Source organism: Ectothiorhodospira sp. BSL-9, from assembly GCF_001632845.1.
Classification (GTDB): Bacteria; Pseudomonadota; Gammaproteobacteria; order Ectothiorhodospirales; family Ectothiorhodospiraceae; genus Ectothiorhodospira.
Window position 1 is genome coordinate 3,470,049 of record NZ_CP011994.1, and the last position, 56,762, is coordinate 3,526,810.

54 protein-coding genes and 1 tRNA gene (2 of these 55 cut by a window edge) are annotated in these 56,762 nt (G+C 63.9%); 13 read left to right on the plus strand and 42 right to left on the minus strand.

The features are described 5' to 3' along the window. The 3 genes in view from sdhA to ECTOBSL9_RS15880 are tightly spaced (at most 27 nt apart) and all read left to right on the plus strand, a layout consistent with a single transcriptional unit that may run on beyond the window. Window positions 1–1,691, plus strand: partial view of a succinate dehydrogenase flavoprotein subunit gene (gene sdhA / locus ECTOBSL9_RS15870; RefSeq protein ID WP_063465871.1) — the 3' portion only. 100 nt of this gene lie to the left of the window's left edge; only the last 1,691 of its 1,791 coding nucleotides appear in the window; its start codon lies beyond the left edge, outside the window; it ends in the stop codon at window positions 1,689–1,691. 27 nt (window positions 1,692–1,718) lie between these two features. Continuing rightward, window positions 1,719–2,501, plus strand: a complete 783-nt coding sequence (locus ECTOBSL9_RS15875) for a succinate dehydrogenase iron-sulfur subunit (protein ID WP_063465872.1) — start codon at window positions 1,719–1,721, stop codon at window positions 2,499–2,501. A gap of 7 nt (window positions 2,502–2,508) precedes the next feature. Beyond that, window positions 2,509–2,754 (plus strand): succinate dehydrogenase assembly factor 2, encoded by a 246-nt coding sequence (locus ECTOBSL9_RS15880; RefSeq protein ID WP_063465873.1) that lies wholly within the window; start codon window positions 2,509–2,511, stop codon window positions 2,752–2,754. Between the two features lie 24 nt (window positions 2,755–2,778). Here the strand turns inward: ECTOBSL9_RS15880 and ECTOBSL9_RS17905 are convergent, their stop codons facing one another. Together ECTOBSL9_RS17905 and ECTOBSL9_RS17910 are read right to left on the minus strand one after the other, a co-directional pair. Next, entirely contained in the window at window positions 2,779–3,177 is a 399-nt protein-coding gene (locus tag ECTOBSL9_RS17905; protein WP_371258987.1) for a NifU family protein, read from the minus strand. After that, a complete protein-coding gene (locus tag ECTOBSL9_RS17910; RefSeq protein WP_371258988.1) occupies window positions 3,167–3,697 on the minus strand; it encodes a protein YgfX in 531 nt (176 codons plus the stop codon). The genes ECTOBSL9_RS17905 and ECTOBSL9_RS17910 overlap by 11 nt, the downstream gene beginning before the upstream one ends. Window positions 3,698–4,054: 357 nt before the next feature. Between ECTOBSL9_RS17910 and ECTOBSL9_RS15890 the strand changes: the two genes are divergently transcribed. Further along, on the plus strand, window positions 4,055–5,113 hold the full coding sequence (locus tag ECTOBSL9_RS15890) for a YhcB family protein (protein WP_082830007.1): 1,059 nt from the start codon (window positions 4,055–4,057) through the stop codon (window positions 5,111–5,113). A gap of 86 nt (window positions 5,114–5,199) precedes the next feature. On the opposite strand, the gene ECTOBSL9_RS15895 is transcribed toward ECTOBSL9_RS15890, so the two are convergent. Then, on the minus strand, window positions 5,200–5,640 hold the full coding sequence (locus ECTOBSL9_RS15895; RefSeq protein ID WP_063465875.1) for a GNAT family N-acetyltransferase: 441 nt from the start codon (window positions 5,638–5,640) through the stop codon (window positions 5,200–5,202). A gap of 215 nt (window positions 5,641–5,855) precedes the next feature. On the opposite strand from ECTOBSL9_RS15895, the gene ECTOBSL9_RS15900 reads away from it, so the two are divergent. Beyond that, complete coding sequence (locus tag ECTOBSL9_RS15900) at window positions 5,856–6,914, plus strand: folate-binding protein YgfZ (protein ID WP_063465876.1); 1,059 nt, start codon at window positions 5,856–5,858, stop codon at window positions 6,912–6,914. 19 nt (window positions 6,915–6,933) lie between these two features. After that, entirely contained in the window at window positions 6,934–7,089 is a 156-nt protein-coding gene (locus ECTOBSL9_RS17180) for a hypothetical protein (RefSeq protein WP_168161583.1), read from the plus strand. A gap of 6 nt (window positions 7,090–7,095) precedes the next feature. Here ECTOBSL9_RS17180 and der read toward each other — a convergent pair whose 3' ends face one another. The 18 genes from der to trmJ all read right to left on the minus strand — a co-directional run bounded on the left by der (window position 7,096) and on the right by trmJ (window position 22,605). Further along, the gene (der, locus tag ECTOBSL9_RS15905) at window positions 7,096–8,496 is read right to left on the minus strand and encodes a ribosome biogenesis GTPase Der (RefSeq protein ID WP_063465877.1); all 1,401 of its coding nucleotides are present in this window, start codon (window positions 8,494–8,496) and stop codon (window positions 7,096–7,098) included. Window position 8,497: 1 nt separating this feature from the next. Further along, complete coding sequence (bamB, locus tag ECTOBSL9_RS15910; RefSeq protein WP_371258989.1) at window positions 8,498–9,655, minus strand: outer membrane protein assembly factor BamB; 1,158 nt, start codon at window positions 9,653–9,655, stop codon at window positions 8,498–8,500. Between the two features lie 17 nt (window positions 9,656–9,672). Continuing rightward, entirely contained in the window at window positions 9,673–10,308 is a 636-nt protein-coding gene (locus tag ECTOBSL9_RS15915) for a tetratricopeptide repeat protein (protein ID WP_063465878.1), read from the minus strand. After that, a complete protein-coding gene (gene hisS, locus ECTOBSL9_RS15920) occupies window positions 10,308–11,618 on the minus strand; it encodes a histidine--tRNA ligase (protein WP_063465879.1) in 1,311 nt (436 codons plus the stop codon). The genes ECTOBSL9_RS15915 and hisS overlap by 1 nt, the downstream gene beginning before the upstream one ends. A 66-nt stretch (window positions 11,619–11,684) precedes the next feature. After that, entirely contained in the window at window positions 11,685–12,650 is a 966-nt protein-coding gene (locus ECTOBSL9_RS15925; RefSeq protein WP_168161584.1) for a helix-turn-helix domain-containing protein, read from the minus strand. Between the two features lie 19 nt (window positions 12,651–12,669). Beyond that, entirely contained in the window at window positions 12,670–13,437 is a 768-nt protein-coding gene (pilW, locus tag ECTOBSL9_RS15930; protein WP_063465881.1) for a type IV pilus biogenesis/stability protein PilW, read from the minus strand. After that, window positions 13,434–14,552 carry a 23S rRNA (adenine(2503)-C(2))-methyltransferase RlmN gene (rlmN, locus tag ECTOBSL9_RS15935; protein ID WP_063465882.1) on the minus strand — a complete coding sequence of 373 codons (1,119 nt, stop codon included), beginning with the start codon at window positions 14,550–14,552 and terminating at the stop codon, window positions 13,434–13,436. The genes pilW and rlmN overlap by 4 nt, the downstream gene beginning before the upstream one ends. Window positions 14,553–14,665: 113 nt before the next feature. Then, complete coding sequence (gene ndk, locus ECTOBSL9_RS15940) at window positions 14,666–15,097, minus strand: nucleoside-diphosphate kinase (RefSeq protein WP_063465883.1); 432 nt, start codon at window positions 15,095–15,097, stop codon at window positions 14,666–14,668. A 127-nt stretch (window positions 15,098–15,224) separates the two neighbouring features. Further along, entirely contained in the window at window positions 15,225–15,419 is a 195-nt protein-coding gene (gene iscX / locus ECTOBSL9_RS15945) for a Fe-S cluster assembly protein IscX (protein ID WP_063466254.1), read from the minus strand. A gap of 21 nt (window positions 15,420–15,440) precedes the next feature. Then, a complete protein-coding gene (gene fdx, locus ECTOBSL9_RS15950; RefSeq protein ID WP_063465884.1) occupies window positions 15,441–15,779 on the minus strand; it encodes an ISC system 2Fe-2S type ferredoxin in 339 nt (112 codons plus the stop codon). 22 nt (window positions 15,780–15,801) lie between these two features. After that, window positions 15,802–17,673, minus strand: coding sequence for a Fe-S protein assembly chaperone HscA (gene hscA / locus ECTOBSL9_RS15955; protein ID WP_063465885.1), 1,872 nt, complete (start codon window positions 17,671–17,673; stop codon window positions 15,802–15,804). Window positions 17,674–17,724: 51 nt separating this feature from the next. Next, entirely contained in the window at window positions 17,725–18,270 is a 546-nt protein-coding gene (hscB, locus tag ECTOBSL9_RS15960) for a Fe-S protein assembly co-chaperone HscB (RefSeq protein ID WP_063465886.1), read from the minus strand. Between the two features lie 22 nt (window positions 18,271–18,292). Then, entirely contained in the window at window positions 18,293–18,616 is a 324-nt protein-coding gene (iscA, locus tag ECTOBSL9_RS15965) for an iron-sulfur cluster assembly protein IscA (RefSeq protein ID WP_063465887.1), read from the minus strand. Between the two features lie 36 nt (window positions 18,617–18,652). Next, window positions 18,653–19,063, minus strand: a complete 411-nt coding sequence (gene iscU / locus ECTOBSL9_RS15970; RefSeq protein ID WP_063465888.1) for a Fe-S cluster assembly scaffold IscU — start codon at window positions 19,061–19,063, stop codon at window positions 18,653–18,655. Between the two features lie 35 nt (window positions 19,064–19,098). Beyond that, the gene (locus ECTOBSL9_RS15975) at window positions 19,099–20,322 is read right to left on the minus strand and encodes an IscS subfamily cysteine desulfurase (protein WP_063465889.1); all 1,224 of its coding nucleotides are present in this window, start codon (window positions 20,320–20,322) and stop codon (window positions 19,099–19,101) included. 45 nt (window positions 20,323–20,367) lie between these two features. After that, window positions 20,368–20,877 carry a Fe-S cluster assembly transcription factor gene (locus ECTOBSL9_RS15980; protein WP_025282035.1) on the minus strand — a complete coding sequence of 170 codons (510 nt, stop codon included), beginning with the start codon at window positions 20,875–20,877 and terminating at the stop codon, window positions 20,368–20,370. Window positions 20,878–20,933: 56 nt separating this feature from the next. Continuing rightward, window positions 20,934–21,740 carry a serine O-acetyltransferase gene (gene cysE / locus ECTOBSL9_RS15985; protein WP_063465890.1) on the minus strand — a complete coding sequence of 269 codons (807 nt, stop codon included), beginning with the start codon at window positions 21,738–21,740 and terminating at the stop codon, window positions 20,934–20,936. 97 nt (window positions 21,741–21,837) lie between these two features. Continuing rightward, window positions 21,838–22,605 (minus strand): tRNA (cytosine(32)/uridine(32)-2'-O)-methyltransferase TrmJ, encoded by a 768-nt coding sequence (trmJ, locus tag ECTOBSL9_RS15990; protein WP_082830010.1) that lies wholly within the window; start codon window positions 22,603–22,605, stop codon window positions 21,838–21,840. A gap of 85 nt (window positions 22,606–22,690) precedes the next feature. Between trmJ and ECTOBSL9_RS15995 the strand changes: the two genes are divergently transcribed. Continuing rightward, on the plus strand, window positions 22,691–23,485 hold the full coding sequence (locus tag ECTOBSL9_RS15995; protein ID WP_063465891.1) for an inositol monophosphatase family protein: 795 nt from the start codon (window positions 22,691–22,693) through the stop codon (window positions 23,483–23,485). 72 nt (window positions 23,486–23,557) lie between these two features. Here the strand turns inward: ECTOBSL9_RS15995 and secF are convergent, their stop codons facing one another. The 5 genes from secF to queA are packed head-to-tail and all read right to left on the minus strand — an operon-like array spanning window position 23,558 to window position 28,947. Further along, window positions 23,558–24,496, minus strand: coding sequence for a protein translocase subunit SecF (secF, locus tag ECTOBSL9_RS16000; protein WP_063465892.1), 939 nt, complete (start codon window positions 24,494–24,496; stop codon window positions 23,558–23,560). 13 nt (window positions 24,497–24,509) lie between these two features. Beyond that, complete coding sequence (secD, locus tag ECTOBSL9_RS16005; protein ID WP_063465893.1) at window positions 24,510–26,372, minus strand: protein translocase subunit SecD; 1,863 nt, start codon at window positions 26,370–26,372, stop codon at window positions 24,510–24,512. Between the two features lie 34 nt (window positions 26,373–26,406). Continuing rightward, window positions 26,407–26,736, minus strand: a complete 330-nt coding sequence (gene yajC / locus ECTOBSL9_RS16010; RefSeq protein WP_025282041.1) for a preprotein translocase subunit YajC — start codon at window positions 26,734–26,736, stop codon at window positions 26,407–26,409. A gap of 59 nt (window positions 26,737–26,795) precedes the next feature. Next, window positions 26,796–27,911 carry a tRNA guanosine(34) transglycosylase Tgt gene (gene tgt, locus ECTOBSL9_RS16015; RefSeq protein ID WP_063465894.1) on the minus strand — a complete coding sequence of 372 codons (1,116 nt, stop codon included), beginning with the start codon at window positions 27,909–27,911 and terminating at the stop codon, window positions 26,796–26,798. Continuing rightward, window positions 27,901–28,947, minus strand: a complete 1,047-nt coding sequence (gene queA, locus ECTOBSL9_RS16020; RefSeq protein WP_063465895.1) for a tRNA preQ1(34) S-adenosylmethionine ribosyltransferase-isomerase QueA — start codon at window positions 28,945–28,947, stop codon at window positions 27,901–27,903. Before queA ends, tgt begins: the two co-directional genes overlap by 11 nt. Before the next feature lie 106 nt (window positions 28,948–29,053). Between queA and ECTOBSL9_RS16025 the strand changes: the two genes are divergently transcribed. From ECTOBSL9_RS16025 to ECTOBSL9_RS16035, 3 genes are all read left to right on the plus strand, one after another. Continuing rightward, window positions 29,054–29,140 (plus strand) — tRNA-Leu (locus tag ECTOBSL9_RS16025). A gap of 161 nt (window positions 29,141–29,301) precedes the next feature. Beyond that, window positions 29,302–31,077 carry a DEAD/DEAH box helicase gene (locus ECTOBSL9_RS16030; protein ID WP_063465896.1) on the plus strand — a complete coding sequence of 592 codons (1,776 nt, stop codon included), beginning with the start codon at window positions 29,302–29,304 and terminating at the stop codon, window positions 31,075–31,077. A 243-nt stretch (window positions 31,078–31,320) separates the two neighbouring features. Next, window positions 31,321–31,515, plus strand: coding sequence for a PA3496 family putative envelope integrity protein (locus tag ECTOBSL9_RS16035; protein WP_063465897.1), 195 nt, complete (start codon window positions 31,321–31,323; stop codon window positions 31,513–31,515). Here ECTOBSL9_RS16035 and ligA read toward each other — a convergent pair. The 3 genes from ligA to smc are packed head-to-tail and all read right to left on the minus strand — an operon-like array spanning window position 31,512 to window position 38,188. Further along, window positions 31,512–33,566 carry an NAD-dependent DNA ligase LigA gene (ligA, locus tag ECTOBSL9_RS16040; RefSeq protein ID WP_063466256.1) on the minus strand — a complete coding sequence of 685 codons (2,055 nt, stop codon included), beginning with the start codon at window positions 33,564–33,566 and terminating at the stop codon, window positions 31,512–31,514. The two genes, ECTOBSL9_RS16035 and ligA, sit on opposite strands and share 4 nt — an antisense overlap. Window positions 33,567–33,587: 21 nt before the next feature. Then, window positions 33,588–34,634 carry a cell division protein ZipA gene (gene zipA / locus ECTOBSL9_RS16045; RefSeq protein ID WP_063465898.1) on the minus strand — a complete coding sequence of 349 codons (1,047 nt, stop codon included), beginning with the start codon at window positions 34,632–34,634 and terminating at the stop codon, window positions 33,588–33,590. A 47-nt stretch (window positions 34,635–34,681) separates the two neighbouring features. After that, window positions 34,682–38,188, minus strand: coding sequence for a chromosome segregation protein SMC (gene smc / locus ECTOBSL9_RS16050; RefSeq protein WP_063465899.1), 3,507 nt, complete (start codon window positions 38,186–38,188; stop codon window positions 34,682–34,684). Window positions 38,189–38,299: 111 nt separating this feature from the next. Here smc and queF point away from each other — a divergent pair, with 111 nt between their 5' ends. Further along, complete coding sequence (gene queF, locus ECTOBSL9_RS16055; RefSeq protein ID WP_063465900.1) at window positions 38,300–38,689, plus strand: preQ(1) synthase; 390 nt, start codon at window positions 38,300–38,302, stop codon at window positions 38,687–38,689. 224 nt (window positions 38,690–38,913) lie between these two features. Further along, a complete protein-coding gene (locus ECTOBSL9_RS16060) occupies window positions 38,914–40,197 on the plus strand; it encodes an FGGY-family carbohydrate kinase (RefSeq protein WP_063465901.1) in 1,284 nt (427 codons plus the stop codon). A 41-nt stretch (window positions 40,198–40,238) separates the two neighbouring features. Here the strand turns inward: ECTOBSL9_RS16060 and ECTOBSL9_RS16065 are convergent, their stop codons facing one another. Continuing rightward, on the minus strand, window positions 40,239–42,023 hold the full coding sequence (locus ECTOBSL9_RS16065) for an ABC transporter ATP-binding protein/permease (RefSeq protein ID WP_063465902.1): 1,785 nt from the start codon (window positions 42,021–42,023) through the stop codon (window positions 40,239–40,241). A 272-nt stretch (window positions 42,024–42,295) separates the two neighbouring features. Here ECTOBSL9_RS16065 and pckA point away from each other — a divergent pair, with 272 nt between their 5' ends. After that, window positions 42,296–43,888, plus strand: coding sequence for a phosphoenolpyruvate carboxykinase (ATP) (gene pckA / locus ECTOBSL9_RS16070; protein ID WP_063465903.1), 1,593 nt, complete (start codon window positions 42,296–42,298; stop codon window positions 43,886–43,888). A gap of 82 nt (window positions 43,889–43,970) precedes the next feature. Here pckA and ECTOBSL9_RS16075 read toward each other — a convergent pair whose 3' ends face one another. The 12 genes from ECTOBSL9_RS16075 to flgE all read right to left on the minus strand — a co-directional run. After that, on the minus strand, window positions 43,971–44,837 hold the full coding sequence (locus ECTOBSL9_RS16075) for an alpha/beta hydrolase (RefSeq protein WP_063465904.1): 867 nt from the start codon (window positions 44,835–44,837) through the stop codon (window positions 43,971–43,973). 28 nt (window positions 44,838–44,865) lie between these two features. Beyond that, a complete protein-coding gene (locus tag ECTOBSL9_RS16080) occupies window positions 44,866–46,032 on the minus strand; it encodes a pyridoxal phosphate-dependent aminotransferase (protein ID WP_063465905.1) in 1,167 nt (388 codons plus the stop codon). Window positions 46,033–46,041: 9 nt separating this feature from the next. Beyond that, a complete protein-coding gene (lysS, locus tag ECTOBSL9_RS16085; RefSeq protein ID WP_063465906.1) occupies window positions 46,042–47,541 on the minus strand; it encodes a lysine--tRNA ligase in 1,500 nt (499 codons plus the stop codon). 73 nt (window positions 47,542–47,614) lie between these two features. After that, a protein-coding gene (gene prfB, locus ECTOBSL9_RS16090; RefSeq protein WP_156500159.1) for a peptide chain release factor 2 occupies window positions 47,615–48,713 on the minus strand; the annotation gives its coding sequence in 2 pieces (ribosomal slippage) (window positions 47,615–48,637 and window positions 48,639–48,713; 1,098 coding nt in all). Between the two features lie 93 nt (window positions 48,714–48,806). Next, window positions 48,807–50,072, minus strand: coding sequence for a flagellar hook-associated protein FlgL (flgL, locus tag ECTOBSL9_RS16100; protein ID WP_063465908.1), 1,266 nt, complete (start codon window positions 50,070–50,072; stop codon window positions 48,807–48,809). Between the two features lie 3 nt (window positions 50,073–50,075). After that, entirely contained in the window at window positions 50,076–51,923 is a 1,848-nt protein-coding gene (flgK, locus tag ECTOBSL9_RS16105; RefSeq protein ID WP_063465909.1) for a flagellar hook-associated protein FlgK, read from the minus strand. A 67-nt stretch (window positions 51,924–51,990) separates the two neighbouring features. Continuing rightward, window positions 51,991–52,992 (minus strand): flagellar assembly peptidoglycan hydrolase FlgJ, encoded by a 1,002-nt coding sequence (gene flgJ, locus ECTOBSL9_RS16110; RefSeq protein ID WP_063465910.1) that lies wholly within the window; start codon window positions 52,990–52,992, stop codon window positions 51,991–51,993. A 21-nt stretch (window positions 52,993–53,013) separates the two neighbouring features. After that, window positions 53,014–54,096: a flagellar basal body P-ring protein FlgI gene (locus ECTOBSL9_RS16115; RefSeq protein ID WP_240481136.1), complete on the minus strand. Its 1,083-nt coding sequence runs from the start codon at window positions 54,094–54,096 to the stop codon at window positions 53,014–53,016. Window positions 54,097–54,154: 58 nt separating this feature from the next. Continuing rightward, window positions 54,155–54,817 (minus strand): flagellar basal body L-ring protein FlgH, encoded by a 663-nt coding sequence (gene flgH, locus ECTOBSL9_RS16120; protein WP_063466258.1) that lies wholly within the window; start codon window positions 54,815–54,817, stop codon window positions 54,155–54,157. A gap of 109 nt (window positions 54,818–54,926) precedes the next feature. Further along, window positions 54,927–55,715, minus strand: a complete 789-nt coding sequence (gene flgG, locus ECTOBSL9_RS16125) for a flagellar basal-body rod protein FlgG (protein WP_025282061.1) — start codon at window positions 55,713–55,715, stop codon at window positions 54,927–54,929. 23 nt (window positions 55,716–55,738) lie between these two features. Then, window positions 55,739–56,479 carry a flagellar basal body rod protein FlgF gene (locus tag ECTOBSL9_RS16130; protein WP_063465912.1) on the minus strand — a complete coding sequence of 247 codons (741 nt, stop codon included), beginning with the start codon at window positions 56,477–56,479 and terminating at the stop codon, window positions 55,739–55,741. A gap of 21 nt (window positions 56,480–56,500) precedes the next feature. Next, window positions 56,501–56,762: the end of a flagellar hook protein FlgE gene (gene flgE, locus ECTOBSL9_RS16135; RefSeq protein WP_063465913.1), read on the minus strand. The gene runs 1,001 nt beyond the window's last position; 262 of the gene's 1,263 nt are visible here — the last part of the coding sequence; the start codon falls outside the window, past its right edge; its stop codon occupies window positions 56,501–56,503.

The window sequence follows — 56,762 nt, forward strand, 5'->3', positions numbered from 1 at the left end:
GCCTCAAGACCGCCTGCGTGACCAAGGTCTTCCCCACCCGCAGCCACACGGTGGCGGCACAGGGTGGCATCTCTGCTGCGCTGGGCAACATGGGCGAGGACGACTGGCGCTGGCATATGTACGACACGGTCAAGGGCTCCGACTGGCTCGGTGACCAGGACGCGATCGAGTACATGTGCCGCGAGGCCGCCCCGGCGATCATCGAACTGGAACACTACGGCGTGCCCTTCTCCCGCACGGAGGACGGCAAGATCTATCAGCGCCCCTTCGGCGGCATGACCACCCGTTTCGGTGAAGGTCGCGCCCAGCGCACCTGTGCTGCCGCCGACCGCACGGGCCATGCCATCCTGCACACCCTGTATCAGCAGGCCCTGGCCCATCAGGCCGAGTTCTACATCGAACATTTTGCCACCGACCTGATCATGGACGGTGACACCTGTCGCGGCGTGCTCTCGCTGGACCTGGTGAACGGCACCCTGCACCGTTTCAACGCCCACCTGGTGGTGCTGGCCACGGGTGGCTACGGGCGCAGCTATTTCTCCTGCACCTCGGCCCACACCTGCACCGGCGACGGCATGGGCATGGCGCTGCGCGCCGGGCTGCCCATGCAGGACATGGAATTCGTGCAGTTTCACCCCACCGGCGTCTATGGCGCCGGCTGCCTGATCACCGAGGGCGTGCGCGGCGAGGGCGGCTATCTCACCAATTCCAAGGGCGAGCGCTTCATGGAGCGCTACGCCCCCAACGCCAAGGACCTGGCCTCCCGCGACGTGGTCTCCCGCTCCATGACCGTGGAGATCAACGAAGGCCGCGGTGTGGGTGCCAAGCAGGACCACATCCACCTGCATCTGGAGCACCTGGGACCCGAGGTGATCAACGAGCGCCTGCCAGGCATTGCCGAGACCGCGCGCATCTTTGCCGGCGTGGACGTGACCAAGGAGCCCATCCCGGTGCTGCCCACGGTGCACTACAACATGGGCGGCATCCCCACCAACTACCGTGGCGAGGTGGTCACCCTCAAGGATGGCAACCCGGATCATATCGTGCCCGGCCTCATGGCCATCGGCGAAGCGGCCTGTGTCTCGGTGCATGGTGCCAACCGCCTGGGTTCCAACTCCCTGCTGGACCTGGTGGTGTTCGGCCGTGCCGCTGCCATCCGTGCCGCCGAGATCGTCAGTGACATCGGCGCCGCTGTGAAGCCGCTGCCCGATGGTGCTGCCGACAAGGCCCTGGAACGCCTGGATCGCCTGCGCTTCGCCGACGGTGCGCGCTCCACTGCTTCCATCCGCGACGACATGCAGCAGTGCATGCAGCGCTACGCCGCCGTGTTCCGCACAGGCGAGACCCTGCAGCAAGGCTGCGAACGCATGGACGAAGTCTTCACCGCCTTTGGCGATGTGCGCGTCACCGACCGTTCCCTGATCTGGAACTCGGACCTGGTGGAAACCCTGGAGCTGGAAAACCTGCTGGGCTGCGCCGTGAGCACCATCCGCTCGGCGGTCAATCGCCCGGAGAGCCGTGGTGCCCATGCCCGCGAGGACTGCCCCGACCGGGACGACGAGAACTGGATGAAGCACACCCTGTCCTGGGTGGACGAACAGGGCAAGGTCCGCCTCGACTACCGCCCGGTGCATTTGTACACCCTCAGCGACGATGTGGACGTCGTGCCCCCCAAGGCACGGGTCTACTGATCCCCGGATTCAGGAGAACGCAAGACCATGGCTCAGTTCATACTGCCCATCAAATCCCGGGTGCAAAAGGGCAAGACCTTCAAGGCCGAGGGTGCCTCCAGCACCAATATCAAGCGTTTCGTGATCTATCGCTGGAACCCGGACAACGACGAGAACCCGCGTCTGGACACCTACGAGGTGGATCTGGATGCCTGTGGCCCGATGGTTCTGGACGCCATCATCAAGATCAAGGACGAGATCGACCCCACCCTGTCCTTCCGCCGTTCCTGCCGCGAGGGTATCTGCGGCTCCTGTGCCATGAACATCGATGGCACCAACACCCTGGCCTGTACCAAGGCCATTGAGGACATCAAGGGCGATGTGCGCATCTACCCGCTGCCGCACATGAACGTGGTCAAGGACCTGATCCCGGACATGACCCACTTTTATGCCCAGTACGCCTCCATCAAGCCCTGGATCCGCACTCAGACTCCGCCGCCCCCGGACAAGGAGCGCCTGCAGTCGGTGGAGGACCGGGCCAAGCTGGACGGTCTGTACGAGTGCATCCTGTGCGCCTGCTGCTCCACCTCCTGCCCCAGTTACTGGTGGAACGGCGACCGCTATCTGGGTCCGGCCATCCTGCTGCAGGCCCAGCGCTGGATCGTGGATAGCCGCGATGAGGCCACCGGCGAGCGTCTGGATGAGCTGGAAGATCCCTTCAAGCTCTATCGTTGCCATACCATCATGAACTGTACCCGCACCTGCCCCAAGGGCCTCAACCCGGCCCTGGCGATTGCGGAAATCAAGAAAAAGATGGTCTTGCGCAAGTGATGCGGGCATGAGTGAACTGTCTCGACTGCGCTGGCGTTGCCGGCGCGGCACCAAGGAGCTGGACCTGATGCTGGAGGGCTTCGTGCTCGCCCAGGGGGAGACGCTGTGCGCCGAGGACCTGGCCCGTTTTGAGCAGGTACTGGATCAGCAGGATGATGATCTGCAGCGCTGGTTGCTCTATGGCGAGCCAGTGGAAGTGGAGGAGGTCAGGGACATGGTCAGCCGGGTGCGGGAGGCTTTCCTCAAGCGCTGAGGCCGCCCCCACAGGGGGCTCGGGTCAGAAGGTGTTGACCACCTGGGCCACGCCAGGGACGCGGGCGCGCACCAGGCGCTCCACCACCTGCTTGAGGTCCAGGGCAGATCGGGGGCAACCCACGCAGGCGCCCTTGAGGCGAACCCGTACGGTGCGCTCATCAATGCCCACCAACTCGATATCGCCACCATCCTGCATCAGGATGCGCCGTGCCTCCTCCACTGCCTGGGCCACCTGCTCGGGGTCCACAGGCCCCTCGGCGGGCAGGACTTCCCGCTCCCGGGCTGCCATGGTCTGAGCGCGATCCAGGCGCAGGGCCAGTTCAGCATCCACCTCTTCGATGGCGTCCAGTTCCGCCTCCGTGTACACATGACCGGGGTCGGGATGCAGTAACGCCTCCAGGGGCTTGGGATCATCCGCCATCAACACCCTCCCGCCGGGCCCACCGGCTTGTCAGTCGATTCAATATCGCCACCACGCGCCCCCTTGACGTCACCACGGACGGACTCGCAACCCCGGCCCTGAGTCGCACCCTGAGACGTCGAAGATCGTCCGCATCCATAGCGTCTGCCATCAGCGGCAGACGATGATAACGGCCCCGCTCACAGCGCATGGACAACAACACCAGCCAGGGGAGCACCACCGTGTCTGGCAGCATGCACACCGACATTTGCTCATCGCCAGCCTGTCTTATCCACCATTGCCCATCCCCATCACACCCCAGCGCCTCGATCGTTCCAGCACGTACCTGACGATGCCCGACCCAAGCCATCAGGATACTGCCCACCAGCAAGAGCAGCAGCCCTGCCTTCACAAAACCTGGGGTGCCACTGATGAGCACCGCTCCCGCAGCCGCCACATACATGGCGCCCATCACCATCCGCAGCCTCAGCGAGCGACCGACCGTCACGCAAAGGGCTTTATTCTCCTGCTTCCTGTCCATGATCAATCATCCCTGTTGACACTCGAAGCCCCCCCGCGCAATGTCCCCATGCGGAGTCCGGGAACCCAGCCATCATGGGGCGGCCGGTTTCGCCTGGCATGAACACCCACGGGAACGCCCTGAGGGGGGATGCATCATACCTTATCTTTTTACTGGGCCAACAACCAGTTAAAGTGAATCAGGGTGCAGCATAAGTGGCGATTCTTGTGCATAATGTGCATGCCGGATAGCATCATAAAAACTGCGACTCAGTGGAGCAATCAACGTGCGGTCGTCCAAGGACGCCGCGGGCTAACCGCCGCTGCGGATCCCCGTCTGGGCGCGGGGCCATCGGCGGCCTATTTGCAGGAGATATCTATGTCATCATCAGAGATAGCCGCGAATTTACGCGACTTCATTACACTCGGTGGAAACGTCCTCACCGTGGCCGGGTTTGTCGGCGCTGGTCTACTGGGCTTCTGGTTCGGGCGTCAGCAGGGGGATGCCGGCCGTGTGCTGGAGCTGCAATCCGAGGTGGAAAATCAGCGCCGCAAACTGGAAAGCTACCGATCACAGGTGAACAGGCACTTTGAGAAGACCGCCACCCTGTTCACGGGAATGGCCCGTTCCTACCGCGACCTCTACGAGCACCTGGTGGATAGCTACGACCGCCTGGGCGAGGGCCCCTCACAACAGTTCCTGCCGCGTCGCGCTTCGGCCCTGCTGGAGCTGTCCCGCGAGGAACAGCGCCGCGCCATCCCTGGCACCGCTCGCGCCACGCAGCCCGAGGCCAAGCCAGAAGCCAAGCCGGAAGCAAAGCCCGAAGCCAAGCCAGCCGCTGCTGCGCAGCCGGCCAAGCCGCAGCCTCAGCCCCAAGCCGCCGCTCAAGCCAAGCCGCCGCAGAAGCCGGCCGCCACAGCCAAGGCACCGGATCCGCGTGGCGCCACGGCGTTCAAGCCGGAGCAACAAACCGCCGCCAAGCCTGCGCCTGCGAAACCCGCAGCTGCTAAACCGGCTGCCGCTGCTGCAAGACAGCCGGCCCCCGCCAAGCCCGCTGCAGCAGCCAAGCCCGCCGCCGCGGCCGCCAGACAACCGGCCGCCGCTGCTGCCCGGATGTCCCAGAAGCCTGGTGCGGCTGGCAAGCCTGATCCGCGCGGCGCCACGGCCTTCAAGCCCGAGGCTCAAAAACCGGCGGCCAAGCCGCAACCGGCCCGTCCCGCCGCTGCCAAGCCGGCACCCAAGCCGGCTGCTGCACCCAAGCCGGCTGCTGCACCCAAGCCGGCCGCTGCCCAGGCCAGCCGTCCCGCGCCGCGCAGCACCATGACCTTCAGACCAGCTGGCAAGCCGGGCACCATCCCTGGCGCCACCGGCGTCCTGAAGGAGCCGGGCCAGCCCGATCGCATCCGCGTGAAGGGCGGCAGAGGCCGCAGAAAGTAATCAGAAAGGTCTGACCGGGCCATTGCGGCCCTTGTACACGAGGCCCCGCATTGTCGGGGCCTCGTCTCGTTCGGGGATCGTATCGTTTACGCTGAGGCCGGCTGGCGGGAGCGCCATTGCATGGTCAGTTCATCCTTGCCGGTATCGACATGCTCATGGCGTTCGAGCACTTCAAAGCCGTGATGGCGCAGGAAGGCCACGGCGCGATCGTTGTCGGCGAACACGACGGCCTCCAGGGCCGGCCGACGATCCTTCACGAAGTCCAGCAGACGGCTCCCCAGGCCTACGCCCTGGCAGCAGGTGGCCACCATCACCTCCAGCCTTGAATCCTGCAACCAGCAAAACCCACGCAACTCGCCACTTTGCTCCAGCACCCAGATCTCCGCCCCCTCCGGTGGCACCTCGGGCATCTGTCCCACCCGCTGCTCCCAGAACTCCCGTGGCAGAAACCAGTGGGCCTGGGCAGCGGCTTCCAGGCGGATTTGCCTGATGGGGGCAAGGTCGTCTGCGGTTGCTTCACGAATCATGGATGATCTCCCGCGAGATAAGTCCTCGCGATTCTGAACGATGACCTGTGTGACTTGGTCGTAACAGTGTATCGGGGAACCCGGCACCACTGCCACCCACAGGCCGACCCACCGGCGGGTGACGAAGATATAAGGCCTGGTGGTGGCTTTACCCTGGGGCTCCTTAGTAAGATGGCGACTTTAAATTGAATCCTGTCAACGAGGCATAGACTCCGATGAAACCCGAGTGGAAGGACTTCCTGTTGCAGGCGGGTGCCGAGATGGACGACCAGCGCGTCTCGGACTTTGGCAACCCTGAGCGGGAAATGAGCGTGGCGATCACCGGCGACGTGATCTGTGACCTGTCTCATCACGGGCTGATCGGGGCCTATGGTGAAGAAACCGTTCAGTTCCTGCAGGGTCAGTTCAGCACCAATGTGCCGGATGTGGATGAGCATACCAGCCGCCTGGGTGCCTATTGCAGCCCCAAGGGTCGGATGCTGGCCAACTTCCGTCTGTTCAAGCGCGGTGAAACCTATTACCTGCGCCTGCCCCGGGAACAGGTGGAATCCACGCTCAAGCGTCTGTCCATGTTCATCCTGCGCGCCAAGGTCACGCTGGAGGATGCAGGCGACGCCCTGGTGCGTGTCGGAGTGTCCGGCCCGCATGCGGTGGACCAACTCCAGGCAGCGCTGGGCAAGGCCCCACCTGAGGCGGTGGATCAGGTCATTCACGAACGGGGGCTCACGGTGGTGCGGGTGCCAGGCCTGCATCCGCGCTTCGAGGTCTATGGCGAGCTGGATGCCATGATGCGACTGTGGCAGAACCTGAACGTGCGCTCGGCACCCGTGGGGTCCGACCGCTGGGGGCTGCTGGACGTCATGTCCGGGGTGCCGCATGTGTACCCGCAGACCGTTGAGGCATTCCTGCCTCAAATGGCAAACCTGCAGCTTCTGGGAGGTGTCAGCTTCAACAAGGGCTGTTTCCCGGGCCAGGAGGTGGTGGCCCGCACCCAGCACCTGGGCAAACTCAAGCGCCGCATGTACCGACTGCACCTGCCCGTCAACGAGGCCCCGCCGCCGGGAGCCACACTGTACGACGCCTCCGTGGACGCCACGCAACCGGTGGGACGTATCGTCGAGGCCTACCCCCACCCCGATGGCGGCGTTGAGGCCCTGGCGGTGTTACAGGTGGCCAGTGCCGAGGCGGGTGAACCCCGCCTGAGCTCCACCGACGGCCCCGTCGCCCAGGTCCAGCCACTGCCCTATTCGTTCGATCTGGCTGCGGCCACATGAGACCGGATCGGAGAAGACCGTGAGATTCCTGTTCTTTCTGTTCGTCGTCATCCTGCTGCTGCTGTGGGCGGCCTTCTACAGCCGCCCCAACAACCGCAAGGTCTCCAACGCGCTCTACGGCACGGCGGCTTTTCTGGCGGTGTTGTTCGTGGCGGGCTATCTACGATTCGTCTGAGGGGCTTTAACGCCCCTTCTTCTTCACGTGACGCATCATGCGCTTGCGCTTGTGCTGCTGGCGGGGCGTAAGGGTGTTGCGCTTGTCCTTGTACGGGTTTTCCCCCGTCCGGAATTCCATGCGGATGGGCGTGCCCACCAATTGCAGGTGCTGGCGGAAATAGTTGGTCAGGTAGCGTTTGTAGCTACCCGGAAGCTGATCCGTCTGATTGCCGTGAATGACGATAACCGGCGGATTGCGCCCGCCCTGGTGGGCGTAGCGCAGCTTGATGCGACGCCCCCGCACCAGCGGCGGTTGATGTTCGGAGATCGCCCTTTCCAGCAGCCGGGTCAGCAACGAGGTGCTCACGTCTGCACTGGCAGATTCGTGGGCACGTTGCACCGCCCCGAACAGATCCCCCACGCCGCTCCCGTGCAGGGCCGAAATGAAACGCCTCTCGGCAAAATCCAGAAACGGCAGCTTGAGCGACAGTTCCATTCGCACCTGGTCGCGGTCATCCGGTGTGAGACCATCCCATTTATTGATGGCCAGCACCAGGGAACGACCGGCCTCCATCACCATCCCCAACAGATGGGCATCCTGCTCGGCAATACCCTGACGGGCATCCAGCAGGAAGATCACCACATGCGCAGCCTCCACGGCCTGCAAGGTCTTGACGACGGAAAACTTCTCCACCGTCTCGTGCACCCGGGAGCGACGCCGCACACCGGCGGTGTCGATCAGCGTATACATCTGCTCGTCACGCTCGAAGGGTACGTAAACGCTATCCCGCGTGGTGCCTGGCACATCCGTGGCCAGTACCCGTTCCTCTCCCAGGATGCGATTGATCAGGGTGGACTTGCCGGCATTGGGACGACCGACAAAGGCGATGCGGATACCCGGCCAGCGCTCCTCGTCTTCGTCCCGGGCCTCCGCTTCCGGCAGCAGTTCCTTCACCCGATCCATCAGGCGGCTGACACCCCGGCCGTGGGCGGCTGCAATGGGCACCGGTGTGCCAAGGCCCAGAGAGAAGAAGTCGGTGGCGGCACTGTTGGCATCGATGCCATCGGTCTTGTTCAGCACCAGCAGCAACTGCTTGTTGAAGCCACGCAACTCCTCGGCAATGGTCTGATCGGCCGCGCTCAGGCCTTCCCGGCCGTCCACCAGGAACAGCACCACGTCGGCCTCCTGGATGGCCTGCAGGGTTTGCCGGGCCATGAGGGTGTCCAGGGTCTCGGCCTCGCCGCTCAGCCCCCCGGTATCCACCACCATGTAGCCGAATTCACCCACGCGGCCCACACCATACTGGCGATCCCGGGTCAGCCCCGGCATATCGGCCACCAGGGCATCCCGGGAACGGGTGAGTTGATTGAAGAGGGTGGATTTACCCACATTGGGACGCCCCACCAGGGCGATGACGGGTTTCATTTCATTCCTCCGATGGCAGGGTGAAGGCGCTCAGGCGCCCTCCCCGGCCCAGGGTATACATCACCCCATCGCGCACCTGGGGCACGCCCATGATGCCTTGGCGATCCCCCCGGGCACGCCCCACCAGGGCGCCATCCTCGGGAGAGATCCAGTGCAGATACCCCTCGTAATCCCCCACCACCACATATTGGTCCAGGATCACGGGCAGGGTGACATTGCGCAGGCGAAGCTGGTCCTGCTGCCACAAGGTGGCGCCATTGCGGCGATCCAGGGCCCACACATGACCTTCACTATCGGTCACGAAGAGCATTTGACCGGCCACCGACACGCCCCGATAGGAGGACAGGTCCCGTTGCCAAAGGACACGCCCATCGGACAGTGACAGCGCCATGACCTGGCCCTGGTAACCGGCGGCATAAAGCACGCCATCGGCCACGGCCAGTTCACCATCCACGTCAGCCATGCGCTCAAGCTCGGAGCGGCCACTGGGGGTGGATACGGTGGCCTCCCAGAGGACATTGCCCCGGCCCAGGCCGAACATCACCACCCGGCCATTATCAAAGCCGGCCGCCACGCGACCGGAAAGCATCAGCGGCGCCCCGGCGCCCCGCAGGCTCAGCGCGGGCGTGGTACGCCCCGCCGTCCAGCCGGTCTCGCCGGTGCGCGCGTCCAGGGCATGCAAGCGCCCATCGTTGGTACGAAAGACCAGGGCGCCCTGCTCCACCCGGGAAATGCCCTTGACCTCGCTGGTGAGGGTGCGCCGCCACAACTCCTCGCCGGTCTCAAGGCTCAGGGCAATGGCGTGCCCCTTGCCCGTGCCCACCATGATCCGCTCACCGCCACCGCTCACGCCGGCGGTAATGGACTCATTCAGGTCCACCCGCCAGAGGCGATCGCCGCCTTCCAGGGCATGGGCGCTCACGCGTCCACGGGCATCAACAGCCACCACGGATTCCGACCCCACAAAGGGGGACAATTGCAGATACTGTCCATCCGATCCGGCCCCGGTATTACTGGACCAGAGGCCTTGTGGCTCCACTTCTGGCTCGAAGTCCGGCAGGGGGGCTGGCGGCTCCGCCGTGTCGCGGGTCCATAGACCACAACCGGCAAGCAGCGAGGCAGCCAGCAGCACGACCAGGGTTTGTTTCCAGGCTTTCATCCGGACCATCTCAATGCTCACTGGGCACCTGTTGCATCGGCTTCACTCAAATCATCCCGCTTCATGCGCAGGTAATCGGCCACGCCCGCAGAGGCGAGGATGGCCCGATCATAGGCCGCCCTCGCCTCGCTGGTCTCACCCAGCCCCCGATAGGCATCGCCACGCAGTTCCTCCATGATCGCCAGAAAGCCTTCCGGGATATCCCCTTTCAGGGTATCCAGGGCGTCCTGATAGCGGCCGCCGGCGATGAGCACCCGTGCCAGTCGTGCGTGGGCCAGATGCTTCTGGTCCTCGTACCGGGTGCGATCAATCACCCAGCGCAGGTGCTCTTCGGCCCGCTCCAGATCATCCGCCTCGGCCGCCATGCGGGCCAGATCCAGGGCCGCCAGGGTGGCATAGGGCGTGCGCCGGAAGTCATCCATCAGGGTCTGGCCCTGCTCCACGGCCGCCTCGGAATTCATCCGCGCCAGGCCCTGCATGGACAGATAGATCTCCGAGGCCTGGATGGACTGGTTTTCCACATGGCCGGTCCACATCCGCCATCCCACGAGGCTGCCGATGCCCAGCATCAGGCCCAGGATGACCGCCGTGCCGTTCTCGCTCCACCATTTCTTGATGGCCTCAATGCGGTCCTCATCGGTGGGTAGTGCCATCAGTCATTCTCCATCGTTCTATGTTCAGCCGTGGTCAGATCCAGGATCCGGGCCAGATGGTGTGCCAGTTCGCCCATGGCCACGGTGTGCTGTTCGGTCTGCCCTTCCCGGAGCGGCTTGACAGTGACCTGGCCCTCGGCCAGTTCGGTCTCGCCCAGGATCAGGGCCAATCGGGCACCGCTGCGGTCTGCGCGGCGCATCTGGGCCTTGAAGCCCCCGCCGCCGCAGTTCACCTGCAGACGCAGCCCGGGGACTTGGTCACGCAATTGCTCGGACAGTTCAACCCCGGCCGAGCCCGTGCCTGCCCCGGCCAGCATCAGGTAGGCGTGAGGGACGGGGGCCAGCGGCAGGCCGTCATCGGCTTCCAGCAGACTGAGCAACCGCTCGATACCCATGGCAAAACCCGCTGCCGGGGTATGGCGCCCGCCCAGTTGTTCCACCAGGCCATCGTATCGGCCGCCGGCGCAGACGGTGCCCTGGGCACCCAGGGCATCGGTGATCCACTCGAACACGGTGCGGCAGTAATAATCCAGCCCTCTCACCAGTCGTGGGTTGATGGTGAAGTCCACCCCGGCGGCGCGCAGCAGGGCCTGCAACTGGTCGAAATGTTCCCGCGACTGATCATCCAGATGGTCCAGCAGGCTCGGCGCCCCCTGGATCATCTCCCGCATGTCGGGGTTCTTGCTGTCCAGGATGCGCAGCGGATTGGTCTCAAGGCGCTGGCGCGCATCGTCGTCGAGCACCTGGCCATGGGCCTTGAAGTAATCCACCAACTGGTGGCGATAGGCGGCGCGTGCCTCGCTGGAACCCAGGGTGTTGATCTCCAGGCGCACATTGCGAAGCCCGAGGCGCCGCCACAGGCGGGCGGTCAGGAGGATCAATTCGGCATCAATGTCCGGCCCTTCCATGCCAAAGGCTTCCACACCGATCTGGTGGAACTGGCGGTAGCGGCCCTTCTGAGGCCGCTCATGACGGAACATGGGGCCGGCATACCACAGGCGTTGCTGCTGGTTGTGCAGCAGGCCGTTTTCCACGCCCGCGCGCACGCAGCCGGCAGTGCCCTCGGGGCGCAGGGTCAGGCTGTCGCCATTGCGGTCCTCGAAAGTGTACATCTCCTTCTCGACGATGTCCGTCACCTCGCCGATGGACCGGGCGAAGAGGTCCGTCTGCTCGACGATGGGCATACGGATTTCCTGGTAGCCGTAGCCGCTCAAGGTTTCACGCACCTGAGCCTCGAACCACTGCCAGGCGCCTGTTTGTTCCGGCAGGATGTCGTGCATCCCGCGGATGGATTTGATCTGCCTACTCATTCACTGTCCGAAAACTGGATGGATCAAGAAACTGGGGGTGGATGGGGAATCAGGGGTTCCGGGTCTTCAGGAGTCACCTACGGTGAAGCGGGCGGTGTTGTCACCACGTACCCGGCCTTCAAGGTCCACGGGCTCGTGATTGTATTCCAGGCGGACACCCGGCGCGTTGCCCAGGAAGACCCGGATGGGCGTGGCACCCTCGATGCGGCGTTCACTGCCCTGGCGCATGAGGCCCACCAGCAGGCGCCCGCCATCGGCACCGGAGATCTCCACCCAGGAGTCTTCCTCGAAGCGCAATTCCAGCCGCCCCTGTCCGGCTGGCAGGTCCGGCGCTGCGCGCTCCTGCGCCTCGGACACTGGCTCCGGAGGCGCCGGTGCGGGTTCGGGCTCAGCGGGAACAGGCGCCTCCGGGGCTTGTGCGGAGGCACGCTGCTCCGGGGATTCGGATCGGGCATTGGCGGGCTGCGGCGGCGATTCCCGTAATGATGGCGCCGAGGCGATGGCCTCCGGCTCATCACCCGGCGCCTCCTGCACGCCCGATGGCGCGGAGGCCGTCGCATCCGCCGCTTCGCCTTCCTCCAGGGTATTCACATACCAGACCACTGCGGCGAGCACGCCCACCAGCACCAGACCCGCCAGGACGATCCAGATCGGCCCCACGGCCACCTGTCGAGCTGATGCCGGCGCGGTCTTCGGGCCGGCCTGAGCGTGACGTTCTGGCACCCCCTGGGCAGTCGAACGGGTCGCGCCCCGGGACTTCTCGGCAGACGCTTCAACGCCGCCACGAACGCTGCTCTCGTAGGCTTCCACCAGGGGTGCCGGATCGATCTCCAGCACCTTGGCCAGACCACGCAGATAGCCACGCACGAAGGGCGGCTCGGGGAGGGCATCGAAATGATCCTCCTCCAGTGCGGCCATGGTTCTGGGGTGGAGTTGCAGGCGGCCGCCCAGGTCGTCCCGGGTCATCCCGGCCGCCTCGCGGGCACGCCGCAGCAGTTCACCAGGGGTGACCTGTTCGTGTGGCTGTGACACGTTGGAGTTGTCCTGCATCTTATCGTCTGCCACGGGCTTCGCGTTCCAGCACTCTTTGGGTTTCTTCAGCATCCGGGAAATCGTTCTTCAGGCGCAGGGCGCAGCGTCCCGAGGCATCGCGATTGCCCAGCGCCAGTTCGGCACGATAACAGACCCAGAGGATCTCCGGCGTGGGATCCACCACTTCCATGAGTCGCTGCACGTAGGCACGTGCCTGCAGATGACGATCATTCTCGTCAGCCAGGCGCATCATCTCGTACAGGGCGCCGGCATGGTTGGGGTTCTGTTGCAGGGCACGCCGAAAATACTGCTCGGCCAGCTCCTCATCCGGGTATTTCAGGGCGCAGATGCCTGCATTGGTCCAGGCCACTTCCGGCGTGGAATACAGAGGGTCGTCAGCCGCCTTGGTGAAGGCCTCCTCAGCCTCTTCGAGGCGGTCCTGACGGCACAGAAAGGTGCCGTAGTTGTTGCGCGCCACGGCGTTGTCGGGCTCCAGTTCCAGGGCCCGGCGGAAATGCCGGTCGGCCAGTTCGGGTTCGCGCAGGCGCTCCTGCAGCAAGGCGTAGGCGGCGTGAACCTGGGCGGAACCCGGGTCCTGCTGCAGGGCCCGATCCAGGTTGGATTTGGCTTGCTGGAGCTGGTTCTGACGCATGTAGTGCAGGCCCAGTTCCACGTTCACGCCAGCGGCACGGCGCTGCTGGTCACGCACTTCCGGCGCCGTGGCGCACCCGGACAGTACCAGGGTCACCAGCAGGGCAATGGCCAGGATGGTGCGCGAGGCGATCATGGGGGTGTCACTCCCGAGGCATTCGGCATCCTGGCGTAGCGCAGGGTGCGCCGGGTGCGATCTTCCACCCGCCCCACCAACTGGCCACAGGCCGCATCGATGTCGTCCCCGCGGGGGCGACGGGTGATGGTGGTGTAGCCGGCCTGAATGAGGATATCCCGGAAGCGGCTCAGCGCTGCCTCGCTGGAGCGGCGGTAGCCAGCGTCGGGAAAGGGATTGAAGGGGATCAGGTTGATCTTGCAGGGCACGTCCCGCAGCAGACGCACCAGCTCACGGGCATGTCCGGGCGTGTCGTTCACGCCATCGATCATGACGTATTCCATGGTGATCCGACTGTGGTGACCGCCCTTGCCCACATAGCGGCGGCAGGCATCCATGAGGGGTCCCAGGGGATACTTGCGGTTGATGGGCACCAGTTCGTTGCGCAGGGCGTCGTTGGGGGCATGCAGGCTCAGCGCCAGGGCCACGTGCAGGGTCTCGTGCAGACGGTCCATGGCGGGGATGATGCCCGAGGTGCTCACGGTCACCCGGCGTCGACTCAGGCCGTAGGCGTTGTCTTCCAGCATGAGGGAGACGGCAGCCACGACGGGCTCGAAATTGAGCAGGGGCTCGCCCATTCCCATGAGCACCACATTGCTGACCACGCGGCTCTGCCCCTCTTCCGGCTGCAGCCGGCCGCGAGCCACCTGCAGCTGGCCGATGATCTCGGCGGAAGTGAGGTTGCGGTTGAAGCCCTGCCGGGCGGTGGAGCAGAAGCTGCAGTCCAGGGCGCAGCCCACCTGGGAGGACACGCAGAGGGTGCCACGGCCGTCCTCGGGGATGAACACGGTCTCGATGCAGTTACCGTCATCCAGGCGCAGCAGCCATTTGTAGGTGCCATCGGCGGCACACTGTTCCAGGACGATTTCGGGGGTGCGAATCTCGGCCTCGTCGGCCAGCCAGCCACGCACGGCCTTGGAGAGGTCGGTCATGGCGGCAAAATCGGTGCAGTCGCGCTGGTGGATCCACTTGAGCACTTGAACGGCGCGAAACGGCTTCTCACCCCGCTGGGCGAAGAAGTCGGTCAGTTCCTGCCGGGTCATGCCCAACAGATTCATTTTGGCCTTGTCGGTCATGGCTCGATCCACCGGCACTGGGCCGGGGTTGTGGTCAGGGGACGGGGCCCGCCCCCTGGGGCCTGCGGGCGCCCAGGGCACCCGTGGCCTTGACTGCTCGGATTCCGCGGTGTTTAGCGGATGCGCTTGCAGACTTCTTCAGGCTTGAAGAAGTAGGCGATTTCCTGCTTGGCGGTGTCGGCGCCGTCGGAGCCGTGCACGGCGTTTTCGTCGATGCTCACGGCAAAATCGGCGCGGATGGTGCCGGGTGCGGCTTCCTTCGGGTTGGTGGCACCCATCAGTTCGCGGTTCTTGGCGATGGCGTCTTCACCTTCCAGTGCCTGCACCATGACCGGACCGCTGATCATGAAGCTGACCAGGTCGTTGAAGAAGGGGCGATCCTTGTGCACGGCATAGAAGCCTTCGGCCTGTTCACGGCTGAGCTGCATCATGCGGGCGGCGACGACGGTCAGGCCGGCCTTTTCGAAGCGGCTGTAGATCTCGCCAATCACGTTCTTGGCAACGGCATCGGGCTTGATGATGGAAAGGGTTTGTTCAACGGCCATTCGGCAACTCCAGCGATGATATAGGAAACACGGAGACGGCGGGGGCCACGGGGGCCCTCGCCGGGAGAGATATGGAGGGGGGATATTACCCTGTGGCGAGGGGTTCAGACAATGCGGATCACGGGGGCTAATCCTCTTCTTCCATCCAGGCCAGTTGCACGGCTTCCAGGATGCGCTCACCGCAACGGGCGGGGTCGTCATCGAACTCGGGCAGGGCCATGATCCAGTTGCGCAGGTCCACGAAGTTGACGTGCCTGGGGTCCACGTCCGGGTGGGCATCCTGCAGGGCGATGGCGAGGTCCAGGGTGTCGGTCCATTTCAGCGACATGGCGGCGTTCCTCCCTTAGTGGTGTTCGGACACCTGATTGAGGGTGTATTTGGGGATTTCCACCACCAGGTCCTTGTCGGCCACCCGGGCCTGGCAGGACAGGCGGGAGTCGGGTTCCAGGCCCCAGGCCTTGTCCAGCAGGTCTTCCTCGTCCTCGGTGGGGTCTTCCAGGGAGTCCATGCCCTCGCGCACGTAAACGTGGCAGGTGGTGCAGGCACAGGACTTTTCGCAGGCGTGTTCGATCTCGATGCCATTGGCCAGGGCCACGTCGCAGATGCTGGCGCCGGCCTCGGCCTCGACGGATGCCCCTTCGGGGCAGATCTCTTCGTGGGGTAGGAAGATGATGTTGGGCATGTGGTGCTCGGCTCCGGGTGGTTTATTCGAATTCTTCGACGCGGTGGCCGGACATGGCCTTGCGCACGCTTTGATTCATGCGCTTGGCCACGAAGTCCTCACTGGCCTTCTCCAGGCCCTTGATGGCCCTGGCGATCGCCTCGTGGTCGTCGCCCTCGCGGGCGGTCACCAGTTGTTCGCGTGCTTCGCGGATGTCCTTGAGCTCTTCCTGGCTGAGCAGTTCGCTATCGGCCCCCAGGGCGGAGTCCAGGGCTTCCAGGACACGATCGGCCTCCACCTGCTGTTCGCGCAGGCGCCGAGCCAGCATATCTTCCTGGGCATGGCTGCGGGAGTCGGTGAGCATGGTCTCGATTTCGTTGTCGGTGAGCCCGTAGGAGGGCTTGACCTCAATGCTGGACCGCACGCCGCTGACCATTTCCCGGGCATCAACGCTGAGCAGGCCGTCGGCGTCCACCTGGTAGGTCACCCGCACACGAGCGGCCCCGGCCACCATAGCGGGGATACCGGAGAGGGTGAACCGGGCCAGGGAGCGGTTGTGGTCCACCAGGTCCCGCTCGCCCTGCACCACGTGCAGGGCCATGGCGTTCTGGCCGTCCTTGAAGGTGGTGAATTCCTGGGCACGGCTCACGGGGATGGTGGTGTTGCGGGGGATGATGTGTTCCACCAGACCGCCCATGGTTTCGATGCCCAGGGACAGGGGGATCACGTCCAGCAGCAGCATGTCATCACCCGGCTTGTTGCCGGCCAGGATATCCGCCTGCAGGGCGGCGCCCACGGCCACCACCTTGTCGGGGTCGATGTCCAGCCGCGGGGCACGACCGAAGAACTCCCCTACCCGCTCGCGCACCCGGGGCACCCGGGTGGAGCCGCCCACCATCACCACATCCAGAATCTCTTCGGGCTTGACCTTGGCATCGCGCATGGCGCGGCGACAGGCAGCCAGGGTCTTGTTGATGAGGGGGTCGATGAGGCAGTTCATCTGTTCGCAGGTGATGCAGCCGGACCAGTAGTCGGAATCCGACACCGCCACCTTGAGCCTGGCCTCGTCGCGCTCGGAGAGGGCCTCCTTGACCGCGCAGGCATCCATCATGAGCTGACGCATGCGGTGGTGGCCGGTATCGCCCTCGATGCCGGCCTCCTGCATCATCCAGCCGGCGATGGCCCTATCGAAATCATCGCCCCCCAGGGCACTGTCGCCACCGGTGGCCAGCACCTCGAACACCCCCTTGTTGAGACGCAGGATGGACACATCGAAGGTGCCGCCGCCCAGATCGAACACAGCGATCACGCCCTCCTGGCCCTTGTCGAGCCCATAGGCGATGGCGGCGGCGGTGGGCTCGTTGAGCAGGCGGTAAACGTTCAGGCCGGCCAGGCGGGCGGCATCCTTGGTGGCCTGACGCTGGGCATCGTCGAAATAGGCAGGCACGGTGATCACCGCCCCTTCCAGGTCGCCACCCAGAGAGGCCTCGGCCCGGGCGCGCAGTGCCTTGAGGATCTCGCCGGAGACTTCCACAGGGGTGACATCACCCTGGCGGGTGCGGATGCGCGGCACGCCGCCATCGCCGGGCACGAAATCGTAAGGAATGTGCCCGGCCACGGTCTTGAGGTCGCCCACGCCACGCCCCATCAGGCGCTTGACGGAGGAGAGGGTGTTCAGCGGGTCCAGGGCCGAGTAGCCACGGGCCTCCTGCCCCACCTGGGGCGGCCCCTGGTCGGGGTAATGCACCACCGAGGGCATGAGGTGGCGACCCTTTTCGTCGGGCAGTGTCTCGGCCACACCGTTGCGCACGGTGGCCACCAGGGAGTTTGTGGTTCCCAGGTCGATGCCCACCGCCAGTCGATGCTGGTGGGGGTCGGGAGACATGCCCGGTTCGGAAATCTGCAATAGCGCCATGGCGATAGAACCCGTGATTGGAATGCGTCGCGGCCCGGGACCAACGTGGGCTCAGCCCAGCAGTTGGTCTTCAAGCCGCTCGGAGATGCGCGCAACCTCTTCGCGCAGGCGGTCGAAAAAGCGGAGCTTCAGGACTTCCTGTCGGGCGGCCTCCAGGTCGTTGGCTTCAAAGGCGGCCTCGAAGGCGTCCAGCATCTGCGTGTAGCGGGTTTCGATGTCAGCGCTCAGGGCGTCCAGCGCCGCCAGAGGATCGGCCGCCTGATCCACCTCCTCAAGGGCCTCGCGCAGCTCCATCTGCTCCAGGAGAAATTGTGGGTCATGGGCGGATTCCTTTGCCTCGTCCACACCCGTGCCCTTGAGACTCAGCAGATAGCGGGCCCGCAGGCCGTCATCCTTGAGGGTGGCGTAGGCCTCGTTCACATGGGAGGCCCCCTGCACTGCCAGCCGACGGGCCTGGTCATCCGAGTGAGCAAAACGGTCCGGGTGCAGGGCAGACTGCAACTCGCGGTAGGCTGACATCAGGGCCTGCTGATCCACCCGAAACCGCTGGGGCAGACCAAACAGCTCGAAATAATTGCGACTGAAGTCCAGATCCACCTGTGCGCTCCTGTGACGCCCGTCAGACGCCAAAGCTCTCGCCACAACCGCAACGGGAAGACTCGTTGGGGTTGTTGAACTTGAAGCCTTCATTCAGGCCTTCCCGGGTGTAATCCAGCTCGGTGCCGTCCAGATAGACCAGGCTGCGCGGATTGACGATGAGCTTCACGCCCTTGTCTTCAAATACCGTATCGCCCTCTTCCAGTTCATCGGCAAACTCCATCACATAGGCCATGCCGGAGCATCCGGTGGTCTTCACGCCCAGACGCAGGCCCACACCCTTGCCGCGTTTTTCCATGAAGGTGCGCACCCGCTGGGCGGCGGTATCGGTCAACTGGATGGCCATGCCTGTTCTCCTTCGTTGCTTGATCAGTTCACGGATTTACGCGCTTTCTTGCGCGGCATCGGTGGTCTTGCCGCCCTTCTTGCGGAAATCGTCGATGGCGGCCTTGATGGCATCCTCGGCCAGCACCGAGCAGTGGATCTTCACTGGCGGCAGGGCCAGTTCCTCGGCGATCTGGGTGTTCTTGATGGAGCCCGCCTCTTCCAGGGTCTTGCCCTTCACCCACTCGGTGAGCAGGCTGGAGCTGGCAATGGCCGAGCCACAGCCGTAGGTCTTGAACTTGGCGTCCTCGATCACGCCCGCATCGTTCACCTTGATCTGTAGCTTCATCACGTCGCCGCAGGCGGGGGCCCCCACCATGCCGGTACCCACGGAGGTGTCGTTCTTGTCCATTGCCCCGACATTGCGGGGATTTTCGTAGTGATCGAGTACTTTGTCGCTATAGGCCATGTGTGCTTACCTCAATGTTCAGATCTGGCGGGAGATCAGTGGGCCACCCATTCCACGGATTTCAGGTCGATCCCCTCCTGGTGCATTTCCCACAGGGGAGACAGGTCGCGCAGTTTCTGCACTGCGGCCTTGACCAGGTCCACGGTGTAATCGACTTCCTCGGCGGTGGTGTAGCGGCCAATGGAAAAGCGGATGGAACTGTGGGCCAGTTCGTCATCACGCCCCAGGGCGCGCAGTACGTAGGAGGGTTCCAGGCTGGAACTGGTGCAGGCGGAACCGGAGGAGACGGCAATGTCCTTGAGGGCCATGATCAGGCTCTCACCCTCCACGAAGTTGAAGGACACGTTCAGGTTGCCTGCCACGCGGCGCTCCAGATCGCCATTGAGATAGACCTCCTCCATGGCGTTCAGGCCGGCCCACAGGCGATCTCGCAGCTGGAGGACATGGGCCGCTTCGGCGTCCATCTCCTCACCGGCGATGCGAAAGGCCTCGCCCATGCCCACGATCTGGTGGGTGGCCAGGGTACCGGAGCGCAGACCACGCTCATGGCCACCACCGTGCATCTGAGCCTCCAGACGCACCCGAGGCTTGCGGGACACGTACAGGGCACCCACGCCCTTGGGGCCATAGATCTTGTGGGCGGAAAAGCTTGCCAGGTCCACCGGCAGGGAGGAGAGGTTCAAAGGGATCTTGCCGGCGGACTGGGCGGCATCCACATGGAACACGATGCCCCGGGCACGAGTGAGATGGCCGATGGCCTCCAGATCCTGGATCACACCGATCTCGTTGTTCACATGCATCACGGACACCAGGATCGTGTCTTCCCGAAGGGCGGCTTCGAGCTTGCCAAGATCCAGCAGGCCGTTGGGTTCCGGATCCAGGTAGGTGACCTCGAAACCCTCGCGCTCCAGTTGCCGGCAGGGGTCGAGCACGGCCTTGTGTTCGGTCTTCAGGGTGACGATGTGGCGACCCTTCTTCTGGTAAAAGTGCGCCGCCCCCTTGATGGCCAGGTTGTCGGCCTCGGTGGCGCCGCTGGTCCAGATGATTTCCCGGGGATCGGCACCCACCAGGGCGGCCACCTGCTCACGGGCCGTCTCAACGGCCTTCTCTGCCGTCCAGCCGAAGCTGTGGGAACGGGAGGCGGGGTTACCATAGCAACCGGAGCGGGTCATGAACCCGACCATCTTTTCGGCCACGCGCTCATCCACCGGCGTGGTGGCCGAGTAATCCAGATAGATGGGTAGTTGGATATTGCTCACTGCTCTCTCCTCACAAACGATCCCATAGGTGGCTGGGAACCAGCCCTATTCCACCGATTCCGACGCGGCGCTCACCGGAGCAGCCGACGCGCGGGGCATGCTCACGGGCTGGCCACCCATGGCCTTGTCCTGGCGTGCGGCCACTTCCTGCACACCGTTGCGTTTCATCACATCACCCAGGGTGATGTTGGCGAGAAAATCATAGATCTGACTGCTCAGGTCGGACCACAGGTCGTGGGTGAGGCAGCGCTCGTTGTTCTGGCAGTCCACCGTGCCGCCACAACGGGTGGTGTCCACCTTTTCGTCCACCGCCGAGATCACATCGGCAATGGCCAGTTCACTGGGCGGGCGGCTCAGGGTGTAGCCCCCGCCAGGGCCCCGGGTGCTGAGCACCAGGCCGCGCTTGCGCAGTCGAGCGAACAGTTGTTCCAGGTACGACAGTGAGATACCCTGTCGACCGGAGATATCCGCAAGGGATATCGGCCCCTGGTCATTGTGTAACGCCAGGTCCAGCATGGCGGTGACGGCGTAGCGCCCCTTGGTTGTCAGTCTCATTACCCTCTCTCCCGTATGATCCGTCCGGGTATAGTAGCTATACCCTATCTTTTTAGTCAAGTATTATTCCGTCGATCCAGCACGCTGGTTTCCGCATGGTCATCTTCGGTATCCAGCGCCAGACCGCCCAGCTCGCCGGGTTCGATCTCGCGGATATGGGAATCGTCCACATCACCCCCGATCTCCTTGAGGGCATGACTGGTCTCGTCCAGACGGTGATCCAGGGTGTGCAGGTGATCGAGAATGCGGTTGATGGCCACGGCCACCGGATCGGGCATGTCATCGGTCATGCCGTAGGCGTCGAACCCCATTTTCTGAGCCATGACCTCGCGGCGTTTCTGGTCGTCGGAGCGGGGGGTAATGATGCGACCGGGAATGCCCACCACGGTGGCGCCGGGCGGGATCTTCTTGAGCACCACGGCATTGGAGCCGATGCGGGCCCCCTCGCCTATCCGGATGGGTCCGAGGATCTTGGCGCCGGCCCCCACCACCACATTGTCTTCCAGCTTCGGGTGACGCTTGCCCTTGTGCCAGGTGGTGCCACCCAGGGTGACACCATGATACAGCGTGCAGTCGTCGCCGATCTCGGCGGTCTCGCCAATGACAACACCCATGCCATGGTCGATGAAGAAGCGCCGACCGATGGTGGCACCCGGGTGGATCTCCACACCGGTTAGCCAGCGCCCGAAATAGGCCAGAAAGCGGGCCGGCCAGCGCACACCGTGACTCCAGAGGCAATGGCTCACCCGATGGATCAGCAGGGCGTGCACACCCGGGTAGGTGGTGAGCACCTCAAAGGTGTTACGCGCCGCCGGGTCGCGTTCAAAGACGCAGCGGACATCCTCTCGCAGACGCTGAAGCATAGGCTCCCTGGTACCCGAGTTCCTCAGTGTGGAAAGCGCATTGTACTACTTCACGGGAAAGGGATCGAAACCGGTTGAACGGCGGGCCCCTGGCCGATCAAGGCCCCGGGTCCTTGCGGCCCTTGGCCGTATGGGCAAGGATGCCACGCAGGATATTCACCTCGTTGATGGTGAGGCGAACGCGACCAAACAGACGGCGCAAGCGACGCATCAGATGTCGAGGGTTGTCCGGATCCAGGAAGTCCAGCACCCGCAGGGTGTCCTCCAGGTGGGCGTAGAAGCGCTCCACGTCCTCGTGGGGCGCCGGCAATTCCCCGCCCGACTCTGCCGGAGTCTGGGCGGCCTGGCCTTCCAGGGCGGTCATGCGTAGCTCATAGCTGAGCACCTGGGCCGCTGCCGCCAGATTCAGGGAACTGTATTCCGGATTGGCGGGGATGTTCACCAGGGCATGACAGCGGTCCAGCTCCTCGTTGGTCAGGCCGGTGCGCTCGCGACCAAACAGCAATGCCACGGGGCCTGATCCGGCCGCGGTGAGCAGTTCGGCGGCCGCCTGCCTGGGTTCGTACTGGGGCCACCGCAGGGTGCGCTGCCGGGCGCTGGTGCCCAGCACCAGCTGACAACCCACCAACGCCGCATCCAGGTCCTCATGCACCTGGGCCCTGGCCAGCAGATCATCCGCCCCGGAGGCCCGGGCAGTGGCCTCGGCACTGGGGTAGCCCTGGGGGTTTACCAGATGCAGATCACTCAGCCCCATGTTCTTCATGGCCCGGGCCACCCCGCCCACGTTACCCGGGTGGGTGGTGTTCACCAGGACGATGCGCACGGCATTCAGGATGTTTGTGTCTTGGGTTGCTTCAATTGTCATCGCGGGTTGTGTATGGTTCGCCATCTTCCCGTACCCTTCGCGGATACGACGTCGTTTCCTTCAAAATCAGTCGGACACCCTCGCCATGCATCCGTTTTTAAACACCGCCATCAAGGCCGCCCGTGCCGCGGGCCAGGTCATCGCCCGCAGTGCCAACCGGGTGGACAGCCTGCAGATCCAGGACAAGCAGCCTAACGATTTTGTCACGGAAGTGGATCGCAACGCCGAGCGGGAGATCATCCGCGTGATCCAGCGTGCCTACCCGGACCACGGCATCATGGCCGAGGAGAGCGGCGAGCATGATATTAACCGGGAGTTCGTCTGGGTGATCGACCCCCTGGACGGTACCACGAATTTCATCCATGGCATCCCCCAGCTCGCCGTTTCCATTGCCCTGAAGCAGCGCGGACGCCTGGAGCAGGCAGTGGTGTACGACCCCATCAAGGAAGAGTTGTTCGTGGCCACCCGGGGTGCCGGCGCCTTCCTGAACAATCGTCGCATCCGGGTGACCCAGCACAAGGACCTCAACGGCACCCTGCTGGGCACCGGCATCCCCTTCCGTCAGGATCAGGACCTGGACTATTACCTGCGCACCCTCAAGGCCCTGCTGCCCGGCACCGCCGGCGTGCGCCGCCCCGGCTCCGCCGCCCTGGACCTGGCCTATGTGGCCTGCGGGCGTCTGGACGGTTTCTGGGAGATCGGTCTGAATGAATGGGACATGGCCGCCGGCGTGCTGCTGATCCAGGAAGCTGGCGGCCTGGTGGGCGACCTGCGCGGCGGCCCGGAGTACCTCACGACCGGCAACGTGGTAGCTGCCGGCCCGAAGGTGTTCAAGGCCATGCTGCAGCGGTTGCATCCGGTGGTGAACCGGGAGGGGTGAGTGGCGCTTGGGGACGGATCCAGCAACGAAGGGGGACGGATTTAAATCCGTCCCCCTTCGTTGGAGCGAGCCTTACGGCTGCTCGTCCAGCTCCTCCCCTTCCTTCTTCACCGGCAGCATCACCGTGCGATCCACACCCAGCACCAGCGCCAGAGCGGCGGCCACGTAGATGGACGAATAGGTCCCCACCAGCACACCGATGATCAAGGCCAGGGCGAAGTTCTGAATGACCGCCCCACCCAGCAGGAAGAGGCAGAACAGCACCAGCAACGTGGTGAAACTGGTGATGATGGTCCGCGACAGGATCTGGTTCACGGACTTGTTCATGACCTTCTCCACGGCGTCCTTGCGCAGTCGCCGGAAGTTTTCCCGGATACGGTCATACACCACGATGGTGTCGTTGAGGGAATACCCGATGACCGCCAGGATGGCCGCCAGCACCGACAGGTCAAACTCCAGCCAGAACAATGAGAAGATCCCCAGCGTGATGGTCACATCGTGCACCAGTGCCGCCACGGACCCCAGGGAGAACCGCCACTCAAAGCGCAGGGCCACGTAGATCAGGATGCCGAACAGGGCATAGAGCATGGCCAGGCCACCCTGCTCGCGCAACTCGTCGCCCACCTGGGGCCCGACGAACTCCACTCGACGCAGATCCACGCCCTCAGGCCCACCACTGCGCAGAACCTGCAGCACCTCCTCCGAGAGCTCCGCACTGGCCTCCCCTTCCCGGGGCGCCAGACGGATCAGCACATCCCGGGAAGTGCCGAAGTTCTGCACCGTGGCCCGTTCAAACCCTCCGGCCTCCAGCTGGTCGCGGATCTCCTCCAGCTCCACGGCATCCGGGTAGCCCACCTCGATGAGGGTACCGCCGGTGAAATCAATCCCGAAGTTCAGCCCGCGAAAGGCCAGCAGCAGGATGGAGCCCACCAGCAGGATGACCGAAATGGTCAGGGCGATGCGCCGCTGACCCAGGAAGTCGATATTGGCGTTGGCGAAATTGAGCTTCATGGGCTTGTCGCCTTCAGATGGACAGCGTCTTGAGGCGACGCTGACGACCATAGGTCAGATTGATGATGGCGCGGGTCACCAGCAGGGCCGTGAACATGGACACCAGGATGCCGATGGACAGGGTGATGGCGAAGCCCTTGATGGGGCCGGTGCCAAACATGAACAGCACCAGCGCCGCGATCAGCGTCGTGATATTGGCGTCCGCAATGGTGGAAAGTGCCCGCGCATAGCCCGCCTGTATGGAGGCCTGTGGTGAATTGCCGTTCCTGATTTCTTCACGTATTCGTTCGAAGATCAGGACGTTGGCGTCCACGGCCATGCCCACGGTGAGCACGATACCGGCAATCCCTGGCAAGGTAAGCGTGGCCTGCAACATGGACAGTATCGCCACGATCAGGACCAGATTCAGGGTGAGCGCCACGTTGGCCACCAGGCCAAATGCCCGGTAGTAAAGCGCCATGAAGACCAGCACCAGCGCAAAGCCGATGATCACCGAGTTGAAACCCCGCTCGATGTTGTCCTGCCCCAGGCTGGGCCCGACGGTACGTTCCTCGACAATGCTCATGGGCGCGGCCAGGGCGCCGGCGCGCAGCAGCAGGGCCAGATTGCGGGCTTCGCGGGTGCTGTCCAGACCCGTGATCTGGAAGCGGCGACCCAACTGGTCCTGGATGCGAGCCACGTTGATGACCTCTTCCGAGCGGGTGGTCTGACGGACCATTTCGCCGTCTTCCTCCACCGTCTCGGTGGTGGTCTCGATGAAGACCACGCCCATGAGGCGGCCGATGTTCTCGCCGGTCACCCGACTGAAGATGCGTGCGCCCTGGCCGTCCAGGTTGATGAATACCGCCGCACCGCCGGTGTCCTGAGCGATGCCGGAACTGGCATCGTTGATAAAATCACCGGTGAGCATCACCCGGCGCTGCAGCAGCACCGGATTGCCGTCACGTTCGTAATAGAGCCGTGAGTTGGCCGGTACGCGACCGGTCTCCTCGGCCTCATACGGGTCATTCGATTCATCCACGAGACGGAACTCCAGGGTAGCCGTGGCCCCCAGGATTTCCTTGGCCCGGGCGGTGTCCTGCACGCCGGGCAGCTGGACCACGATACGGTCCTCGCCCTGCTGCTGAATCACCGGCTCGGCCACGCCCAGCTCATCCACCCGGTTACGCAGGGTGGTGATGTTCTGCTGCAGGGCCAGGCGCCGCTGGGCGTCCAGCTGGTCGCTGCTGATGGTGGCCGTGAGGATATGCACATCACCGGAGCGACGCGTGCTGAAATCCAGGTCGCCGCGATACTCCCGCCGCAGCAGGTCACGGGCCTCGTCCCGACTGGCCTGATCCTCGAAACGCACCTCCACGGTGCTGCCATCCCGCTCCACGGCCAGATAGCGAATGCGCTCGTCACGCAGCACGGTGCGGAACTCGCTGGTATAGCGCTCGGCCACATTGTCGCCAACGGCGTCCATGTCCACTTCCATGAGGAAGTGGACGCCCCCGCGCAGGTCCAGCCCCAGGGACATGGGCCGGGCGTTGATGGCCCGCAGCCAGTTGGGTGTGGCGGGGGCCAGGTTCAGTCCCACGGAGTGCTGATCAGAGAGCACGTTACGCAGGATGTCTGCGGCGCGCATCTGATCATCGGTGGAATCGAACCGCAGCATCATCTGGCTGCCGTCGAACTCCTCGGCCTTGATGTCGACACCACGCCCTTCCAGGATCGCACGGATCTGCCCACGGGTGTCCTCATCCACTTCGTCCGTGACGGAGTGGGCGATCTGCACCACCGGATCCTCCGGGAACAGGTTGGGCAGCGAATAGACCAGGCCCACCAGGATCACGACGACGATGAGCAGGTACTTCCAGGAAGGATAAGCGTTCATGACAAGACCAGCGTTGGGAGATCGACGTGGAGGATCAGATGTCCTTCATCGTGCCTTTTGGCAGAACGGTGGCCACCGACTGGCGCTGAACATTCACCGTGTTGCCCTCGGACACCTCCACCTTGATGAAGTTGTCGGTCACCTGGGTGATCTTGCCCACCAGGCCGCCCTGGGTGACGATCTCGTCGCCCTTGTTCAGGCCGTCCACCATCGCCTTGTGTTCCTTGGCGCGCTTGCTTTGCGGGCGGATGATCAGGAAGTACATGATCGCAAAGAAAATAACGATCATGATCAGGAATTCGATGAAACCGCCTCCGGCGGCCTGGCCCTGCTGGGCATACGCGTCGGAAATGAGGAAGTTCATGCGTGGGACTCCTTAGCAGTTGACAGATCGACAGGGTTTGGGCCCTTGAAAGCCCGGCATTATGGCATAGACCGTAGGGTTTGCGCGCGCCGCGAATAGAACTCGGTCACCCATTCCTGCAGCTGCCCCCGGGCGATGGCCTCGCGCATCTCCCGCATCAGGGTCTGGTAGAAGTACAGGTTGTGGATGGTGGCCAGGCGACTGGCCAGCATCTCGTTGCACTTGTCCAGATGCTTGAGATAGGCACGGGAGTAGTTCCGGCAGGTGTAGCAGTCGCAATGGGGGTCGATGGGCCCGGTGTCATCCCGAAAACGGGCATTGCGAATACGCATCACGCCCTCGCGGGTGTACAGGAAACCGTTGCGGGCATTGCGGGTAGGGATCACGCAATCGAACATGTCCACCCCGCGCCGCACCGCCTCGACGATGTCCTCGGGCCGCCCCACGCCCATGAGATAGCGGGGCCGCTGCACCGGCATGTGTGGCATCAGACCATCCAGCACCCGGTGACGTTCCTCTTCCGTCTCGCCCACGGACAGGCCACCGATGGCATAGCCGTCGAAACCGATCTCCATCAGGCCTTCCAGGGAGCGGCGGCGCAATCCGTCGTACATGCCGCCCTGAACGATCCCGAACAGGGCCGATGGGTTATCGCCGTGGGCCTGACGGGAGCGAGCCGCCCAGCGCAGGGAGAGCTCCATGGATTCCCGTGCCTGATCCTCGGTGGCCGGGTGCGGCGTGCACTCATCGAAGATCATGACAATGTCCGAGCCCAGCGCCCGCTGAACCTCCATGGACCGCTCAGGGGTGAGCAGGATGGGGGAGCCGTCCACCGGGGAGCGGAAACGCACGCCTTCCTCGGTGATCTTGCGCAGTTCCGCCAGGGAAAACACCTGAAAGCCGCCCGAATCCGTCAGGATCGGGCGTTCCCAGTGCATGAAATCGTGCAGATCCCCATGGGCCTGGATCACATCCGTGCCGGGTCTGAGCATGAGATGGAAGGTGTTGCCCAGGATGATCTCTGCCCCCAGGCCCTCCAACTCCTCGGGGGTCATGGCCTTCACGGTGCCGTAGGTGCCCACGGGCATGAAGGCCGGCGTTTCCACCGTGCCGCGATCAAAGCGAAGCTGCCCGCGGCGCGCGGCGCCATCCTGGCCGAATAACTCAAACTGCATCGTGCTGGGCCCCGTGTTGGGCAGTGATGAACATGGCATCCCCGTAACTGAAGAACCGGTACTGCTGACGTACCGCATGTTGATAGGCGGCCAGCACCGCCGCCTGGCCGCCGAAGGCACAGACCAGCATCAGCAGCGTGGACTGGGGCAGATGGAAATTGGTGACCATGGCATCCACGGCCCGGTATTCAAAGCCGGGGGTAATGAACAAGCGCGTGTCGCCTCCGAAGGGAATCAGCTCGCCACCTGCTGCGGCGGTCTCCAGGCAACGCACGCTGGTGGTACCCACCGCCACCACACGCCCGCCCCGGGCCCGGCAGCGGGCCACCTGATCGCAGGTCGCCTGGGTGACCCGCACCCATTCCGCGTGCATCACATGATCCTGGGTATCGGCCACTCGCACCGGCTGAAAGGTGCCGGCCCCCACATGCAGGGTCACCGAGGCGGTTTCCACACCCCGGGCGCGGATGGCTTCCAATAGCGCCTCATCGAAATGCAGCCCGGCCGTGGGGGCGGCCACGGCGCCTGGCTCCCGGGCGAACACGGTCTGGTAGCGCTGGCGGTCTTCCTGTGTATCTTCCCGCGTTATATAGGGAGGCAGGGGCATGTGCCCGTGCTGTTCAAGTTGATCCAGCACCGGGCCGTCGAAGGCGAGCCTGAACAGGTCTCCGTCCCGACCTTCCACGGTGGCCTCCACCACACCCTCCAGACACAGCCGCGTGCCCACCCCGGGGGACTTGCTGGCCCGCACATGGGCCAGCGCTGTCTGGCGGCCGGTGATGCGCTCCACCAGGACCTCCACCTGACCGCCGGTTTCAATCTTGCGGCCCTTGAGGCGAGCGGGGATGACGCGGGTGTTGTTGAACACCAGCAGGTCATCGGGGGACAACAGTTCGGGAAGATCACGAATCTGCCGGTCGGTCACCTGCCCGGTGGGCCCATCCAGGCACAGCAAACGGGCCCCGCCGCGATCGGGCAACGGGGTCTGGGCAATGAGTTCCTGGGGGAGGAAAAAGTCGAAGTCGCTGACCTGCATGGCGCGCGATGGTAGCAGGATTGGGGCCAGGGGGCGACCACACCAAATCCACCCACAAGGGCTATCCTTGCCCCAAGATTATCACTATAATGCCGGATTGGATTCAGCCGGGATGGCGGAACTGGTAGACGCGCCGGACTCAAAATCCGGTTCTGGCAACAGAGTGCGAGTTCGATTCTCGCTCCCGGCACCAAACGAATCCAGCCCAAGCGGCACACCGTGGAATAGGCGGGTCTTCGAGCGGACCTGAGCACAGTGACGGTCCACCGCTTCGAGATCCGGGGGCCCAGTGCATTACAGGCACGTGTTCGTGATCAGTGCCCCTCCCTTCCTACTCTTCCACAGGTCATCACATTGAATCAGGAACATCTTACCCCAGCCGCATTTGCGGCGCTGGGCTTGCCCGCACCCATCCTTAAATCCCTCGACGAGAGCGGCTACGAAGAGCCGACGCCGATCCAGGCCCAGAGCATCCCCGTACTGCTCTCCGGTCAGGATCTGCTGGGCCAGGCGCAGACCGGTACCGGCAAGACGGCAGCCTTTGCCCTGCCGCTGCTGGCCAAGCTGAACCCCAACATCCAGTACCCTCAGATCCTGGTGCTGGCCCCCACCCGGGAACTGGCCATCCAGGTGGCAGAGGCCTTCGAGACCTACGCCCGGCACCTGCCCGACTTCCACGTGCTGCCCATCTATGGCGGGCAGTCCTACACCGTGCAGCTGCGCCAACTCAAGCGCGGCGCCCAGGTGATCGTGGGCACGCCAGGTCGTGTGATGGATCACATGCGCCGGGGCACCCTGAAACTCGACAACCTCACGGCCCTGGTGCTGGACGAGGCCGACGAGATGCTGCGCATGGGTTTCATCGACGATGTGGAATGGGTGCTGGAACAGACCCCGGCCACCTGTCAGCTGGCCCTGTTCTCCGCCACCATGCCCGACGTGATCCGCAAGGTGGCCCGCAAGCACCTGAAATCTCCTCAGGAAGTGCGTATCGCCTCCACCACCAGCACGGCGTCCACCATCCGCCAGCGCTACTGGCGGGTCAGTGGCCTGCACAAGCTGGACGCCCTCACGCGCCTGCTGGAGCATGAAGACTTTGACGCCATGCTGGTGTTCGTGCGCACCAAGACCGAAACGGTGGAGCTGGCCGAGAAGCTGGCTGCCCGCGGCCATGCCTGCGAAGCCCTGAACGGCGACATCCCGCAGAACCTGCGCGAGCGGGTGGTGGAACGCCTCAAGCGCGGCCAGCTGGACATCGTCGTGGCCACTGATGTGGTCGCGCGGGGTCTGGACGTGGAGCGCATCAGCCATGTGGTCAACTACGACATCCCCCATGACACGGAATCCTACGTGCACCGCATCGGTCGCACGGGCCGCGCCGGTCGCCCGGGTGAGGCCATCCTGTTTGTGGCACCCCGCGAACAGCGCATGCTGCAGGCCATCGAGCGGGCCACGCGCCAGCCGATCGAGGCCATGCACATGCCCACCACCCGGGACGTGAACGAGCGTCGCGTGGAACGCTTCCGCCAGCAGATCGCCGACACCCTGGGCGGCCAGGACCTGGAGTTCTTCCAGAACCTGGTGGCCGAGTACGTGAAGGAAAACGATGCCGACCCCATGAACGTGGCAGCTGCCCTGGCCCATATGGCCCAGGGTGATACCCCGCTGCTGCTGGATGAGAGCCGGGAAATGGCCCCGCCCGCACCGGAACGAGGCCCCCGCAAGGGCCGCGAGCGGAGCATGGACGGTGGACAGCGTCCGCCCAAGCGCAAGCGCGAAGGTGGCGGCAGTCGTGGACAGGCAGCAGTGGATGAGGGCATGCAGCGCTTCCTGGTGGACGTTGGCCATCAACACGGCCTCAAGCCAGGTAACCTGGTGGGTGCCATCGCCAATGAGGGCGGGCTGGACAATTCCCACATCGGCAAGATCGACATCAGTGAAGACCACGCCACGGTGGATCTGCCTGCGCAGATGCCCCCGGCGCTGCTGAATCATCTGAAGAAGGTCTGGGTCTGTGGTCAGAAACTGGGGCTGCGCCCCATCAATGATGCCTCCCCGGACCGTGGTGCACCTCGCCGCTTCAACACGCCTCGCAAGGCAGGTCCACGTCGGCAAGCCCGGCGGTCCTGATCCATCGGGCCTGATGCCCTGATGAACCCTTCTCCCCCTGAGGGAGAAGGGAGTGTTTGTGGCTGAACCTGAGTTTTAAAGGGCCGCTCACCATCGGTGAGCGGCCCTTTTTCGTGGGTGCTCCATACGACACCCAGGCATCAATCCAACTTGGGGTGGTCAATAAAAATAATCGTCTTGCAGATTCCGGAGAAAGGTTTATAAGGCTCGCTCAACAACCACGATCCTGGAGATCTCATCAACATGAGCCTGTCCCCTGATGCCTTTCTGGCAGACGACGACGAACCCGCTTTTGACTGGCAGGACCCGGAGTCTCCGACGCGTCTGTCGGCCCGGCGTTCCCTGGAACTGTACCTGGAACGCAAGGCCCTGCGCCGCCGACTGGAAGACACCTTCGACGACGCCCCCCTGAACGACGGAGAATGGGACTGGCACTAAGCGCCCCGTTCCGACGCCCCCTCCCCCAGCAATTGCATCAACGCCGCCTCGTCCAGCACCGGCACCCCCAGCTGTTCCGCCTTGTCGCGCTTGGAGCCGGCGGCGTCCCCCGCGATCACTCCCGTGGTCTTCTTGGACACACTGCCCGACACCTTGGCCCCCAGCGCCCGCAAGCGGGCGCCGGCCTCATCCCGGGTCATGGATGACAGGGTGCCGGTGAGCACATAGGTGCAACCGGCCAGGGGCTGATCCTCCTCCGATGGCTGGGCGGCGGGTTCGTGCTCATCCCAGCGCACACCCGCTGCCCGCAGGGCCTGGATGACCTCCCGGTTATGCGCCTGGGAGAAGAATGCCGAGACATGCTCGGCCACCTTGGGCCCCACGTCCGGCACCTGCATCAGGGTGTCGGCATCCGCCGCCATCAGGGCATCCAGACTGCCGAAATGGCCGGCCAGGCCCCGGGCCGTGGCCTCGCCCACCTCGCGGATGCCCAGGGCAAAGATGAACCGGGCCAGGGTGGTCTGCTTGCTCTTCTCCAGGGCGGCCACCAGATTGGCCGCCGATTTCTCGCCCACGCGCTCCAGACCCGCCAGGCTAGCGGTATCCAGGGCGTAAAGACCATCCACATGATCCACCAGGCCCTGGTCCACCAGCTGCTCCACCAGCTTGTCCCCCAGGCCCTCGATGTCCAGGGCCCGGCGGGAGGCGAAATGCTTGATGGCCTCGCGGCGCTGGGCACCACAGTAAAGCCCACCGGAGCAGCGGGACACCGCCTCCCCTTCGGGCCTGACCACCGATGAACCGCACACCGGGCAGGTCTCGGGCATGACGATGGCGCGGGCATCCTCGGGACGACGATCCTTCACCACCCCTGCCACCTCGGGGATTACATCCCCGGCGCGGCGCACGATCACCGTGTCGCCGATGCGCACGTCCTTGCGCAGCACCTCGTCCATGTTATGCAAGGTGGCATTGCTCACCGTCACGCCCCCCACGAAGACCGGCTCCAGGCGGGCCACCGGGGTCACCGCCCCGGTGCGGCCTACCTGGAACTCCACATCCCTGAGCACCGTGATCTGCTCCTGGGCCGGGTATTTGTGGGCGATGGCCCAGCGCGGCGCCCGGGAGACGAAGCCCAGTTCCTGCTGCAGGCGAAGGGAATTGACCTTGTACACCACCCCGTCGATCTCGTAGGGCAGTGCATCCCGGGCCTCGCGGATCCGCTGGTAGTATTCCAGGCAACCTTCGCCGCCGCGGACCACGTCTCGCTCCGGACAGACCCGCAGGCCCCAGCGGGCCAGTTGATCCAGGGTCCCGCCCTGGGTGTCGCTCAGGCTGCCTGTCTCCACATGCCCCACGCCATAGGCAAAGAAGGACAGGGGACGTTCAGCGGTGATCCGGGGGTCCAACTGCCGCAGGCTGCCGGCAGCGGCATTACGGGGATTCACGAAGACCTTGCCGCCGTTCTCCCGGGCCCGCGCATTCAGCTCCTCAAAGCGAGCCTTCTCCATATAGACTTCCCCCCGAATCTCCATACGGGGCGGATGATCCTCGCCCTGAAGCCTCAAGGGGATGGCGCGAATGGTGCGGATATTGGAGGTGATGTCCTCGCCGGTGGTGCCATCCCCCCGGGTGGCGCCGCGCACCAGCTGGCCGTGCTCATAGAGCAGGCTCACCGCCAGGCCATCCAGCTTGGGCTCCACCGCATAGTCCAGGGTGTCGTGGGTGTCCAGGCGTTCGCGCAGGCGCTGATCAAAGGCCTGCACCTCGGCCTCCTCGAAGGCATTGTCCAGTGAGAGCATGGGCAGCAGGTGGCGGGCCTCGGGAAAGGCCTGCAGGGGGGATCCGCCCACCCGCTGGGTGGGTGAGTCGGGCGTGACCAGGTCGGGGTATTCGGCCTCCAGGGCCTGCAGCTCACGCATCAACTGGTCATAGGCGGCATCCGGTATCTCCGGGTCGTCCAGGACGTAGTAGCGATAATCATGATGGTCCAGCTGGCTGCGCAGGGCCGCCACCTTCTCCCGGGCGGCCTCGGGTACGGCATCATTCATCAGTTTGCGCGTCACTTGCGATCACAGCCCCCTGCGCAGCTTCCACTGCCGGATATCCTCCCGGGTGTGCTGGTTGCCCTGGGGCGTCACTGCGCTGCGGGAGGCGTCCAGCACCTGTCCGTTCAGGCGCTCCGCCAGCTTCTCGGCACAGGTGAGCATGGCATCGAAGCTTTCCAGGGGATCACAGGGTCCCGGCAAGCGCAGGAACAGGCTCACGCCCGGGGTGGTGAATTCGTCCATGGTCTCCGGGTCAAAGGTGCCCGGCTTGACCATATTGGCCAGGCTGAACAGGGTGAAGTTGCGCTGACCGTCAGAGACGTTCAGATGATAAATACCCAGATCCCCATGCTGCAGGCCCATGTCGGCCAGGGCCGCCTGCAGGTTCACGCCCAGGAACCGATCCTGATTCGGAGCCACCACATGCAGGACAATGATCTTGTCATCGGCCTCCGGTTGCGTGGTGGATCCGGCTTCATTCTCTTCAGCCAACGCCGCGTCCGACTGACTTGAGCCGGCCTTGCGGCCACGGAAAAACTGGCCCAGGTCGGGCATGCGCGGCGCCTTGATGGCGGGCATGGAAGGCTTCGGGAGGCTGCCCTTGAGTCGGGCGAGCAGACTCGCCTTCCCGCCACGGGGGCGCCGACTTGCGCCGCCGTGGCCGCGGGAGCGCATCGGCCGGGCCGGGCGCTCGGTGGTCACGGACTCAGGTTTTTCCGAAGCGGAGGCCGAATCCGGCGACGCTTCCTGGCCCAAAAAGGGCTCGGCGTCATCCTTCCGGGGTTCATCACGGTGAACCACCCGCACCTCACCCACGCCCACCTCGTCAAAAACGGGCTCCTTGCGCTGCGACGCCAGGGGGTCCTCATCCACGGACTGCCCCTCTGCCCGCGAAGACGACGGCGTGAAGCCCTCGTCAGCACGAATATGCACGTGCTCCAATTCGTCCGCATCCATCCCGTCGTCGTCCAGATCACGGGGACGACGCGGCTGGCGAACGCGCCCGGCCAGGTAGATCCCGGCCAGGATCATGATCCCCAGTAACAGTAGAATCCAACGCAACGTATCCATCTCCCCGGTCCTGTCTCTGTATTCGGTTTCAAAGGGTGCCGTGCCGATCAGCCAATGGCCATCTGCGCCGCCTCTTCCACATCCACTGTGACCAGCCGCGACACACCCGGCTCCCGCATGGTCACGCCAATGAGCTGATCGGCCATTTCCATGGTGGCCTTGTTGTGGGTGATGAAGATGAACTGCACACGTTCCGACATCTCCCTCACCAGGTCACAGAAACGACCCACGTTGGCCTCGTCCAGCGGCGCGTCCACTTCATCCAGCATGCAGAAGGGTGCCGGGTTAAGCTCGAAGATGGCAAATACCAGGGCCACTGCTGTGAGCGCCTTCTCACCACCGGACATCAGATGGATGGTGGACAGTCGCTTGCCAGGAGGACGCGCCAGCACCGCCACCCCGGTGGTGAGCAGATCGTCGCCGGTCATCTCCAGGTGGGCCTGGCCGCCCCCGAACAGGCGCGGAAACATCTCCTTGAGACGCACGTTCACCCGTTCAAAGGTCTCCCGGAAACGGGACCGTGTCTCCCGGTCGATGCGCTGAATCGCATTTTCCAGGGTTTCCAGGGCCTCCACCAGATCCGCGTACTGATTGTCCAGATACTGTTTGCGCTCGCGCTGCTCCCGGTATTCGTCGATGGCCGCCAGGTTGATGGCCCCCAGGCGCTGAATACGCTGGGCCAGATCATCGGCCCGCGCCTGCCAGGCCTCCACACCGGCCTCGGCGTCCAGTTGTGCCAGCAGGGTGTCGGCTTCGAACCCGCTCTCCTGCAGTTGTTCCAGACTGGTCTGCCTTCGAACCTTAATCTCCTGCCAGGCCATGCGCAATTCATCCAGGCCCTGGCGCAGGGATTCCGCCTCCCGCTCCTGGGTGACCCGCGCCTGATCCGTCTCGCGCATCCGGGCCTCCAGGGACTGCACCTGGGCTCGCGCCCGGGCCAGTTCGTCCTCCAGGGCCACGCGCTCGCTGACCAGGGTCTCCAGGGTGGTTTCCAGTTCCACGATGGGCTCGCCAGAGGCATCCAGGGATTCGCGCAGGGTCTCCAGGCGCAGTTCCAGTTGTGAGGCCTGGCTGCGCATGCGGGTGAGGCTCTGCTGGGTGGCATCCCGTGACGCCGTGAGGGATTGCACCTGCAGGGCCACCTGGTGAACCGCGTCGCGTCGCGTGCGAGCCTCGCTGCGTACCGCCTCCAGGCTTTGGCGCAGGGTATCCCGTTCCGCATCCAGCCCTTCCCGCTCCCGGGCCAGGGCCTCCATCTGCGAGACCGCTTCGTTGCGCTTGCGGGTGGCCTGCTGCAGGGCCTGCGCGTCGCGCTCGCGGGTCTGACGGATATCCGCCATCTCGTCGGACACGCGCTGGATGCGGGTTTCCATCTGCTCCAGACGGGTCTGGCGGTTGCTGAGCTGGGCCTGCAGGTCGGACACCGAGCGGTGGGCCCGATTGACCTCCTGCTGCAACCGATCCCGTTCACCTTCCAGTTCGCGCCGGGCCTCCCGCTGATCCTCGATCAGGGTCTGGCGGGTGTCGACGGACGCCTTGAGGGTCTCGATTTCCTCCTTGAGGCTGCGGATTTCCTTGTCGCGGGCCAGTAGCCCGGCGTGCTCGTCATGATCCCGAGCGATCCTCAGCCACCGTGGGCCCAGCCACAGGCCATCGGGTGTGATCACGGATTCGTGAGGCTCAAGACGCGGGCGCAGGGCCAGGGCGGCGTCCAGATCCGGGGCGGTACGAATGCCCCTCAGCAACGCGCTGATGGGCAGGCGCGAGGTGATCCGGTCCATCAGCAGGTCGCCCCCGGTGGCTTCGGTGGGGGCCTCTGCAGCTTCCTCGAAGACCACCAACTGCCCCTGCTCCAGGCTGCCGGTGACCTGGACCACCGCCTCCAGGTCCTTTACACAAACCGCTTCCAGGAACGGGCCGAGCACGGTCTCGACCGCCTTTTCCCAGCCGGGTGCCACATCCAGGGTCTCGCCCAGTCGCGGCACTCCGTCCAGGCCCTGGCCTTCCAGCCAGTCCACCAGGGTCTTCGCCTCCTTGCCCAGGGCCGCCTGTTGCAGCGCCTCCAGGGAGGCCAGCCGACCGCCGTGCGCCTGCAGGCGGCGGCGCCATTCCTCCAGTTCAGCGGCCTGTGAGCGGCTCTCATCCCGATTTTCCTGAATACGGTCTGCCGTTTCCTGAAGGGTATCCTGCAGTGCCCGCTCCTGTTCCCGGGCCTGTTCCACCTCTTCGGCGACGGCATCGATCTCTGCTTGCAGCCCTTCGCTGGACAGGCCCTTGAGTTCATCGTCCAGCCGCCCATAGCGGGCGTCCAGCTGACCGATCTGGTTCTCCAGTTGCTCCAGGCGGGCGCGCTCAACCTGGGCCACCTGACTGGGCTCGGCGGCACGTCGATTGAAATCCTCCCAGCGCCCCTGCCAGTCGTTCATGGCCTGCTCGGCCTCGGAGAGGCGCTCATTGACCTCTTCCAGGGCCTCACTGCCCACTTCGTGCTCCGGTTCCAGGTCTTCCAGGGCGGCGAGTACGTCCACCAGGCGTTCTTCGTCGGCCTGGATATGACCCGTGGTCTCTGCCTGGGCCTGTTCGGCCTGCTGCAACTCACGGGACTGGCGTTCCTGCATCTCCTTGTGATGGCGTATGGACTGCTCGGTGCCGGAGATGTCGGCGCCGAGCCGGTAGTAGCGCCCCTGCACCTGGTTGAGGGTCTCGTTGGCCTCGTGCAGGGCCTGGCGATCGCGTTCCAGGGCGGTTTCCTGCTGGCGCTGCGAGGCCACCACCTCTTCCAGACGGGTTTCCTGGATGCGCAGGGTCTGTTCACGCCGTTGGGCCTCCTGGTCCAGATCCCGCAGGCGCAGGGCCAGCAGTTCGGCCTTGACCCGACGTTCTTCGTCGCGCAGGGATTTGTACTTCTCGGCCGTCTCGGCCTGGCGCTGCAGGTGCTTGAGGTGTTTTTCCACCTCGTCGCGCACGTCCTGCAGGCGTTCCAGGTTCTCGCGGGTGTGCCGGATGCGGGTTTCGGTCTCCCGGCGGCGTTCCTTGTATTTGGAGATCCCGGCGGCCTCTTCCAGGTAGACGCGCAGTTCCTCGGGCTTGGCCTCGATGAGGCGGGAGATCATGCCCTGTTCAATGATGGCGTAACTGCGCGGACCCAGGCCGGTTCCCAGGAAGATGTCGGTGATGTCCCGGCGGCGGCAGCGGGTGCCGTTGAGGAAATACTGGGATTGCCCATCGCGGCTCACGCGACGCTTGATGGCGATCTCGTTGTATTGGGCGTACTGGCCGCCCAGACCACCGTCGCTGTTGTCGAAGATCAGTTCGATGGAGGCCTGGCCCACGGGCTTGCGGGAGGAGGAGCCGTTGAAGATGACGTCTTCCATGGAATCGCCACGCAGGTACTTGGCGGAGGATTCGCCCATCACCCAGCGCACGGCGTCGATGGTGTTGGACTTGCCGCAGCCATTGGGGCCCACCACGCCCACCCGGTTACTGGGGAAGGGAATGGTGGTGGGGTCCACGAAGGACTTGAACCCGGCGAGCTTGATCTTGCTCAAACGCATGATGGACTGCCGAATCCAGAAGAAAACGCTAAACTATACGGCTTGTAACCCATGAACCCTCGATTCTCGCGGTGGCGCCCGGCGCGCCGCGATCAGACTGGATTGATACTGATGACCACCCAGCCCAGTAAGCAACTGGAAACCTTTGAAAACCCCAATAAAGCGCGTGATTATACCATTCGTATCCAGGTGCCGGAGTTCACTTGTCTGTGCCCCAAGACGGGTCAGCCGGACTTCGCCGAGCTGCGACTGGAGTATGTGCCCGATGAGCGCTGTGTGGAACTGAAGTCACTCAAGCTGTATGTGTGGTCTTTCCGCGACGAGGGTGCCTTCCACGAGGCGGTGACCAACCGCATCCTGGAGGATCTGGTCAAGGCGACCCAGCCACGTTTCATGCGGCTGACGGCGGAGTTCAATGTGCGCGGAGGGGTGTACACCACGGTGGTGGTGGAGCACCGGGATCCGCAGTGGGTGGCGCCTGAGGAGGTGAAACTGCCTTGAGCTTGGGGCTGGCAGTGCCCGGGGGCTGCGTTGGGGCGGCATCTTTCCGGGGGCTGCCGGGTTGTGCCCGGGTTTGATATCGCGGCCGGCACTCCCAGGGCTTGACCTTGGGGCCAGCAGATTCCCGGGGACGCCGTAAGGAACCCACCCCCGGGAATCTGCACCGAGCTTGAGTGGCTTCGCCGTTACTAAAACCCCTCTCTCCCCAACCCGAACATCTCACCATGCCATATCCCTCCTGTCACCTGGGCATCGACATGGGCACCTCCGGATGTCGCGCGGCTGCCGTGGCACCCGATGGGGCACTCATCACCAGCCACGCCGTGGCGGTTGAAGCCCCGCTGCGCAACGGCCCGGCCGTGGAACAGGACCCTGCCCTTTGGTGGACCGCCCTGCAGGAGGTACTGACCCAACTCGCTTCCACCCTGCCCTGCCCGCCCCGCACCCTGGCCATTGACGGCACCTCAGCCACATTGCTGCTGACAGACACCGAAGGCAAACCCCTCGGGCCGGCGCTCATGTACAACGACGCCCGGGCACGGATGCAGGCTGATCGCATCGCCGCGGTGGCACCCAGTGACAGCGGCGCCCATGGAGCCAGTTCCAGCCTGGCCAAGCTGCTTTGGTGGCTGGAACATCACCCGGACCAGGCCGGGCGCGCCGCTCATGCCCTGCACCAAGCGGACTGGCTGGCGGGATGCCTGACCGGCCGCTTCGGTGACAGCGATGAGAACAATTGCCTGAAACTGGGCCATGACCCCGTTGAACGCCGTTGGCCGCAATGGCTGAACAGGCTGCACTTACCGGAACACCTTCTCCCCCGAGTCTCACCGCCAGGCACACCGCTGGCGCACATTCGGCCCGATCTGGCCCGGCAACTGGGGTTGCCCCCTGACCTCCGGATCATCGCCGGCACCACCGACAGCGTTGCCGCCTTCCTGGCCACTGGCGCCGATCGCCCTGGCGAGGCGGTTACCTCCCTGGGCAGCACCCTGGCCATCAAGCTGCTGTCTGATCATCCCATCTTTGCCCCGCAATACGGCATCTACAGCCATCGTCTGCACGACCGCTGGCTGGTGGGCGGGGCCTCCAACAGCGGCGGGGCGGTGCTGCGTCAGCATTTCAGCGATGAACAGATGGCCGACATGGCCCCGCGACTGAGGCCCGAGGAACCCACCGGTCTCGATTACTACCCGCTGTCTGGTGTGGGGGAACGTTTTCCCGTCTGCGACCCGACCATGGCGCCCAGGGTCTCGCCCCGTCCGGAGGGTGATGTGGTGTTCTTTCAGGGATTGCTGGAAGGGATCGCGGCCATCGAGGCTCAGGGGTATGCGTTGTTGAGGGAACTGGGGGCACCCGCGCTGACCTCCATCCGCAGCGTGGGTGGCGGCGCGCGGAATCCGGCCTGGACCCGAATTCGGGAGATCCGGTGTGGTGTACCCATGGTGGCGGCCCGGGAGACGGAGGCGGCGTATGGGGTGGCGTTGTTGGGGGTTGGCTGGGGATGAGGGGAAAGGAGCCCTAAGCCCGCCAATCCCGAGACCGCAGGTTAGCCCTCTCCCCGCTGCTGACGCCGCCACAACGCCGCATAGGAACCCTCCGCCGCCAGCAACGCATCATGCGTACCCTGCTCCACCACACGACCATGCTCCAGCACCAGGATGGTGTCCGCGTCCTCCACCGTGGACAGCCGGTGCGCGATGGCCAAGGTGGTGCGCTCGCGGGCGATCTCCCGCAGGGCCCCCAGGATAGCCTGCTCCGAGTGGGAATCCAGGGAGGATGTGGCCTCGTCCAGCACCAGAATGGGTGGATCCTTGAGGATCACCCGGGCAATGGCGATACGCTGCTTCTCACCACCCGACAGCTTCAGCCCGCGCTCGCCCACCACCGTATCGTACCCCTCCGGCAAACGCTGGATGAACGCCTCCAGATGCGCCAACCGGGCCGCCCGGTGAACCTCCTCCGGGGTCGCATCCGGGCGCCCATAGGCGATGTTGTAATAGATGGTATCGTTGAACAGGACCGTATCCTGAGGCACCACCCCGATGGCCGCTCGCAGACTGTCCTGGGTGACCTCGCGGATATCCTGACCGTGGATGGTGATGCGCCCCCTGTCCACATCGTAAAAACGGAACAACAGCCGCGCGATGGTCGACTTGCCCGCCCCACTGCTGCCCACCAGGGCCAACTTGTGGCCCGCCGGCACCCGGAAGCTCACCTCATGCAGGATCTGCCGGTCCGCCCCGTAACCGAAACTCACCCCCCCAAAGGCCACCTCGCCCCCATCCGGCACCAACGGCCGGGCATCCGGGCGATCCACCACCTGCGCTGGCTGATCCATGAGCCGGAACACCCGCTCGATATTGATCAGGGACTCGCGGATCTCCCGGTACACGAAACCCAGGAAATTCAGGGGAATGAACAACTGGATCATGTAGGCATTCACCATCACCAGATCACCGATGGTCATGCTGCCATCGGCCACCTGAGTGGCCGCCATCACCATCATCACCGTGATCGCCCCCGCGATGATGAAGGCCTGCCCCGAATTCAGGGCCGCCAGGGAGAGGCGATTGTTCATCCGCGCCGTCTCCCAGGCCTCCAGGTCCGTGTCGTAACGGCGGGCCTCGTAACCCTCGTTGCCGAAATACTTCACCGTCTCGAAGTTGAGCAGACTGTCCACCGCCCGGGTGTTGGAGCGGTTGTCCATCTGGTTGGCCTGGCGCACGAAACGGTTGCGCCATTCGGTCACCACCACCGAGAAGGCGATATAGATGGCCACCGCCACCACCACGGTGACCGCGAAACCAGGGCTCAGGAACACGAACAGGATCACCGCCACCATGGCGATCTCCAGCAGGGTGGGCAGGATGTTGAACAGGGTGAAACGCAGCAGGAAGCTGATGCCGGTGGTGCCACGCTCGATGTCCCGGGCCAGCCCACCCGTGCGGCGGGACAGGTGAAACCCCAGATCCATGCGGTGCAGATGCTCGAATACCCGCAGCGACACCCGGCGCATGGCCCGCTCCGCCACCCGCGCGAACACGGCGTCCCGCAGCTCCGAAAAGAACACCGACCCGAAGCGCAGCAGACCGTAGGCCACCAGCAGGGCCACCGGCACCACCATCACCGCTGTCCCGGGGGATGACTCGAAATGATCGACGATATACTTCAGGGCCACCGGAACCGCCACATTGGCCAGCTTGGCCAGGGTGAGCAGGACCAGGGCCAGGATCACCCGCCCCCTGAACTCCATCAGATAGGGGATCAGACTGAGCAGGATCCGCCAGTTCACGCGCTGATCCGAATAGGCGTAATCGGAACGGTATCTCACAGGGTCAACAGCGACTTCAGGCTCATGGAGGGCACCTCATGTGACCCCGCGCCGCGAGGCCTTCAGCACTTTTGAATAGATACTTATAAGGAAAAACCGTAAAGCGTGTCAGGAAGCGAACCTCAGGGCAATAGCCAGAGACCTTGATTCCTCGGCGCCCACGTGCCTTTTATCAATGAAATACTCAAAATGGCCTCTACGGCTGTTGTTTTAACCCACACATCTCAATAGTCTGTCTCAAACCTCCCCCCTTTCCCCACAGGTAGATCTGCATGACCTTCAGCCTGAATCAGCATGGCATCAGCGTGGCGAAAGTGCTGCGCAACCCCTCCCCCGCCGTCCTCTACGAAGAGGCCCTCGCCCACGAACACGGCACCGCCATCTCCTCCACGGGCGCCCTGATCGCCCGCTCCGGCGACAAGACCGGTCGCAGCCCCAAGGACAAGCGGGTCGTCTCCCACGATCATATCAATGATGACGTCTGGTGGGGGTCGGTCAACGTGGGTCTGGAAGCGGCCAGCTTTGATGCCCTGCGCACCCAGGCGGTGGATCACCTGAACACCTGCTCGCGCCTGTATGTCATTGATGGCTTCGCCGGCTGGGACCCACGCTACCGGGTGCGCATTCGTGTGATCTGCGAACGGGCCTATCATGCCCTGTTCATGCGCAACATGCTGATCCGCCCGAGCCAGGAAGAACTGGAGAATTTCGGCGAGCCCGATTACGTCATCTACAACGCTGGCCGCGCATCGGCGGATACCAGCATCCTGGGCGTGAAAAACCCCACCAGCGTCAGCCTGTGCTTTGCCCGGGGCGAGTTCGTCATTCTGGGCACCGAATACGCCGGGGAGATGAAGAAGGGCGTGTTCACCATCATGAACTACATCATGCCCAAGCAGGATGTGCTGTCCATGCACTGTTCCGCCAACGAAGGCAAGGAAGGTGATGTTTCCATCTTCTTCGGCCTCTCGGGCACGGGCAAGACCACCCTTTCCGCCGATCCGGATCGCTATCTCATCGGCGACGACGAGCACTGCTGGTCCGACCAGGGCGTGTTCAACATCGAGGGTGGCTGCTACGCCAAGGCCATCAATCTGGACCCCAAGGCCGAACCCGAGATCTTCAACGCCATCCGCTTTGGCGCCGTACTGGAGAATGTGGTCTACGACAAGGACACCCGCGAGGTGAATTACGAGGATAGCTCCCTCACGGAGAACACCCGCTGCTCCTACCCGGTGGAATTCATCCCCAACACCAAGATCCCCTGCACCGGTGGACATCCGCGCAATCTGGTGTTTCTCACCTGTGATGCCTTCAGCGTGCTGCCGCCGGTCAGCCGCCTCACCCCTGCCCAGGCCATGTACCACTTCATCAGTGGTTACACCGCCAAGGTCGCCGGTACGGAAGTGGGCGTGACCGAGCCCGAGGCCACCTTCTCCGCCTGCTTCGGAGCGCCCTTCCTGGTCTGGCACCCCACCCGCTATGCCGAACTGCTGGCGGAGCGCATCCGTGAGCATGATGTGCGCGTCTGGCTGGTGAACACCGGCTGGAGCGGCGGCCCCTATGGCGTGGGCAAGCGCATGAGCATCGCCCACACCCGCGCCATCATCGATGCCATCCACGATGGCTCGCTGGAAAAGTCGGAAACGGTGAAGGACCCCATCTTCGGCGTGCAGATTCCGGCCACCTGCCCCAACGTGCCCGACGAGGTGCTGATCCCGTCCAACACCTGGGAAGACAAGCAGGCCTATCAGGACACGGCGGCGAAACTGGCCATGCTGTTCCACAACAACTTCAGAACGTATGAGGACCAGGCCAGCGAGGAGATTCGCCAGGCAGCACCGCGGGTGCCGGAAAGCGCGTAAGGGACAAATGGGGACGGATACCTTTTTAGGGGACGGATTTTAATCCGTCCCCTAAAAAGGTATCCGTCCCCATTTATTGTTTTCAAAGGCAGTCGAAGGACTTCTCCAGAAAACCCCCCAGTCCCCGCACATAATCCTCTCCGCTGCGCATGAAGCCATCATTGTGGCCACCGCGCATCTCCAGCACGGATACTTCCCTTGCCTGCCCGGCGGCCTGTTTGAGCCGCTCCAGGTGTGAGTGGGGGACAATCTCATCGTCACGGCTGTGGGCCAGCAGTATCGGGGACTCCACCTGCTCCAGTGCCCGGCGGGTGTCATACTCGAAACGCAGCAGGGTGCGCACCGGTACCCAGGGGTAGAGTTCCGCTCCCAGATCCGGGGCGCTGGTGAAGGCCGACTCCAGGATCAATGCGCCCGGCTGCACCTGGGCCCCCGTGTACGCGGCCACCGCAGCACCCAGTGAGCGCCCGAAGATCACCACCTCTTCCGGGGCATAATCACGTTCCTCCACCAGGTGATGCCAACCTGCCAGGGCATCCCGATAGGTGCCCTCCTCCGTGGGTGACCCGCTACTCTTGCCATAGCCACGGTAATCCAGAATCAGCACCGACAATCCGATTCGGTGAAAGATATCCAGGGATTCCAGGCGATGACTGATGTTGCCGGCGTTGCCATGCAGGAACAGCAGGACGGGGGCCCGGCATTCATTGGACTGCGCGCCTGCCTGCCCCTCCGCGCCCTCCCGGGCCGGGATGAACCAGGCGTGCAGACGCTCCCCGTCCTCGGTATCCAGCCAGACCTCCTCGTAGGGCAGACCCGCATCGGAGGGTGAGGCGCTGTGAGCCGACATGGGCAGAAAGACCATCTGCCCCTGGGTGAGGTAGAGCATGCCCACGAAGGCCCCGTAGGCACCCAGCCCGATCAATACCACCATCATCAATGTACGCATGGGTGCCAGTGTAACCAGCCAAAACCACTCAGGCCAACCACTTCCCCAGCCGCTCCAGTGCAGCCTCCAGCACCGGTACATCACGGGTGTAGGCGAAGCGCAGATGCTGGCGTGCCCCGTAGTTTCCAAAATCGATCCCCGGCGTGACTGCCACACCGGCCTCATCCAGCAGGCGCTCGGCCAGCACGAAACTGTCCTCGCCCCAGGCGGTGCTGTTGCCGTAGATGTAAAAGGCCCCCTGCGGCGTCACCGACACCCGCAGACCCAGCGAGCGCAAGCCGGGCAGCAATACATCCCTGCGTTGCCGAAAGGCCTCCCGGCGCTCGTCCAGGATCTCCCGGCAGGCAGGCGTGAAGGCTGCCAGGGCGGCATGCTGGGCGGGAGTGGAGGCCGCCAGGAAGAGATTCTGGGCCAGTTTGTCCAGTTCCCGCACATAGGGTTCCGGGGCCACCACCCAGCCCAGACGCCAGCCGGTCATGCCAAAGAACTTGGAAAAGCTGTTGATCACGAAGACCTGATGGGACAGGCCCGCCGCGGTCATGGGTTGAGCCCCGTAAACCAGCCCCTGATAGATCTCATCCACAATCAGGTTACCGCCCTGGGAGCGGGCAAAGTCGATCATGGACTTGAGGCTGTGGACGTCGGTGAGGGTGCCGGTGGGGTTGGAGGGGGTGGCCACCATGGCGGCGGCGGTGCGTTCGTTCCAGGTGTCGGCCAGATGATCCGGGGTGAGCTGATAGGCTGTATCCGGCCCCACGGAAACGCCCACCGGTTCCCCCTCCATGGCGCGCACAAAATGCCGGTTACAGGGATAGCCGGGATCGGCCATGATCACCTGGGCGCCCGGGTCCACCAGCACGCCCATCACCAGTAGCAGCGCGCCGGAGGCCCCCGGCGTGATCACGATCCGCTCCGGGGGCACATGGGCCCCGTATTCATCCTGATAGAAACGGGCAATGGCCTCGCGCAGGGCGGGCAAGCCCGTGGCCGGGGTGTAATGGGTATGACCATCGGCCAGGGCCTGACGACCCGCCTCGACGATGGGCGCCGGGGTGGGGAAATCGGGCTCACCGATCTCCAGGTGGATGATGTCCCGCCCCTGGGCCTCCAGCCGCCGCGCCCGGGCCAGCAGGTCCATCACGTGAAAGGGCTGGATGTCCGCCATGCGGCGGGCCACGGGCATGTTCGGGGTCATGGGTGGAGCCTAGCCTGCCTCGGGTCGCATGTGGGGGAACAGCAGCACATCCCGGATGGAGGGGGAATCGGTGAACAGCATCACCAGACGATCGATGCCGATGCCCTCACCCGCCGTGGGCGGCATGCCATGCTCCAGGGCGCGCAGATAATCGGCATCGAAATGCATGGCCTCGTCGTCGCCGGCCTCCTTCTCCTGCACCTGCTGGCGGAAGCGCTCTGCCTGGTCCTCGTAGTCGTTGAGCTCGGAGAAGCCGTTGGCGATCTCCCGCCCGCCCACGAAGAACTCGAAGCGATCCGTCACGAAGGGATCGTCGTCATTGCGTCGGGCCAGGGGTGAGACTTCCGTGGGATAGGCGGTGATGAAGGTGGGATGCCGCAGGCGTGACTCCGCCGTCTTTTCGAAGATTTCGATCCACACCTTGCCCAGGCCGTAGCCATCCTTGAGGGGGATGCCCAGGCGCTCGGCCACGGCGCGGGCCTTGGGCTCGTCTTCCAGATCGGCCGCGGTCAGATCCGGGTTGTACTTGAGGATGGCCTCCTTGACGGTGAGGCGCTCGAAGGGCTGACCGAAGTCATAGGTCTCGCCCTGGTAGCTGACTGTGGTGGTGCCCAGCACATCCCGGGTGAGGGTGCGCAGCAGGTCCTCGGTGAGATCCATGAGTTCATGGTAGGTCACGTAGGCCTCGTAGAACTCCAGCATGGTGAACTCGGGGTTATGCCGGGTGGACAACCCCTCGTTACGGAAATTGCGGTTGATCTCGTAGACCTTTTCGAAGCCCCCGACCACCAGGCGCTTGAGATACAGCTCCGGGGCGATGCGCAGGAACAGCTGCATGTCCAGGGCATTGTGGTGGGTGGCAAACGGCCGCGCCGTGGCCCCACCAGGTATGGACTGCATCATGGGGGTTTCCACTTCCAGGAAGTCCCGCGCATTCAGGTAATGGCGGATGCTCTGGATGATGCGTGTGCGGGTGCGGAAGATCTCCCGCACCGGTTCGTTCATGATCAGGTCCACATAGCGCTGGCGATAGCGGGTTTCCATGTCCGACAGACCGTGGAACTTCTCCGGCAGCGGCCGCAGGGACTTGGTGAGCAGGCGCAGGCTGTCCACCTTCACCGACAGCTCTCCGGTCTTGGTCTTGAACAGCGTGCCCTCGGCGCCCAGGATGTCGCCCACGTCCCAGGCCTTGAATTCCTGATAGCGCCCTTCGGGCAGTTCATCCCGCTGCACGAACAACTGAATGCGCCCGGACATGTCCAGCAGTTGCGTGAAACTGGCCTTGCCCATCACCCGTTTGGCCATCATCCGGCCGGCCACGGCCACGCGGATGGCATTGCTCTCGAACCATTCCGGCTCCCGCTCGCCATACTCGGCATGCAGCTCGCCGGCCATCACGTTGCGGCGAAAGTCATTGGGGAAGGCCGCGCCGTTATCTTCGCGCAGCTTGCCCAGCTTCTCCCTGCGCTGGGCAATGAGCTTGTTCTCGTCCTGGGTGTGGTCGTTCATCAGTCTGCCAATGGAATGCTATGTAACGGGATGACGCGGCAACACTGCTCCGCGGAATAGGGTGCGAGCGGCATCAAAGGCCGCTCTTGAGACTGGCCTCGATGAACTGGTCCAGATCCCCATCCAGCACCGCCTGGGTGTTACCCACCTCAACGCCGGTGCGCAGATCCTTGATACGGGATTGGTCCAGCACGTAGGAGCGGATCTGGCTGCCCCAGCCGATGTCCGCCTTGCTGTCTTCCATGGCCTGCTTTTCCGCATTGCGCTTTTGCAGTTCCAGCTCGTAGAGCTTGGCCCGCAGCTGGTTCATGGCGAAGTCCTTGTTCTTGTGCTGCGAACGACCGTTCTGGCAGGCAGTGACCACCCCGGTGGGCAAGTGGGTGATACGCACGGCGGATTCGGTCCGGTTCACATGCTGACCACCGGCGCCACTGGCCCGGTACACATCAATGCGCAGATCCGCCGGGTTGATCTCGATGTCGATATCATCGCTCACCTCCGGGGACACGAACACGGAGGTGAAGGAGGTGTGGCGGCGGTTGCCGGAATCGAAAGGAGACTTGCGCACCAGCCGGTGCACCCCGGTCTCGGTGCGCAGCCAGCCAAAGGCATAGGGGCCCTCAAAGCGCACTGTGGCGCTCTTGATGCCAGCCACTTCACCGGCGGAGACTTCCATCAGCTCGGTCTTGAAGTTACGGCGTTCACCCCAGCGCAGGTACATGCGCAGCAGCATCTCGGCCCAATCCTGGGCCTCGGTGCCGCCGGAGCCGGCCTGGATTTCCAGGAAGGCGGCGGAGTCGTCCATCTCGCCGGAGAACATGCGCTGGAATTCCAGGCCGGCGACGGTGGATTCGTATTGGTCCAGGTCCGATTGGACGGACTGGACGGTGTCCTCGTCGCCCTCGGCCTGGGCCATCTCCAGCAGTTCCTGGGCATCATCCAGGCCACCGCCGATGCGCTCCAGGTTGTGGACGATGCCTTCCAGGTGGGAACGCTCCTTGCCCAGGGCCTGTGCCTTGTCCGGGTCGTTCCAGATATTGGGGTCTTCCAGTTCCCGGTTTACTTCTTCCAGGCGTTCGCGCTTGGTATCGAAGTCAAAGATACCCCCTCAGGGCGTCCACACGCCCTTGCAGATCCTTGATGTGCGAAAACAGTGGGTTGAGTTCCAGCATGGGGCGGCCTTCCGACGGATGTTTGGGAAAACCGGGGATTTTAACATGCTGGAGGGGATGGTGCCCGCCGCCCCCTCATCCCCAACCCTTCGATCAGCGGATGTAATCGAACAAGGTCAGGCGCGCCACCTGGGTGTACGATTGCTGCGCTGCCTGCAAACCCACCTGCTGCAGGTTGAATCGGCTGATGGCCTCGGCATAGTCCAGGTCACGGATCTCGGAGATGGTGGTTTCCAGTTGCAGGATCTGATCCCGGTTGAGGTTATCCTGGTTCTCCAGCGCGTTGAGGCGGGCACCGACGGTGGCGCGGGTATCCAGGACATGGCCCAGGGCACTGTCCAGTTCGGACAGGCCACGGTTGATGGCATTGTTCACCGGGGCGGTGCTGGTGCCCACGGGGGATTGCAGGGCGTCGATGATGTTCTGGACACCGGTGAAGAGGCTTTGGGGTTTCGAGGGACGGATGGTGAACTCGTCATCGACTTTCGGAGTACCCTTGATATCGAAGCTGATGCCATTGAAGGCGATGGATTCCCCGCTCTTGAACGGCGCATCCACGGGTAGCTCATCGAACGGCGCAGTGTTAACTGGCGTACCGTTCTCAAAAGCCTGGACAGTGAAGGTTTCGCCATCGTCAGCAAATGTAACGCTGTAGCTCAATTCACCCGACGCAGCGTCAACGGCTTCCTGCCAGGCCTTACGATCCACCACACTCCCGCCCCCGATGACGCCGGAGCCCTCGTTCTCATCACCAGGCAGGGTGGTGAAGGTCCCATTCCCATCCTTGAGCGCCCCGGGCAGACCAGCATCCCCAAAGACCGCATTACCCGGATCCCCCACCGCCAGTTTGCGCACGGGGCTGATGTCCACCTGCCGGGCATTATCATCTCCCTGATACTTCACCTCGCCATCCTTCATGACAAAAGGCTGGGTCTGGGACTTGTAACCCGCGAACAGGTACTCCCCGTTGGCATCGCGGGTGTTACCCAGATCGACCAGGGAGTTGAGCACCTGCTGCATTTCGCCGGCGATGTAGCGCCGGGTTTCGTCGGTTTCCGTGGCGTTGTTGGCCTTCACCGAGAGTTCACGGATGCGCTGCAGGCCATCGCCCACGGAGGCCAGGGTGACCTCGGTGAGGCGCAGGCGCTGCTCGGCCAGGCCGCCGTTGCGCTGGAACTGCTTGGTCTGGTCGATGCGGCTCTCGAACTGCAGGGCCTGAACACTGCCACTGGGATCATCCGAGGGTGACAGGATGCGCCGCCCGGTGCCCAGCTGATTCTGGGTGCGGGAGATCTCGGCCTGCTGACGCTGAATCACGTCGATGCCGTTCTGGAAGATCTGGCTGGTGGATATCCTCATGACTTAACGCCTCGCTACACCGATGAGGGTGTCAAACAGGGTGCTGGTCACGGCAATGACCTGCGCCGAGGCCTGGTAGGCCTGCTGGAATTTCAGCAGGTTGGCCGCTTCTTCGTCCAGATTGACGCCGGAGAGACTTTCCCGCTGGGCCTTGGCATCCGCCAGCAGCCGCGCCTGGGATTCTGCAGCCACCTGAGTCTGACGGGTCTGGGTGCCTACCTTGCCTATGAGGCCGTTGTAGGCGTCCTCGATAGAGCTGCGGCCATCGTCCAGGTACCTGGTTCCCTGCACCTGTGCCAGCGCGAGGGCGTTGCGATTATCGCCCGGACCGAATGCATCATTGCCTGTCAGCAACACGCCACCATCAGGCTCCTCCGTAGACCTGATGACAATCTCTGCACCATCCGGGGTGGTGGCCCTCCACAGCCCTGACTGAGTGGGATCCTCCTCAAATGCGCTAAAGGTCAGATCGTCGCCCGGCTCGTATCCCGCACCCGGCGAGAAAAAGACCAGTTCCTGATCCTCAGCCAGATTAGTGGAGAAAGCCTGAGCCGCCGCAATACGCTGAGGTTCACGCACGGCCACGTCGATCCCCTGCGCAGCGGAGCGGGTGGGACGGATCAGGAAGTTGGCTCCATCTTCGTGCGATCCGTTAGGCATCTTGATGACGAGCCCATCCACTTTGACTTCGCTACCATCTCCATAACTGCCCAACTTCTGACCATCCGATAGACGGGTCAGATTCCAGTCGCCATCCTGGTACTGCAGGCGATAGTCACTGGACTTCAAACCAGATAGCCCAGCGGGATCAAAACTCACTTCGGGTTTGGGTTCATCAACACCTCTTCCTGCCAGCACCTCGGGCTCAGGCACCTTGAAAAAGTCCCGCCCGAGCTTCCCCTCGGCATCCAGGCCCTGGGTATGCTGATTATTGAACCCCACTGCGATGGAGACCGCCACCCGTCCCAATTCATTCTGGGCCTTGTCCAGCACCGAACTGCGCAGATCCAGCAGGCCGCCCAGTTTGCCCCCCGAGATCAGGTTGGTGACATTGACTTCTTTATTCCCCTGGCCACCGAACTTGACCTCCAGGGGCGCACCCGGCGTCGGGCGGTTCGCGGATAGCGGCGTGGCCTTGTTGCCCAGCACCAAACCCTGGCCGCGGCCGATGAAGACGTTCATGGATCCGTCATCCTGCACCGTGGTGTTCACGTCCACGAACTTGGACATTTCCAGCACCATCTGGTCCCGCTTGTCCAGCAGGTCGTTGGGTGGCTGACCACGGCCCTGGGCGGCCACGATCTGCTGATTCAGCTTGGCAATGGAATCGGCATAGCCATTGACCTCGTCCACCCCCGAGCCGATCTGACCATCCACGATGGTCTGCTGATCCTTGAGCCTCTGGTCCAGGAACTTGAAGCGGTCCACCAGCGACTCCGCCTCCGAGATCAACACGGTGCGGTTGGCACTGGAGGTGGGGTCATTGGCCAGCTCCTGAGTGGCCGAAAAGAATTGCTGCAAGCCCGGGGAAAGGCCCGCTGCCGGATCGGCCAGGAGATTGTCCACCCGGCTGATGAAATCCCGCTGCGTGTTGTAGTACTCGCTGCTGGTGGTGTTGTTGCGCAACTGGGTCTGCACAAACTCGTCGTACATCCGCCGCACGGTGTTCACATCCACCCCCCGGCCAACGTAGCCCGCCCCGGAAAACTGAGCCGGGCGGGTGCCCTGCTCAGTCCGCTGGCGGCTGTAGCCTTCGGTGTTGACGTTGGCGATGTTGTGGCCGGTGGTATCCAGCGCGCGCTGCGCCGCATTGAGCCCGGAGGTGGCGATACCAAAGAGTCCCGCACTCATGATGCCCTCCTGGCGGCGATCCGCAGTGTGAAGTGAATGTGGTGCATGAACATGTTCGTTACCTCCTTCAGGATAGCGGCCGCTCGCCGCCAGACTTGAGTCCGGCCAGGGTGTCGCTGAGCGTGCCACGCCGCATGATGTTCAGAATCTTGTCAGCGTAGTCGGGGTCGGTGGCGTAGCCTGCATCCTGCAAGCCGCGCACATACTGTTCCGGATCACCAGCGGCCTCCAGCGCATGCCGGTAGCGAGGGTTACTGCGCAGGAAATCCACATAGTCTTCAAAGCTCTCGGCCACGCTGCCGTAAGAGCGGAACTGGGCCCGCTGCATCTCCGGGATGTCCTGCACGTATTCCAGGGTCTGCACCGTCACCCGATCCCCCTGCCAGCGACCATCGGCCTTGATACCGAACAGGTTGTGGCTGCTGCGCCCATCCCCATGCTGGATGACGTGTTGCCCCCAGCCTGTTTCCAGGGCGGACTGGGCCACCAGCACCTCCGGGGCCACACCCAGTTCGGCGGCGGCCTGCTGTGCATGGGGCCAGACGTCACGGATGAACTCCTGAGGGGACCGGGGCGACCAGGACCCATCGTTGCCGGTCGGCCCTGCCTTACTCGTACCCTGACCTGGTTTCATGCCGTCAGCCTCCGGGGTGTCGTGACGACCCGTGGATGCAGCCGGCCCCGCCACCGCCGCCTCGATAGCGGCGCGCAGGGCGGGCACCCGATGCGTGGGCATGTGCAATTCCCGGTCGTCGTCGCGACGCGCCTCGGGGCCGGCCAGTTGCCGCGCCACCTGCTCACGCAGACCGATGCCCTCCCCTCGGGCCATATCCAAAGCCACCTGCTGATCGAACATACCCTCGAACATGCGGGTCTGATCGCTGCTGAGCAGACCTTCCGCCGGTGCGGCCTCGCGCATGCTCTTGATCATCATCTGAATGAACAGGGCCTCGAACTGCCGCGCCACCTCATCGGCCGCCTCGGGCGACTGACTCTGCACGCGACCCCGCAACTCACTCAGACCCGCGATATCGGTGTAGTTGAAGCTATCGGCGATGTAGGCGTTCATGGCAGCGCTCCCCGTCCCGGATCAGATGATGACCAACTGGGCCCGCAGGGCACCGGATTCACGCAGGGCTTCCAGGATGGACACCAGGTCCCCCGGGGCAGCCCCCACCTCGTTGACCGCACGCACGATCTCATCCAGGGTCACGCCGGGGTCGAACAGGAACATGCGGGCATCCTCCTGGACCACCTCGATGTCGGTCTGCGGAGTGACCACGGTCTCGCCAGCGGCCAAGGGAGCAGGTTGCGTCACTTGTGGTTGTTCCGTGATGGTCACGATGAGGTTCCCGTGGGAGACGGCGGCCGGGCTCACCCTTACATTGCTGCCGATCACCACCGTGCCGGTTCGCGAGTTGACGATCACCCTGGCTGGCGGCTCGCCAGGCTGCACCCGCAGGTTCTCCAGCATGGAGATGAAGGTGACCCGCTGACCCGGATCCTGCGGGGCACTCACCCGCACCGACGAGCCGTCCACCGGATGGGCCGTGCCCGGGCCCATGGTGTCGTTGATGACATCACTGAGCCGGTTGGCGGTGGTGAAGTCGTGACGATGCAGATTGAGCGTGACGTGATTGCCCCGGGCAAAGCCGGAGGGCACTTCCCGCTCCACCGTGGCCCCATTGGGAATGCGACCCACACTGGGCACATTCACGGTCACCCGGGAGCCGTCGGCCCCCTCCACACCCAGCCCACCCACGGCCAGGTTGCCCTGGGCGATGGCGTAGGTGCGACCATCGGCGCCCTTCATGGGCGTCATCAGCAGACTGCCGCCGCGCAGGCTGCCGGCATTACCGATGGAAGAAACGGTCACGTCGATCGTCTGACCGGGTTTGGCGAAAGGCGGCAGGTCCGCATGCACCATGACAGCCGCCACGTTGCGCAGCTGTGGATTCACATTGGGCGGGATGGTCACGCCCAGCTGACCCAGCATGTTCTTGAGGCTCTGCACCGTGAAGGGGGCCTGGGTGGTCTGGTCACCCGAGCCATCCAGGCCCACCACCAGACCGTAGCCGATGAGCTGGTTGCTGCGCACCCCATCCACCGAGGCCAGGTCCTTGACCCGATCGGCCGCGCCCGCAGAGGTCGGCAGGATCAGGCCCAGGGACATCAACACCAGGGCCCAGACGATCAGCAATGTGCGTATGGATTTCATGATCGGATCTCCCCTAGAAGGGCCACACGGGGCTGTTGAAGAATCGCGTCAACCAGCCGGGATTGTTGCTGTCCGCCAGGGTGCCCCTGCCGCCATAGGCCACCTGGGCATCGGCGATCTGGTTGGAGTTCACCGTGTTGTCGGCGCGGATATCCACCGGCCGCACGATGCCCCGCAGACGGATGTACTCCTGCCCCTGATTGATCTGCAGCCACTTTTCGCCCTGCACCACCAGGTTACCGTTGGGCAGGACTTCCGAGACCATCACGGTGATGGAGCCGTCCAGTTGGTTGCTCTGGGCCGAATCGCCCTCCCCCTCAAAGCTCCGGGAGCCGCTCACCGAGGCATCCAGCACCGGTACGCCGCCACGGGTGACCGGACGACCGAGCACCGTGGGGTTGTTCATGTTCACGTTGGAGTCCTTGCTGGTGGAGGTGCTGGCAGACTTGCGGGCCTGGGTCCGCTCGGCCAATACCACCGTGAGCACATCCCCCACCTGGCGGGCCTTGTAGTCGGCAAACAGGCCCTGGTTGGAGGCGGGCTGAAAGATGGCGCCGTTATTCTGCTCCGGTGGCAGCGGCTGGGGCGGCGTGATGGCGGTGAATTGCGCATCATCACCGCGTTCCACCGGCGTCATTGTGGCGCAACCGCTCATCAACAAGGACAACACGACCATGAGCAGTCCCAGACGCTGAAGACCGGGCCCACCTCTAATGCCACATTCGTTCGTGGATGCCTGACTGTTCATGGCCTTACCCCTTCAATACGGCGCTACGTCGACCTGGTTACAGGTTCTGGTTGAGGAACTGCATCATCTGATCGGAGGTGGAGATGGACTTGGAGTTGATCTCGTAGGCCCGCTGGGTCTCGATCATGTTCACCAGTTCTTCGGCGATGTTCACGTTGGAACTCTCCAGGGAGCCCTGCATGAGCCGACCCAGGCCATCCTGACCGGGGTTGCCCTGCTGGGGCGCCCCGCTGGCGGCGGTTTCCACAAAGAGGTTCTGCCCCACCGGCTCCAGGCCGGCGGGATTCACGAAATCCGCCAACTGGATGTTGCCCACTTCCACCGGGGCTGCTTCCTCACCGGCCAGGGTGGCGCTGACGATGCCGTCCTGACTGATATGGATGCTCTTGGTACCCTCGGGGATGAAGATGCCCGGCTGTAACTCATAACCGTTGGACATCACCATCTGACCATCGGCATTCAGCTGGAAGCTGCCATCCCGGGTGTAGGCCACGTTGCCCTCCGGGGTGAGGATCTCGAAGAATCCCCGGCCCTGGATGGAAACGTCCAGGGCGTTGTCGGTCTGGGTGTGATTGCCCTGGGTGAAGATCTTGTCGGTGGCCACGGTGCGCACCCCTACCCCGGTCATCAGTCCCGTGGGCAACTGGTTGTTCTGGGCCTCCTGGGCACCGGGCTGGCGGATGGTCTGATAGATCAGGTCCTCAAAAGAGGCACGCCCCTTCTTGAAGGCCGTGGTATTCACGTTGGCCAGGTTGTTGGACACCACATTCATGCGGGTCTGCTGAGCATCCAGGCCAGTCTTTGAAATCCAGAGTGCTTGATTCATGACGAGAGTCTCCCGGCTGGGCCTTAGGAGATGCGCAGCAGTTGTGCACTGCTACGATCCAGTTCTTCGGCGGTCTTCATGAGTTTTACCTGTGTCTCGAAGTTACGAGACAACTCGATCATGTTGACCATGGCTTCCACCGTGTTCACATTGCTGCCCTCCAGCATCCCGGACTGCAGCCTCACCTGGGCATCCGCCGGTTCGATGGCACCGTCGGCGCGTCGGAACAGACCATCTTCTCCGCGCTCCAGATCCTGACCCTGCGGGTTCACCAGCTTCACGCGGCCCACCTCGGCCAGGACATTGGGTTCCTGCCCCAGCGGACGCACACTGATGGTGCCGTCGCCGCCGATGAGGATGGTCTCGGAGGGTGGGATGGCGATGGGTCCGTCATCCCCGAGGACCGGTCGGCCATCGGCGGTGGTCAACAGGCCCACGGCATCCACCTGCAGATTACCGGCCCGGGTAAAGGCCTCATTGCCATCCACACCCTGCACGGCGATCCAGCCGTCGCCCTGCACGGCCACATCCAGGTCGCGACCGGTGGAGATCTGCGGCCCGTGGGCAAAATCGGCACGCATGGATTCCAGCTGGACGTAATCCCGGCTGTCGTACACCGGGCCGCGCATGGGGTGGTTGATGAACGCCTCCAGGTTCTTCTTGAACCCGGTGGTGCTGGCATTGGCCAGGTTGTGGCTGTTCACCTCCTGGGAATGCGCCGCCTCCCGGGCACCGGTCATGGCGATGTAGAGCATGCGGTCCATGATGAGGCCTTACCCTTTCCGTTACCGGAGGTTGATGATGGTCTGGGTGATGGTGTCGGCGGTGCTGATCACCTGGGCATTCGCCTGGAAGTTCCGCTGGGCGGTGATCAGGTTGACCAACTGCTCGGCGATGTTGACATTGGAGTTTTCGAAGGCGCCGCCCTGAACCAGGCCGAAACCGGAATCACCGGGGCGGCCCAGAAGCGGTTCGCCCGACGCGGTCGTTTCCACCCAATTGGTGCCACCCACAGGCTGCAGCCCCTGGGGATTATCGAAGTTGGCG

Coding starts and splice junctions, on each gene's coding strand:
- ECTOBSL9_RS15875 (WP_063465872.1), top strand. CDS start 1,719: ATGGCTCAGTTCATACTGCCCATCAAATCCCGGGTGCAAAAGGGCAAG.
- ECTOBSL9_RS15880 (WP_063465873.1), top strand. CDS start 2,509: ATGAGTGAACTGTCTCGACTGCGCTGGCGTTGCCGGCGCGGCACCAAG.
- ECTOBSL9_RS17905 (WP_371258987.1), bottom strand. CDS start 3,177: ATGGCGGATGATCCCAAGCCCCTGGAGGCGTTACTGCATCCCGACCCC.
- ECTOBSL9_RS17910 (WP_371258988.1), bottom strand. CDS start 3,697: ATGGACAGGAAGCAGGAGAATAAAGCCCTTTGCGTGACGGTCGGTCGC.
- ECTOBSL9_RS15890 (WP_082830007.1), top strand. CDS start 4,055: ATGTCATCATCAGAGATAGCCGCGAATTTACGCGACTTCATTACACTC.
- ECTOBSL9_RS15895 (WP_063465875.1), bottom strand. CDS start 5,640: ATGATTCGTGAAGCAACCGCAGACGACCTTGCCCCCATCAGGCAAATC.
- ECTOBSL9_RS15900 (WP_063465876.1), top strand. CDS start 5,856: ATGAAACCCGAGTGGAAGGACTTCCTGTTGCAGGCGGGTGCCGAGATG.
- der (WP_063465877.1), bottom strand. CDS start 8,496: ATGAAACCCGTCATCGCCCTGGTGGGGCGTCCCAATGTGGGTAAATCC.
- bamB (WP_371258989.1), bottom strand. CDS start 9,655: ATGAAAGCCTGGAAACAAACCCTGGTCGTGCTGCTGGCTGCCTCGCTG.
- ECTOBSL9_RS15915 (WP_063465878.1), bottom strand. CDS start 10,308: ATGGCACTACCCACCGATGAGGACCGCATTGAGGCCATCAAGAAATGG.
- hisS (WP_063465879.1), bottom strand. CDS start 11,618: ATGAGTAGGCAGATCAAATCCATCCGCGGGATGCACGACATCCTGCCG.
- pilW (WP_063465881.1), bottom strand. CDS start 13,437: ATGATCGCCTCGCGCACCATCCTGGCCATTGCCCTGCTGGTGACCCTG.
- rlmN (WP_063465882.1), bottom strand. CDS start 14,552: ATGACCGACAAGGCCAAAATGAATCTGTTGGGCATGACCCGGCAGGAA.
- ndk (WP_063465883.1), bottom strand. CDS start 15,097: ATGGCCGTTGAACAAACCCTTTCCATCATCAAGCCCGATGCCGTTGCC.
- fdx (WP_063465884.1), bottom strand. CDS start 15,779: ATGCCCAACATCATCTTCCTACCCCACGAAGAGATCTGCCCCGAAGGG.
- hscA (WP_063465885.1), bottom strand. CDS start 17,673: ATGGCGCTATTGCAGATTTCCGAACCGGGCATGTCTCCCGACCCCCAC.
- iscA (WP_063465887.1), bottom strand. CDS start 18,616: ATGGCCATCCAGTTGACCGATACCGCCGCCCAGCGGGTGCGCACCTTC.
- iscU (WP_063465888.1), bottom strand. CDS start 19,063: ATGGCCTATAGCGACAAAGTACTCGATCACTACGAAAATCCCCGCAAT.
- ECTOBSL9_RS15980 (WP_025282035.1), bottom strand. CDS start 20,877: ATGAGACTGACAACCAAGGGGCGCTACGCCGTCACCGCCATGCTGGAC.
- cysE (WP_063465890.1), bottom strand. CDS start 21,740: ATGCTTCAGCGTCTGCGAGAGGATGTCCGCTGCGTCTTTGAACGCGAC.
- trmJ (WP_082830010.1), bottom strand. CDS start 22,605: ATGACAATTGAAGCAACCCAAGACACAAACATCCTGAATGCCGTGCGC.
- ECTOBSL9_RS15995 (WP_063465891.1), top strand. CDS start 22,691: ATGCATCCGTTTTTAAACACCGCCATCAAGGCCGCCCGTGCCGCGGGC.
- secF (WP_063465892.1), bottom strand. CDS start 24,496: ATGAAGCTCAATTTCGCCAACGCCAATATCGACTTCCTGGGTCAGCGG.
- secD (WP_063465893.1), bottom strand. CDS start 26,372: ATGAACGCTTATCCTTCCTGGAAGTACCTGCTCATCGTCGTCGTGATC.
- yajC (WP_025282041.1), bottom strand. CDS start 26,736: ATGAACTTCCTCATTTCCGACGCGTATGCCCAGCAGGGCCAGGCCGCC.
- tgt (WP_063465894.1), bottom strand. CDS start 27,911: ATGCAGTTTGAGTTATTCGGCCAGGATGGCGCCGCGCGCCGCGGGCAG.
- queA (WP_063465895.1), bottom strand. CDS start 28,947: ATGCAGGTCAGCGACTTCGACTTTTTCCTCCCCCAGGAACTCATTGCC.
- ECTOBSL9_RS16035 (WP_063465897.1), top strand. CDS start 31,321: ATGAGCCTGTCCCCTGATGCCTTTCTGGCAGACGACGACGAACCCGCT.
- ligA (WP_063466256.1), bottom strand. CDS start 33,566: ATGAATGATGCCGTACCCGAGGCCGCCCGGGAGAAGGTGGCGGCCCTG.
- zipA (WP_063465898.1), bottom strand. CDS start 34,634: ATGGATACGTTGCGTTGGATTCTACTGTTACTGGGGATCATGATCCTG.
- smc (WP_063465899.1), bottom strand. CDS start 38,188: ATGCGTTTGAGCAAGATCAAGCTCGCCGGGTTCAAGTCCTTCGTGGAC.
- queF (WP_063465900.1), top strand. CDS start 38,300: ATGACCACCCAGCCCAGTAAGCAACTGGAAACCTTTGAAAACCCCAAT.
- ECTOBSL9_RS16060 (WP_063465901.1), top strand. CDS start 38,914: ATGCCATATCCCTCCTGTCACCTGGGCATCGACATGGGCACCTCCGGA.
- pckA (WP_063465903.1), top strand. CDS start 42,296: ATGACCTTCAGCCTGAATCAGCATGGCATCAGCGTGGCGAAAGTGCTG.
- ECTOBSL9_RS16075 (WP_063465904.1), bottom strand. CDS start 44,837: ATGCGTACATTGATGATGGTGGTATTGATCGGGCTGGGTGCCTACGGG.
- ECTOBSL9_RS16080 (WP_063465905.1), bottom strand. CDS start 46,032: ATGACCCCGAACATGCCCGTGGCCCGCCGCATGGCGGACATCCAGCCC.
- lysS (WP_063465906.1), bottom strand. CDS start 47,541: ATGAACGACCACACCCAGGACGAGAACAAGCTCATTGCCCAGCGCAGG.
- flgL (WP_063465908.1), bottom strand. CDS start 50,072: ATGAGGATATCCACCAGCCAGATCTTCCAGAACGGCATCGACGTGATT.
- flgK (WP_063465909.1), bottom strand. CDS start 51,923: ATGAGTGCGGGACTCTTTGGTATCGCCACCTCCGGGCTCAATGCGGCG.
- flgJ (WP_063465910.1), bottom strand. CDS start 52,992: ATGAACGCCTACATCGCCGATAGCTTCAACTACACCGATATCGCGGGT.
- ECTOBSL9_RS16115 (WP_240481136.1), bottom strand. CDS start 54,096: ATGTCCCTGGGCCTGATCCTGCCGACCTCTGCGGGCGCGGCCGATCGG.
- flgH (WP_063466258.1), bottom strand. CDS start 54,817: ATGGTCGTGTTGTCCTTGTTGATGAGCGGTTGCGCCACAATGACGCCG.
- flgG (WP_025282061.1), bottom strand. CDS start 55,715: ATGAATCAAGCACTCTGGATTTCAAAGACTGGCCTGGATGCTCAGCAG.
- ECTOBSL9_RS16130 (WP_063465912.1), bottom strand. CDS start 56,479: ATGGACCGCATGCTCTACATCGCCATGACCGGTGCCCGGGAGGCGGCG.